The sequence below is a fragment of the Nocardia sp. NPDC051981 genome, from assembly GCF_040680715.1.
GTDB lineage: Bacteria > Actinomycetota > Actinomycetes > Mycobacteriales > Mycobacteriaceae > Nocardia.
In genome coordinates, this window is the sequence record NZ_JBFAXK010000006.1 from 169,842 (window position 1) to 226,011 (window position 56,170).

Here is a 56,170-nt window from a genome sequence, read left to right on the forward strand (position 1 = left end):
TGGCCGGGGTGATCGTGCTCGGCTCCATGTCGCCCGGGCCGGATTTCCTGATCGTGCTGCGGAATTCGGTGGTCTCCGGCCGTCGCGCCGGGGTCGCCAGCGCGGGCGGCATCGCGGTCGGCGTGTTCGTATGGGCGCTGGTCACCGCGATCGGCGTGGCCGGGCTACTGGCCGCCTCGGCCGAGGCGTACACGGTGGTGAAGCTGGTCGGCGCGATCTACCTGGCCTACATCGGCATTCGCGCGCTCCTGGCCGCGCGGCGCGGCGACTACCGGCCCGATCCCGGCGCGGCCGCGAACCGTCGCGGTGCGCTGGTCGCCTTCCGGCAGGGCCTGCTCACCAACCTGCTGAATCCCAAGTGCGCCGTGTTCTTCATCGCACTGGTGCCGCAGTTCCTGCCCGCCGATCCGTCGGCGCTGGGCACCTTCGAACTGGCCGTAGTGTGCACGATCGCCAACCTGTTCTGGTTCGTGATCCTGGCCTTCGGCGTGGGCGCGTTGCGGCACGTGTTCACCCGCCGCCGGGTGCGCCGCGCCCTCGACGCCGCCATGGGCACCTTCATGGTCGGGCTGGGCCTGCGAATCGCCATGGAGAGCAACTGATTCCGTCTCGAAGGGCCCGAGCGGCCGCCTTTCCCGGAGCACTAGGCTGAAACCCGACTGCTCGGCAGAAAGGTGGGGTTTCTCATGTCCGACGCCGGCCTCGGCCTCGTCTCCTACGGCCAAACCCGCGTCCTGGTGGACGATTTCGCGTCCAGCTATCGCTTCTATCGCGACGTCCTGGGCCTGCCCCTGAAGCGGGAGGTGCCCGGCGACGTCCCCGAATCCGACGATGGCCCCTACGCCTGCTTCGCCCTCGGCGGCCAGGATCTCGCGCTGTTCACCCGTGCCTACATGGACGCCGCGATCGGCGCCGCGCACCGCCCGCGCGGCGAGATCGACACGGTCGTCGTGGTTTTGCGCGTCGCCGATGTCGACCGGGCCGTCGAGACCCTGCGCGAGCGCGGCGCCCGGATCGCCGCCGAGCCCGCCGAACAGCCCGCGTGGGGCATGCGCGTGGCGCACGTGCGGGCTCCGGAGGGCACGCTCGTGGAGCTGTGCCAGTACGACGACTGACGCGATCTTGTTCGCTGTTGGCGAACCCGTCCGGCGAGCCGATCGAACGCTTGTCCGTATCGCCTCTCTCACGCCCGCCGCACCGCGGCGGGCGTAGTTCGTCGGTGCCGGGAGGTTTAAGCCGTCAGTGGCCGCGTGAGGGGTGGAAAACGGGCCGTTCCGACGGTGGCGGGGCCGCCTCGAACCGGCCCGACCTGCAAGGGAAGGTGTCGGAATTGCGTGTTTCGGCACCCTTCGCAGCGACTCGGGTGATACGCGACACGCGGTACTGAATCGAACGACACGCCGAGAAATCCAAGAAAAATCCAGGTCGCGTGATTACAGGTCGGTCACGGTTTCGCGCGGGGCCCGTCCGACCGCTCCCGGGCCCTGTCAAGTCCGCGAAAAAGCCCTGGCTGCAAGGCTATTCGCGACCGTGCGGAGCCGACCGCGGGGACCGGTCCGGCACTGTCCGCACCGCTGCCCATCCGGCCCGGTCGCGGGCCGAATCACGCGCTGACCTGGGGGGTGGGTTCGCAATCGGCAAGCGTCGTGGGTACGGTCGCTGAGACCACCGGGTTACCGGAGGTAGATCAAGCAATGAACGATGAGACGGAGGAACCGTGGCCCTTCCCCAGCTGACTGACGAGCAGCGCGCCGCTGCTTTGGAGAAGGCGGCTGCCGCTCGCCGCGCTCGGGCGGAGCTCAAGGAGCGCTTGAAGCGTGGTGGCACCGATCTGAAGACGGTCCTTGCGGACGCCGAGAAGGACGAAGTCCTCGGCAAGATGAAGGTTTCGGCGCTGCTCGAGGCCCTGCCGAAGGTTGGCAAGGTCAAGGCGGCCGAGATCATGAGCGAGCTCGAGATCGCTCCCACCCGCCGCCTGCGCGGACTGGGCGACCGGCAGCGTAAGGCGCTGCTGGCCCGGTTCGACTTCAGCGCCGAATAATCCGAGGGTGGTCGAACACACTCGGAAGGGTCGACTGGTTGTCCTGGTCGGCCCCTCGGCCGTCGGTAAGTCCACCGTCGTGCGCTGCGTGCGCGAACGACTGCCCGAATTGGTATTCAGTGTGTCGGCCACCACCCGGGCTCCGCGGCCCGGGGAGGTCGACGGCCGCGACTACCGATTCGTCACCCGTGAGAAGTTCGACGCCATGATCGCGGCGGGCGAACTGCTCGAATGGGCCGACATCCATGGTGGACTGCAGCGGTCGGGCACCCCGGCCGCGCCCGTGCGGGAAGCGCTCACGTCCGGACATCATGTCCTGATCGAGGTGGACCTCGAGGGCGCGCGCTCGATCCGCAAGACCATGCCGGAAGCCAAACTGGTCTTCCTGGCCCCACCCAGCTGGGACGAGCTGGTGTCCCGCCTGACTTCGCGCGGGACGGAATCGCCCGAGGTGATCGAGCGTCGTCTGCAGACCGCCCGCACCGAATTGGCTGCATGTGACGAGTTCGACATCGTTATCGTGAACGACCACGTGACCAGTGCCTGTGAGCAGTTGGTATCGTTGTTCGTTAGCACAAATTCGGGGTCATAGGTCCCGAACTACCGGCTCGTCTTCGAAGTGAGCCGGATGCCACCCTTCCGAACAACCCCGCAGGAGTCCTCCTAGTGAGTACGGACATCAAGACCGCGCCCGCCTACGACACTCCGGTCGGCCTCACCAACCCGCCGATCGACGAACTGCTGGAGCGGACTTCGTCCAAGTACGCGCTGGTCATCTACGCGGCCAAGCGGGCCCGGCAGATCAACGATTACTACAACCAGCTCGGCGACGGCATTCTCGAATACGTCGGTCCGCTGGTCGAGCCGGGTCTGCAGGAGAAGCCGCTGTCGGTGGCGATGCGCGAGATCCACGCCGACCTGCTCGAGCACTCCGAAGGGGAGTAGTCCCGCGGTGACCCGGATCGTCGTCGGAGTCGGCGGCGGTATCGCCGCCTACAAGAGCTGCAACCTCGTGCGCCGGTTCACCGAAACCGGGCACGAGGTTCGTGTCATTCCCACCGAGTCGGCGCTGCAATTCGTCGGCAAGGCTACCTTCGAGGCGCTGTCCGGCCACCCCGTGCACACCGGTGTCTTCGCCGATGTGCCCGAGGTGCCGCACGTGCGCCTCGGCCAGGAGGCCGACCTGGTCGTCATCGCCCCCGCCACCGCGGATCTCATGGCCCGCGCCGCGCAGGGCCGCGCCGACGATCTGCTGACCGCGACGCTGCTGACCGCGCGCTGCCCCATCCTGTTCGCCCCGGCCATGCACACCGAGATGTGGGAGCACCCGGCCACCCGGGCGAACGTGGCGACGCTGCGCGCGCATGGCGCCGTGGTCATGGAACCGGCCTCGGGCCGGCTGACCGGCACCGACACCGGCCCGGGCCGGCTGCCCGAGCCGGAGGAGATCTTCGGTCTGGCCCGGCTGCTGCTCGAACGCGCCGACGCCCTGCCGCGCGACCTCGAGGGCCGCCGCGTCGTGGTGTCCGCGGGCGGCACCCGGGAACCGCTGGATCCGGTCCGCTTCCTTGGTAATCGGAGTTCCGGCAAGCAGGGCTACGCGATCGCCCGCCTGGCCGCCCAGCGCGGTGCGCAGGTCACGCTGATCGCGGGCAATACCATCGGGCTCGAACCGCCGGCCGCGGTCGAGGTCGTGCACGTGACCACCGCCGAACAGCTGAAGGTGGCCGTCGACAAGCACTCGCTGGGTGCGGACGCGGTCGTCATGGCCGCGGCGGTGGCCGACTTCCGTCCGGTGAACGTGGCGGCGGCTAAGATCAAAAAGGGTGCGGGAGAACCGGATTCGATCGCGCTCGCCAAGACACCGGATATCCTGGCCGGGTTGGTGCAGTCCCGTCGCGACGGGCACCTACCGGGCACCGCGATCGTCGGCTTCGCCGCCGAGACCGGGGACGAGCACGCGGATGTGCTCACCCACGCCCGGGCCAAACTCGCCCGTAAAGGCTGCGACCTGCTGGTCGTGAATGCCGTCGGGGAGGGGAAGGCCTTCGAGGTCGACACCAACGACGGCTGGTTGCTCGGTGCCGACGGCACCGAGATCGCCCTGGACCACGGGTCCAAGGCACTGCTGGCCAGCCGGGTGCTGGATGCACTCGGCCCCTTGCTCCGCTGAAGCCTCGGCACCGCAGGGTTCGGGCACTTGCCGCTGTCTGCCGCTGGGGCGGCAGATTGACGGCGACTGTCTGAGTCACGATGTGTTCTTAACGAGGGCGGCTCGCCCCTGTGCCGAACATATTGGAATAACCTGAGACAAAGGGTTGTGCGATGCAGCGGAGACGCTACTGTCGCCACCCGATACGAGAAACCCGTTGAGGGAGAGGGAACAACTGTGCGCACGTCTGGCAGCCGCCTATTCACCAGTGAGTCGGTGACCGAGGGTCACCCCGACAAGATCTGTGATGCCATCAGCGATTCCATCCTCGACGCGTTGCTCGCGGCCGATCCGCGCAGCCGGGTCGCGGTGGAGACCCTGGTGACCACCGGTCAGGTGCACGTGGCCGGTGAGGTCACCACCACCGCCTACGCCGATATCCCGACCATCGTCCGCGAGAAGGTCCTGGAGATCGGGTACGACTCGTCCGCAAAGGGTTTCGACGGCGCCTCCTGCGGCGTGAACGTCGCCATCGGCGCCCAGTCGCCGGACATCGCCATGGGCGTGGACACCTCGCACGAGGCCCGCGTGGGTGGCGAGGACGACGAGATCGCCCGGCAGGGCGCGGGCGACCAGGGCCTGATGTTCGGCTACGCCACCATCGAGACCCCCGAGCTGATGCCGCTGCCGATCTCGCTGGCGCACAAGCTGTCTCGCCGCCTGACCGAGGTCCGCAAGTCCGGCGTGCTGCCGTACCTGCGTCCCGACGGCAAGACCCAGGTCACCATCGAGTACGACGGCGCCATCCCCAAGCGCCTCGACACCGTGGTCATCTCGACCCAGCATGCGGCCGACATCGACCTGGACAACCTGCTCACCCCGGACATCCGCGAGAAGGTCGTCGACGCGGTGCTCGGCGAGCTCCAGCTGCCCAACCCGCTGGACACCTCCGATGTCCGCCTGCTGGTCAACCCGACCGGCAAGTTCGTGCTCGGTGGACCCATGGGTGACGCGGGCCTGACCGGTCGCAAGATCATCGTCGACACCTACGGCGGCATGGCCCGCCACGGTGGTGGCGCCTTCTCGGGCAAGGACCCGTCGAAGGTCGACCGCTCGGCCGCCTACGCCATGCGCTGGGTCGCCAAGAATGTCGTCGCCGCCGGCCTGGCCGAGCGGGTCGAGGTCCAGGTCGCCTACGCCATCGGCAAGGCCGCCCCGGTCGGCCTGTTCGTCGAGACCTTCGGCACCGAGCTGATCGATCCGATCAAGATCTCCGATGCCATCGGTCAGGTCTTCGACCTGCGTCCCGGCGCGATCATCCGCGACCTGGACCTGCTGCGCCCGATCTACGCGCCGACCGCCGCCTACGGCCACTTCGGCCGCACCGACGTCGATCTGCCGTGGGAGCGCACCGACCGCGCGGAGAAGCTGCGCGCGGCCGCCGGGCTGTAATTGACCGGCACCCCACCACTCTCGACGGGAGCGTCGGGCACGGAGAAACCTTCCGAGTCCGACGCTCCCGCCGTCATTGGCGAGTCCCGGCCGATCGCGCGGGTCCTGCCCCTGCTCGAACCCGCCCACCTGGACCGGGAGTTCGACTACCTGGTCCCGCCCGAGATGGACGAGCTCGCCCAGCCCGGCGTCCGTGTCCGCGTCCGCTTCTCCGGCCGCCTCGTCGACGGCTACCTCCTCGAACGGCGCGAAAAGTCCGATCACACCGGCAAACTCGTCCGCCTCGAACGTGTCGTCTCCGGCGAACGCGTCCTCACCCCGGAGATCCTCGCCCTCGTCACGGCCGTGGCCGCCCGATACGCGGGCACCCGCGCGGACGTCCTCCGCCTCGCCATCCCGCCCCGCCACGCCAAGGTCGAATCGGAGGGCGTGGAAAAGCCCGAAAAGCCCAAGCGCACTTCGAAGAAGAGCTCACCGGCCGCTGATCCTGTTGTGGCAGCCGATGACTCGGCCCACCCCGTCGTTACGCAGACCCACACCAGCGGATCGCATCCGAGTGACGAGACGACCTCCGTCGTGCCCCGAAACGCTGAAGACGCTGCCGCACACCCCGTTCCGCAAGGTGCCGAGTCTGTGGGGGTGTCGGCGCTCGCGATCGCGGAAGGTGGAAGCGACATCGCGGACGCCACGCACGGCGAGGGTGCGGACACCGCCACGGTTCAGGGCGGCGATGTATCCGGCACCGATGAGGTGACTCTTGTCGCCGACAGGGATTCGGTGTCGATGCCTGCGGCCGTCGATGCGGCCAAGGTCGCCGCCGAAAGCTCGACGGGAACCGTTGCTGCGCAGCCCGATCTGGTTGCGCTCGGCGCCGGCGTCCACTCGACGGCTTCAGTGGCCGCGGTGCCGGCAGACGAGTCCGGGGAGCAGCCGGTGACTGCTGCGTCGTCGACGTCGGCGGCTGAGTTCCCGGCGTGGGGGCGGTATGTCCACGGGCATTCGTTCCTGGGCGCGCTGGCGGCAGGGCGCGGGCCGCGGGCGGGGTGGCAGGCATTGCCGGGGGAGGACTGGGCGCGGCGGCTGGCGGAGCTGGCGGCGGTGACCGTGCGTGGCGGCCGCAGTGCGGTGATCATGGTGCCGGATCAGCGGGATCTGGATCGGGTGCTGGGGGAATGTGTTGCGCTGGTGGGGGAGTCGGCGGTGGGGTTGGCGGCGGGGTTGGGCCCGTCGGCGCGGTATCGGCGGTGGCTGTCGGTGTTGCGGGGAAAGGCGCGGGTCGTCGTGGGGACGCGGAGTGCCGTGTTCTCGCCGGTGAAAGACCTCGGGCTGATCGCCATCTGGGATGACGGGGACGATACCTTCGCCGAACCGCGGTCGCCGTATCCGCATGCGCGGGAAGTGGCCATGTTGCGGGCGCACGAGACCGGGGCGGCGTTCGTGGCGGGCGGGTTCTCGCGGACGGCCGAGGTGCAGGCCATCGTCGAATCCGGCTGGGCGCACGATCTGCTCGCGGATCGGGCCGTGGTGCGGCAGGCCATGCCGCGCATCACCGCGCCCGGCGATACCGACGCGGCATTGGAGCGGGACCCGATCGCGCAGGCCATCCGCATTCCGGCCGTGGCGTTCACGGAGGCGCGCAAGGCGATCAAGGCCGGTGGACCGGTGCTGGTTCAGGTGCCGCGGCGCGGGTACATCCCGGCGCTCGCCTGCGCCAAGTGCCGGACCCCGGCACGCTGCCGCCATTGCAACGGTCCACTGGCGCTGCCGGACAGCGCGTCCGCGTCACGTGGCGCGCTGCGCAGCGGGCGGGAAGGGGTGGCCGAGGCGCAGAGCCCGGCCTGCCGCTGGTGCGGGATCACCGAGGCGGCCTTCCGCTGCGGAGCCTGCGGATCGCGGGCGCTGCGGGCCGTCGTCATCGGCGCGTCGCGCACGGCCGAAGAACTGGGACGCGCGTTTCCCGGTGTGCCCGTACGAGGTTCGGGCGGATCGTCGATCCTTAACACCGTGCCGGAGGGTCCGCAGGTCGTGGTGTCCACCATCGGCGCGGAACCCCGGGTGCCCGGCGGCTACGCCGTCGCCATGCTGCTCGACGGCTGGGCCCTGCTCGGCCGCGCCGATCTCCGAGCCGCCGAAGATGCCCTGCGCCGCTGGATGTCCGCCTCGGCGCTGGTGCGCCCCGGCGGCCGGGTCATCGTCATGGCGGACGCCGGGATCCCGACCGTGCAGGCCCTGGTGCGCTGGGACCCGGTGTGGCACGCCGGTTTCGAGCTCGAACAGCGCACCGAGGTGCGCTTCCCGCCCGCGGTTCGCTTCGCCGCCATCGACGGCACCGCGGACTCCATCGCCGAATTGCTCGGCGAGGCACAGCTTCCCGATGGCGTCGAGATCCTGGGCCCGGTGCCGCTGCCGCCGGGTGCGCGAAAGCCGTTCTCCTCCGGCGACTCTCCCGCCGAGGTCGAACGCATGATCCTGCGCGCCGACCGCGCTACCGGCGCGGCCCTCTCCCGCGCCCTCACCGCCGCCCAGGCCGTCCGCAGCACCCATCGCTCCGACGCGCCCCTGCGCGTCCAGATCGACCCCATTGACATCGGCTGATCCGCTCAGGGGCCGGTGATTTCGTCGCGGGGGAGGGCGGCGAGGGTGATGAGGGCATTGAGGAAGCCGCGGCGATCGGCGGCGGGGAGCTTGCCCAGCAGGTGATCCTCCCGGGCCTGGATCCCGGCCTGCGCCGCGTCGCGCAGGCGACGGCCCTCCGGGGTGAGGGCGAGCAGCCGGGCCCGGCGGTCGGCCGGATCGGGGTGGCGTTCGATGAGGCCGCGCTCCTGCAGGTCGTCGAGCACCGCGATGATGCGCGTCTTGTCCGCCCCGATCTCCTGCGCCAGCACGCCCTGACCCCGCGCGGGCCCCTCGTCCAGATGCAGCAGCACGACGTACGCCCACATGGTGAGTCCGTGTGCGGCGAGTACCGGTTGCTCGGCCGCCATCAGGGCGCGGCCCAGGGGGACGATCATCGCTGCCAGGTCCGGACGGTCTGTCATGCGGACAAGATTAGGCGGCGTGCCGGTGCGGCCTTTCGATCGTGTCGCCGGCGCGGGTCAGAATCGCGTCGGCGTCGAACGTTTCGGCCTGCCAGGAGTCGACGCCGATGCCGACCCGGCCGCGCCAGGCCCGCACGATCGCGGTGTGCACCGGCCACCGCACGAAGCGGCGCATATCCCGCTCCGACTCCCACACCGAGATCGAGCCGCCGCGGAACTCGGCCGGCCTGCCCCACAGCCACAGGCCGACCGCGCCCTGCATGACCGGCCACGTTTTCCCCAATTCCAGCCCGGTCGTGTAGATCTCGCGCGACTCCGTCTCCGAGCTCGCGAGGAAATCGGTGACGCTGATGAAGACCGGGCCCGAGAGCTGGTGATTCGGGCCGGGATTCCACGGCATCAGCACGGTGCCGTCCGAAAACAATTTAGTATGCATACGCTTACGATAAGCGATGGCGTACTAAATGTTCAATGGCGAGATTCACCGGAAGGCCGGTGCCACGCGGGCCGCCCATTCGGCGTATCCGGTTGCCCGCCGGCCCAGCACCCGCTCGACATCGCCGCTGACCAGCTGCTCCTCGGGCGTCGGCTCGCCGAGGATGGTGAGCGTATGGTCGGCGACCGATTCCGGCATGAACCGCAGCATGTTCACCCGGGCCTGCTCGCGGGTGAGCTCCGCGAACCGCAGCGGCTCGCCCAGCGCGGCCGCCAGCGCCTGTGCCTGCTGGCGTGGGGTGACGAGCTCCGGACCGGTCACCGTGTAGACCTGCCGGTCATGGCCGTCCTCCCGCAGTGCCGCCGCGGCCATGGCCGCGACATCGGCCGGATCCACCTGCGGCAGACCGACATCCCCGAACGGCGCGGGTATCATCCGCTCGGCCCGCACCGGCTCGATCCAGGCGAAGGTATTGCTGAAGAACCCGCCCGGCCGCAGCACCGTCCACTCCAGATCCGAAGCGGCCAGCGCCCTCTCGAATTCCAGCGTGCGCGCGTAGCCGTCACTGCCCGGCCGCGTCACCGCGCCCTGCGAGGACAGGAACACCACCCGCCGGACACCCGCCGCCGCAACGGTTTCCAGCACCTCGGTGGCCGCCGGTCCCGCCACCAGCTGCGGGCCGGTGATGAGCAGGAACAACGCCCGCGCACCCGCCACCGCCCCGGCGAGGCTGTCCAGCTCCCCGATATCGGCGCGGCGGTGCTCGGCGCCCGCGGGCAGATCCACCGGCTTCTCGCCCCGCGACACCGCGACCACCTTCTCGTCGGCCTCCGCGAGCTGCCGCACGAGAGCGCTGCCGACATTTCCGGTCGCACCGGTTACCACGATCATCTGTCCACTCCTAAGTTAGTTGGCTGACTAACTCGAACCATAGGGCATGCGACCGGGCATTGTCTATGGTTAGTCGTATGACTAACTCAGTGCCGCGAGCGACGGGCCCGAAGGCGGGGAAGCGGGAGCGGCTCGCGGACGCGGCGGCCAAGGTATTCCACGAACAGGGCGTCGAGAAGACGACCATCGCCGATATCGCGCGCGCCGCCGAGGTGCCGGTGGGCAACGTGTACTACTACTTCAAGACGAAGGATCAGCTGGTCCAGGCCGCGATCGGCGCCCATGCCCGCACCGCCCAGGAGATCATCGCGGCCCTGGAACGCTTCGATGCCCCCGCCGAACGACTGAAGGCCCTGGTGCGCGGCTGGGTCGACCAGCGCGACCTCGCCGCCCAATTCGGTTGCCCCTCCGGCTCTCTCGCCACCGAACTCGACAAACGCGCCGACGGCCTGGACCGCGAACTGGCCGCCGTCATGCGCGGCCTCCTGGACTGGATCGACACCCAGTTCGCCGCCATGGGCCGCACCGACTCGCACGAACTGGCCGTCGCCCTCCTGGCCGCCTACCAGGGAATCTCCCTGCTCACCAACACATTCCGCGACCCCGCGATGATGGAAGCCGAAGGCGCACGCCTGGAACGCTGGATCGACTCCCTCGTCCCGGCAACCTGAGCGCCCCCATGCGGTCGCGGGGCGCATCGGCCCATTCGGGCAGACGAGCGGCACGGGTCAGATGGTTGAGCGAAATCACGTGAAGCCCGGAGCGTGCCGGATGCGGATGCGTGAGTGTGGCGCCGGTCGTGCGGTCCGGGGCCCGGGCGGTGCGGTCGGGTCGGGTCAGTTCATTTGGGGCTGAGCGGGTCTCACGGACCAGCGGCCCTCATCGCGGAGGATGCGGACCGGGTGGTCGAAGCAGGCGCTGATGTGGGCGGTGGTGATCACCTCGCCGACCGGACCCGCGGCGACCGTGTGGCCGTTGCGCAGGAGCATGGCGTGGGTGGTGCCCGGCGGGAGTTCCTCCAGATGGTGGGTGACCAGGACCGAGGCGAGGCCGGGGTGGGCGCGCTGGAGCAGGTCGAGGCGTTCCAGGAGTTGTTCGCGCCCGGCCAGATCCAGGCCGGTGGCGGGTTCGTCGAGCAGGAGCAGGCGCGGGTTGGGCATGAGAGCGCGGGCTATGAGGGTGCGGCCGCGCTGGCCCTGGGACAGGATCTGCCAGTCGGCGTCACGGCGGTGGGACAGGCCGAGCAGGTCGATCAGGCGGTCGGCCTCGGCGAGCTGGGCGGGCGTCGCGTGCCAGCGGGGGATCAGACCGGCGGTGTTGGTCGCGCCGGTGATCACCACGTCGCGGACCGTGAGCGGGCCGCTCGGAGTGTGGCGCGGATCGACATGGCCGATGCCGGCCCGGAGTGCGCGCATGTCGACGCGGCCGAGCCGCTCCCCGAGCACCTCCACACTGCCCCGGGTCGGATGCTCGAACGCGCCCAGCATGCGCAGCAAGGTGGTCTTGCCCGCGCCGTTGGGGCCCAGTAGCGCCCAGTGCTCACCGGTGCGCACGGTGAGCGAAACCCCTTGCAGGATGGGGTTTCCGCCGCGCACCACCGTCACGTCGCTCACGTTCAGCACCGGATCCGTCATGGGCCCACCGTAGCAAATTCCTCAGACAAGTTGAGGAGTAGTGGTTGGCTCACGGACTGCCGGGGCAATCCGCGAGCGGTCTGACCGGTCGCCGCACCGCCGCGCCTATCTGCGCCCATGGTCTCCTGACCGCCTAAGTCCAAACCGGACGGTTTGTGTCTCGCCTCACCCTTGTCGTGGATAGATTGTCGATATATCGTCGATAGCAACGAACACAACGACGAGCCTTGAAGGAGGCACGACCATGGAACACATGGACAACATCGAACGGGGCCGCGGCCCCTGGCGGCGACTGCGCGCCGAGGAGCAGCAGGGCCCGGAACACCCGCGGATGCGTCGCGGCGGCCCGCGTGGCCCGCGCGGCGACTTCGGCCCGCACCGCCACGGCCACGGCCGTGGTTTCGGCCCGGACTTCGGTCCCGGCTTCGGACCCGGTCCGCATTTCGGCCGCGGTCGCGGCCGGGGCGGGCGCGGCCGGCGCGGCGATGTCCGCGCGGCCATCCTCCTACTGCTGCAGGAGCGGCCCATGCACGGCTACGAGCTGATCCAGCAGATCCGCGAACGCAGCCAGGATGTCTGGCGTCCCAGCCCGGGCTCCATCTACCCCGCGCTCGCGCAGCTCGAGGACGAGGGGCTGGTGCTGATCGAGAAGGTGTCGGGTCGAAAGACGGCCAAGCTCACCGAATCCGGTGTCGAGTACGTCGAGGCCAACCGCGCCGAGCTGGGCGATCCCTGGCAGGACGTCAAGGACGGCGTCGGCGATCAGGCCCTGGACCTGCGCGGACTGGTCGGCCAGCTGATGGGCGCGGTCGCCCAGGTGGCCGCGGTCGGCACGCAGGAGCAGGCGGCCAAGGCGGCGGAGGTGCTCACCGAGGCGCGCCGCTCCCTCTACCGGATCCTCGCCGAGGACGACACACCCGAAAAGTAATGGCCTCGAAACCCTGCTTCCCGCTGGAACATTCGGGCTGATTCCGACGAAGATCGTGACATGGGACAGAAGCGCCCCATGCGATCTTGTGACATGGGACAACGGAGGAGCCGGACCCGCGCACTGCGCCGCGTGGCACCGGTGGGGGTGATGGCGCTGGCGGCCGCCGTGATCGGTACGGCCGCCACACCGACGGGGATGTACGCACAGGCCGAACCGGCCGTGACTCCGGTACTTCAGGTACCGGCGCAACAGGGGCCGCCGCAGACCGAACATCTGGCGGCGGCCCGCTATCTCAAGGAGCATCCGGACGCGGCGCCCCAGGGCGCCAACGACTTCGGCTGCAAACCGACCGCGGAGCATCCGCGCCCGGTGGTGCTCGCACACGGCACCGACTCCTCGGCCTACTCCGACTGGTCGGGCATCAGCCCACTGCTGGCCCAGGCCGGGATCTGCGTATTCGCCCTCAACTATGGCGGCAAACCCGGCAAGGACACCTACGGCACCGAGGACGTGTGGGCCAGCTCCGCGCAGATCGGCACCTTCGTCGATCAGGTGCTCGCCGCGACCGGGGCCACCCAGGTGGATCTGGTCGGATTCTCGCAGGGCGCCAGCGTGACCCGGTACTGGATCAACAAGCTCGGCGGCGCGCCGAAGGTCGGCCAGTGGATCGGCCTGGCCTCGCCCAGCTACGGCGGGATCATGTACGGGCTGGTGCCGATCGCCGACGCGGTGCCGGGCATCTACAAGCTCGTGGAGATGGGATCCTCCACCGCCGCCATTCAACAGGCGGCCGGATCGCCGTTCATCAGGGACCTGAACGCGGGCGGCGACACGGTGCCCGGTGTGAAATACACGACGATCGGCAGCCGCGTCGATGAAATGATCCAGCCCAACACCAACATCGCGCTGCATGGCGCGGGCGCCACCAATATCGTGCTGCAGGAGCAGTGCGCGGAGGACCTGACCGGGCATTTCCACCTGGTGTACGACCCGTTCGTGCAGCGGCTGGTGGTCAATCTGCTCGATTCCGCGCACCCCGTGACACCGGCCTGCGTGCCGGTCGCACTGGGCACCGGCATCAGCGATGTCGTGTTGGCGGCGCATTCCTGATCAGGGTGGTCACGGGCGTCCGTAAAATGAGACGACCGTATTCGTTCGCTATCGGGAGCTGCCCGTGACCATCCAGCCTGTCCGCCTGTTCGGCGATCCGATCCTGCGCGCCCGCGCGGCGGAGGTCGAGACGTTCGACCGGGAGGTGCGCCAGCTGGTGACCGACCTCATCGACACCATGTACGAGAGCGGGGGCGTCGGCATGGCGGCCCCGCAGATCGGGGTCGGGCTGCGGGTATTCGTCTACGACACCGGCGACGCGCAGGGGCATCTGATCAACCCGGTCTTCGAGGTGATCGGCGACGAGACCCAGACCGGACCGGAGGGCTGCCTGTCGATTCCGGGCGTGCGCTTCGACGTGACGCGCCCGCTGACCGTGCTGGCCCGCGGTGTCGACATGGACGGCAAGCCGGTCGAGTTCCGGGCCGAGGGGCTGCTGGCGCGCTGCGTGCAGCACGAGACCGACCATCTCGACGGGGTGCTGTTCCTGCAGCGGCTGGAGTCGGCCGCGCGCAAGGAGGCCATGCGTACCATCCGGGAATCCGGTTGGTTCACACAGGGAGTCACGGTGCTGCCGGCGTCCGAGATCGGCGGCCGGCGTCGCGCGGCGGCCGGTGACCGGGAACGGAGTCGTTGATATGCGTCTGGTCTTCGCGGGAACCCCCGAACCGGCGGTGCCGTCGCTGCGGCGGCTCATCGAATCCTCCAGGCACGAGGTGGTCGGGGTGGTGACCCGGCCGGACGCGGTGGCCGGACGCGGCCGCAAGATCACCCGCTCGCCCATCGGGCGGCTGGCCGACGAGCACGGGATTCCCGTGTTCACGCCCAAGCGGCCGTCGGAGCCCGAATTCATCGAGCAGCTCACGGCTTTGGCGCCCGACTGCTGCCCGGTGGTGGCCTACGGCGCGCTGCTGCCCGAGCCGGTGCTCGACATCCCCCGGCACGGCTGGATCAACCTGCACTTCTCGCTGTTACCCGCCTGGCGCGGCGCCGCACCGGTGCAGGCCGCCATCCTCGCCGGTGACGAGTACACCGGCGCGTCGACCTTCCGCATCGAGAAGGGCCTCGATACCGGCCCGGTCTTCGGCACCATGACCGAGCGCATCGCCGTCGCCGACACCGCGGGATCGCTGCTGGAGCGGCTCGCCGACAGCGGTTCGGTCCTGCTGGAATCCACCCTCGACGCCGTGGAAGACGGCACCGTGCACGCGATTCCGCAGCCCCTGGACGGTATCTCCTACGCCCCCAAGGTGGATCCTGAGGCCGGCCGCATCCGCTGGAGCCAGCCCGCCCTCGCCATCGACCGCCGGATTCGCGCGGTCACTCCCGCGCCCGGCGCCTGGACCGAAATCGACGGCAAACGCCTCAAACTCGGCCCCGTCGAAATGGTGGAGGAGACACTCCCGGTCGGCACCATCGACATCCGCAAGACCGGCGTCTACCTCGGCACCGCGAGCACCGCGGTCCGCCTCACTCAGGTCCAGCCCCAGGGCAAACGCATGATGCCCGCCCTGGACTGGGCCCGCGGCGCCCGCCTCGAGCCCGGTACGGTGGTCGAGTGACCCGCCCGGACGGCGAAGGCCGCGACCGCGATTCGCGCACCGGCGGTCGCCCGCAGTCCGGCGACGGCGACCAGCGCCGCGGTTTCCGCCGCTCCGCATCCGCCGGGGATTCGGGCACTTCGCGGGCGAGCGACCGATCCCAGGAGGATCAGCGCCGCGCATCGGGATACCGAACCGGTGATGCACGCGCCGCGAACTCGCGGGGCGGCACGCAATCCGGTGAGGGTGAACAGCGTCGCGGCTTCCGCCGCTCCGGCGGGGCGGCAGGCGATTCGGGTGCGGCACGATCCTCCGGATCACGCGGGACCGACGGCGGGGATCAGCGGCGCGCAGGCTTCGGCAAAGGTGAACGCCCTGTGGGAGACCGCAATTCGGGCTCGAACCGGTCGGGTGGCGGACTTCGCGGGCGCGACGGGTATGGGTCGGGCACGGGCCGAGGCCGCGATTCGGCGGTCGGCAGTCGGAGGAGCGACGACCGGCGCGGCGGATTCTCGGAAGGGGACCGGGACTCCGGGGCGAACCGGTCGGATCGTGGGCCTCGCGACGGCGATGGGCGGAGTCCCGGGCGTGACCGCACCGGGTCCACGAGCGGGCGTTCCTTCAGCGGCAGCCGTGGCGGGGACGCCGCCGGCGGTCACGAGGGCCGTGGTAGCAAGCAGGGCGATCGCGCTGGCCGCGGTGAGTCGTTCGGCGGTGACCGCGCGGGCGGCCGGAGTGGCTCGTTCGATCGCGAAAGGACCGCGGGGCAAGGCCGGGGGCCGAAGCGGACCGCGGCGGACTCGAAGGCCGGCATGAGCAGTGCCGCGGCCCGGCGGGCCGAGCGGGCCGGGGCCGATCCGGTGCGGATGGTGGCGCGGGATGTGCTGCGGGCCGTGCGGGAACGGGATGCCTACGCGAATCTGGTGCTGCCCGGACTGTTGCGGGAGCGGCATATCAGTGGGCGTGATGCGGCGCTGGCCACCGAGTTGACCTATGGGGCCTCACGCTCGCAGGGGCTGCTGGACGCGGTGATCGCGGAGTGCGCGGGGCGAGGTGTCGAGGAGATCGACGGACCCCTCCTGGATGCGTTGCGGCTGGGGACCTATCAGCTGCTGCGCACCCGGATCGGCGCGCACGCGGCGGTCGACACCTCCGTCGCGCTGGTGCGAGCGGAGTACGGGCAGGGGCGGGCCGGGTTCGTGAACGCGGTGCTGCGGCGGGTGGCCGAACACACTCCCGAGGAGTGGGTGGAACGGCTCGCGCCGCGGGATCCGCTGGGGCACTTGGCATTCGAGTACGCGCATCCGGTCTGGATCGCGCAGGCCTTCGCGGACGCCCTGGGCGCGCGGGCCGGTGAGCTGGCCGACGTGCTGGCGGCCGACGACGCACGGCCCGCCGTGCACCTGGTGGCGCGCCCCGGCGATATCACCGCCGAGGAACTGGCCCTGGTCACCGGCGGCGAGGAAGGCCGCTGGTCGCCGTACGCGGTGTACCTCGAGGGCGGTGACCCGGCGAAGCTGGAGCCGGTCCGCGAGGGCATGGCCGCCGTCCAGGACGAGGGCAGCCAGCTGGTCGCCCTGGCCGTCACCCGCGCGCCCCTCGAGGGCCCCGACGCCGGCCGCTGGCTCGACCTGTGTGCCGGGCCGGGCGGAAAGACCGCGCTGCTGGCCGCGATCGCTGATATCGACGGCTTCCGCGTCGATGCCGTCGAACCCGCCGAGCACCGCGCCGACCTGGTCCGCCAGGCGACCCGCGGCATGCCCGTGGACGTTCATGTCGCCGACGGCCGCGACAGCGGGCTGACTCCGGGCTTCGACCGCATCCTCGTCGACGCCCCCTGTACCGGCCTGGGCGCCCTGCGCCGCCGCCCGGAGGCCCGCTGGCGCCGCCAGCCCTCCGACGTCCGCGACCTGGTCACCCTGCAGCGCGAACTCCTCACCGCCGCATGGGATCTGGTCCGCCCCGGCGGTGTCGTGGTCTACTCGACCTGCTCTCCGCACCTCCCGGAAACGGTCTCCGTGGTGGCCGATATGGTCCGCCGCACAGGTGCGGAACAGCTCGACACCCGCGAGCTGCTCCCGGGCGTCCCGGAACTCGGCGACGGCCCCGGCGCCCAGCTGTGGCCCCACCGCCACGGCACCGACGCCATGTTCCTGGCCGCCCTGCGCAAACCGCTTCAGCCGCAATAGGGTCCGACTCGCACGGGTCGATTCGCGGCGGTCGTCAGCCGGGGACGTTGCGGTCGAGTTCGTCGAGCCAGGCGGCGGCCGAGGCATCACTCGGCGCGCGCCAATCACCGCGTGGGGACAGGGATCCGCCCGAGCCGACCTTGGGCGCATTCGGGAGGGTGGAGCGTTTGAACTGGCTGGTCTGAATGAAACGGCGCAGGAATTCGGCCAGCCAGTGTTTGATGGCGGGCAGGTCGTATTCGTGGCGCTGGTCGGCGGGGACGAGGTCGGGCCAGCCGCCGCGGGTGCGGTCGGACCAGACATGGTGGGACAGGTAGGCGATGCGGCTCGGCAGGTCGCCGAAGCGCAGCAGGTGGTAGAGGTGGAAGTCCTGGAGTTCGTAGGGGCCGACGGTGGCCTCGGAGCTCTGCGGCGGAGCGTCGCCGTCGGCAGGAATGAGTTCGGGGGAGATCTCGGTGGCGAGAATGGAGGCCAGGACCTCACCCGCCTCGGGCCCCAGCTCGCCGGTGTCGATCGTCCAGGCCACCAGGTATTTGATCAATGTCTTGGGGACCGAGGCGTTCACGCTGTAGTGGGCCATGTGGTCGCCGACGCCGAAGGTGCACCAGCCCAGCGCGAGCTCACTGAGGTCGCCGGTGCCGACGACCAGGGCATTGTGCAGATTGGCGAGCCGGAACAGGTGTGAGGTGCGCTCGCCCGCCTGCACGTTCTCATAGGTGACGTCGTACTGCGGAACCCCTTCGGCGGCAGGGTGCTTCAGGTCTCGCAGCATCTGCGTGGCCGATGGCCGGATGTCGATCTCGTGTGCCGTCGCCCCGACCGCCCGCATGAGCCGCCGCGCGTTCTCGAGGGTGCGGGTGCTGGTGGCGAAGCCGGGCATGGTGTACGCCAGGACATTCGAGCGCGGCAGTCCCAGCCGGTCCATGGTCTTGGCGGCCACGATGAGCGCCACCGTGGAGTCCAGGCCGCCGGACACCCCGATCACCACCCGCTGTGATCCGGTGGCGGTCAGCCGTGTGCTCAGTCCCTCCACCTGGATGTGATGCACCTCGGCGCAGCGCTCGTTGCGACGGGCCGGATCGGCGGGAACATAGGGGAAGCGCGGGATCTCGCGCCGCAGCGCGACGGTCCCGGCGGGCACGGGCAGCTCGACGTCGATGCGCCGGAACCGTTGCAGCCGCTCCCGATGATCGTGCACGGTGTCGGCGAAGCTGGTGGTGCGCAGCCGGTCCGCGGCCAGCCGCCGCAGATCGATATCGGCGGTGACCACCTGCGGGTGTCCGGCGAACCGCTCGCCCTCCGCCAGCACATTGCCGTTCTCGCACACCAGCGCCTGTCCGTCCCAGGCCATGTCGGTGGTCGACTCACCGTGCCCGGCAGCCGAATACACGTACGCGGCGAGATACCGCGCCGAATGTGAGGCGCACAGTTCGCGCCGGTAGTCGGCCTTGCCGATGACGATATTGCTGGCCGACAGATTCACCAGCACACTGGCCCCGGCCAGGGCGGCGAAACCGCTGGGCGGCAACGGTACCCAGCCGTCCTCGCAGATCTCGAGATGGAACACGAAATCCGGCAGGTTGCTCGCGGCGAACAGCAGATCGGCCCCGAACGGCACCCGCTGCCCGGCGATCACCACCTGGTCGTCGAGGGCCTCCCGCGCGGCCGCGAACTGACGCTTCTCGTAGAACTCCCGATAGTTGGGCAGGTAGCTCTTGGGCGCGGCGCCCAGCACCCGGCCCCGGTGAATCACGATGCCGCAGTTGAACAGCCGGCCCTGCGCCCGCACCGGCGCGCCCACCACCAGCACCGTCTCGATGGCGGTGCTCTCCTCGACCACGCGCTCGAGCGCCAGTCCGACCGCGGCGTCCAGCGCGTCCTGATGGAACAGGTCGTCGGCGGTGTAGCTGGACAGCCCGAGTTCGGGGAAGATCGTCAGCGCCGCGTGCTCGGCCGCGGCGCGCCGGGCCAGCAGCAGGGTCTGTTCGGCGTTGAAGCCCGGATCGGCGACCCGCACCGGTGGCACGGCGACCGCGACCCGCGCGAACCCGTGCCGATACAGCGAATCGAACGGCAGTTGCTGTGACAACACCGACCCCTTTGCGTCCGGCCGAGGCGATCATGACCCGACCGCAATCTACCCATGCTGGGCGCGCGCCGGGGCCCCGGCCCCGCCGGAGTCACTCGCGGGCGGACTGTTCCCGCAGGCGGGCAAGGGTTTTCGAGAGGATCCGGGAGACGTGCATCTGCGAGATGCCCATCTGCTGGGCGATCTGGGTCTGGGTCATGGATTCGAAGAAACGCATGGTGAGGATGCGGCGTTCGCGTTCTGGGAGCCCGGCCAGCAGGGGCCGGATGGCCACATACTCCTCGACGCGGTCGAACTGGGATTCTTCCTCGCCGAGAGTGTCGAGGAGCGAGGCCTCGGTGTCGCGGCCGGCGGAGACGGCGTCGATGCTGCTGGGTTGGTAGGCGTTTCCGGCGATGACCGCCTGGGTCACCTCGTCGGCGTCGATCTCGAGGGCGGCCGCGATCTCCTTGGCGGTGGGGGAGCGGCCCAGTTGCTGAGAGAGGGCGTCGATGGCGGAGCCGATGCGCAGGTGGGTTTCCTTGACGCGGCGCGGCACCCGCATGGCCCAGGTGTTGTCGCGGAAGTAGCGGCGGACCTCGCCCATGATGGTGGGCACCGCGAACGACAGGAAGTTGGAGCCGCGGGAGATGTCGAAGCGGTCCACCGCGTGCACCAGCCCCACTCGCGCGACCTGGGTGAGGTCGTCGAAAGGCTCACCGCGGCCGCTGAATTTGCGGGCGATGTGATCGGCGAGCGGAATGCAGCGGTTGATCAGTTCGGTGCGCAGTGCGGCGCGCCGCCCGGATTCCGGTGCGGCGGCGGCCAGTTCCTCGAACAGCGTGGTGACATCGTCGTAGCCGGAGACGCTGCGCGCGACCTCCTCGGCCTCGTCGGCGTCGACCGTCTCCTCGGCGGTGTCCTCGGTCTCGTCCGTTTCCCGGTCGTCGCGCGGTTCCTCGGGTCCCGGCGCCTCGGCGGATGCTGCGAACACGTTGTCTCCGTCGGTCACTACGCCTTCCCCCGGACCCGCCGGAACTCCACCGCCGTCGGGTATCCGGAGATCGCCGGATCGAAGGGTTCCTGGGTGGCGGTGACCTCGTCGGACAGCGTCCGCAGCACGTGCCAGCCGAAGCTGCGCTGGTCCGGTAGCCCCTCGGCCCCGGCGATGCCGCTCACCCGCACGATCAGATCCGAGTCGCCGACGGTGAACACGCACTGCAGCGTGGTGCCCGGCGCGGCGACGGCGATCAGCGTGGAGGCCGCCTCGTCGACGGCCAGCCGGATATCGGCCACCTCGTCCAGGGTGAAATCGCTGAGCAGCACCAGTGTTTCGGCGAGTCCGCGCACGATGGGCAACTGGGAGACGGACGCGGCGACACCGATCTCGACCGGTGTACTGCGCAACCCTTGTTCCGCCGAAATGTTGATCACTCTGTAGAGGCTACCCATTCCGGTGCGCGGCAATCAGCCATTCCCGTTGACGTGGGGGCCTTGGGGGGCTGCCGATAGACTGCGGCCCGTGTGCACCTCTTCCTCCCCCTTCCAGCGGCCCGCTCCGATGATCGCCCCGTCCATCCTGTCCGCCGACTTCGCGAATCTCGCGGCCGAACTGCAAGCGATCGAGGGCGCCGACTGGGTGCACGTCGATGTGATGGACAACCACTTCGTCCCGAATCTGACGCTGGGTCTGCCGGTGGTGGAAAGCCTGTTGAAGGTGACCGACATTCCGATGGACTGCCACCTCATGATCGAGAACCCGGAGCGCTGGGCCCCGGGCTACGCCGAGGCCGGCGCCTACAACGTCACCTTTCATGCCGAGGCCACCGACAACCCGATCGCGGTGGCGCGTGACATCCGCGCCGCGGGCGCCAAGGCCGGGCTCTCGGTCAAGCCGAACACCCCGATCGAGCCCTACCTCGAGATCCTGCGCGACTTCGACACCCTGCTGGTGATGAGCGTCGAACCCGGTTTCGGTGGACAGTCTTTCATCGCGCACGTGCTCGACAAGGCCCGGCAGGTGCGCCGCCTGGTCGACGCCGGCGAGCTGCGCCTGGTCGTGGAGATCGACGGCGGCATCAATATGGATACCATCGAGCAGGCTGCCGAGGCCGGCATCGACTGCTTCGTGGCGGGCTCCGCGGTGTACGGCACCCCGGACCCGGCCGCGACCGTGGAAATCTTGCGGCAGAAGGTGATCGCGGTCGAGGCGGCGTCCGCGCAGTAGCGCATGCTCAGTGCTGTAGCAGCACTTCGATCACCGATTCCAGCGGCGGAACCGTGTCGCTGGAATCGGGGGAGTGCACCCAGGTGCGGTATCCCGTCCGCTCGTCGTCGGCGGACGGGAGCACGACCTGCGCTCCCGGGCACGCGACGGTGGCGTAGAGCCGGAACAGGGCGGCGGCCACCGATTTGGTGAGGGATTCCGGCCGGGCGGGGCCGGTGATGAAGGTCCATCGCCGTGCCCGGGGATGGTGCACGACCGGGCCGGCCAGATCGGCCTGCGCCAGCTGCTGCTGGACGCGTTCGCCGAGGTCGGCGGGCATGGTGATGGCCCCGTAACGAGTGCCTATCTCCAAGAGGATGTGCCGTGACGTCGGGTCGATCGATGCCGGCAGGTGAAGATCGCGTCGGTACTGTACGCAGCGAACTTCGAGTGTCGAATCGAGAAGCATGGTCACGCCGCACCCCCAACTGTGCCGATTGTGTTGTCTGCCACCTGAATCCGACCCGCGCGGGGTCCAACCTTCCTTCGGTTCTGCTTGCCATGATCGTCACGGCCAGGACCGGCCGTGGACGCGGTGACCGTTCTGCACTGAACTGCTCGCGGAGAAGTTGAACTGTGGGAATCAGCTGCATAACAATCTTGCGACCATTCTCGCTGCCGCGCAAGATTCTGGGTTGAGCGAGTCGTGAATTGGGTACCACTCTACGTTGGGCCAGGTCAGGCCATTCAAAGTATCGGTAAATCCCGGCGTTTCAATATTGGCGATCGCGCCCATGAACACAATTATCCGATCGCACATTGGCTTACGCCCGATTTCGTCCATCCACCGGTATCCAACGCTCCAGTGAACGAGGCCGCATGTCGCCTACGACCCCGCGTCGTTAGGCTGAAGGGGACGGCCGTCCACGCGGGGAATACCGCGTACCGCACCGGCTGTTGGCTCGAGCGGAGCACGCACACGCGATCAGGGAGAGGTACGCATGTTCACAGGCATCGTCGAGGAGCTGGGCGAGATCCTCGCCACCGAGCAGCTGGACGATTCGGCGCGGCTGACCATTCGCGGCCCGCTGGTGACCTCCGATGCGGGACACGGTGATTCGATCGCCGTCAACGGCGTCTGCCTCACCGTGGTCGACCGGAAGATCGAGGGCGACACCTTCACCGTCGACGTCATGGCCGAGACCCTGGACCGCTCCAGCATCGGCGGCCTGACCGTGGGCTCCCGCGTCAACCTCGAGCGCGCGGCGGCCGTGGACAGCCGCCTGGGCGGGCACATCGTGCAGGGTCACGTCGACGGCACCGGCACCATCGTCTCCCGCACCCCGTACGAGAACTGGGAGGTCGTGCGAATCTCCCTGCCCGACAGCATCGCTCGCTACGTGGTGGAGAAGGGCTCGATCACCGTGGACGGCATCTCGCTGACCGTCTCGGGCATCGGCCTGGCCGAGGACGCCTTCGCCGACGGCGCCAAGGACTGGTTCGAGGTGTCGCTCATCCCCACCACCCGCGAGCTCACCACCCTCGGCACGGCCCCGGTCGGCACCACCGTGAATCTCGAAGTCGACATCATCGCCAAGTACGTCGAACGGCTCGTACAGCGCGGCTGACGTCCAAGGTCGCGGCCCAAGCGCGGGGAGGCGGAGCGCTCGTTCTGGACTGCGCTCCGCCTCCCCGCGCTTGGGAGCGGGGGAGCGAACGGCTCCATAGACCTGCGCCTTGGAGGAGCGGAGGAGGGAAGAACGAGACCTCCAGGGCCGCGAACCCGCGACGCCGGAGGCGGCGCAAATTGGACAGTGCCCTAGTGTAGTGAGGCACCTAATTCGAGATGGAGCACAACAGACGTGACCAGGTTCGACACCATCGAGCGCGCAGTCGCCGACATCGCCGCCGGTAAGGCGGTTGTCGTCGTCGACGACGAGGGCCGGGAGAACGAGGGCGACCTCATCTTCGCGGCGGAGAAGGCGACACCCGAGCTGGTGGCCTTCATGATCCGCTACACCTCCGGTTACATCTGTGTGCCGCTCACCGGGGACGACTGCGATCGCCTGGGCCTGCCACCGATGTACGCGGTCAACCAGGACAAGCACGGCACCGCCTACACCGTCTCCGTCGACGCGCGCGAGGGCATCACCACCGGCATCTCGGCCGCCGACCGCGCCACCACCATGCGCGTGCTGGCCGACCGCAACGCCAAGTCCGACGATCTGACCCGCCCGGGCCACGTGGTTCCGTTGCGCGCCAAGGACGGTGGCGTGCTACGCCGGCCCGGCCACACCGAGGCCGCCGTGGATCTGGCCCGGATGGCCGGGCTCAGCCCCGCCGGCGTCATCTGCGAGATCGTCAGCCAGAAGAACGAGGGCGATATGGCGCGCACCGAGGAGCTGCGCATCTTCGCCGACGAGCACGATCTGGCGCTCATCTCCATCGCCGACATGATCGCCTGGCGCCGCCGCAACGAGAAGCACGTCAAGCAGGTGGCCGAGGCCAAGCTGCCCACCGAGTTCGGCGACTTCCTGGCGATCGGCTACGAGAGCGAATACGACGACGCCGAGCACGTGGCCCTGGTCATGGGCGATATCGGCGACGGCACGGACGTGCTGGTGCGCGTGCACTCCGAGTGCCTCACCGGCGACGCGTTCGGCTCGCTGCGCTGCGACTGCGGCCCGCAGCTGGACGCCGCCATGGAGATGATCGCCCAGCAGGGCCGCGGCGTGCTGCTCTACATGCGCGGCCACGAGGGCCGCGGCATCGGGCTGCTGCACAAGCTGCAGGCCTACCAGCTGCAGGACGGCGGCGCCGACACCGTGGACGCCAACCTGGACCTGGGCCTGCCCGCCGACGCGCGCGACTACGGCATCGGCGCCCAGATCCTCGCTGACCTGGGCATCACCTCGATGCGGCTGCTCACCAACAATCCCGACAAGCGTGCCGGGATCGAGGGCTACGGCCTGAGCATCAGCGAGCGGGTGGCGATGCCCGTGCGCGCCAACAAGCACAATCTGCGGTATCTGCGCACCAAGCGGGATCGGATGGGCCACGACCTGGTCGGCCTGGAAGACCTGGACCTGGGCGAAACCGCGAACTGACGCGCCGGAACCGACTATCGAGAGGGCGGAACGAGAATGAGCGGTACGGGCGTACCGACCTTCGAGCTGGCCGATGCCAAGGACCTCAAGCTGGGGATCGTGGCGTCGCGCTGGCACACCACCATCTGCGACGCGCTGGTCGCGAACGCGGAGCAGACCGCCCGGGCCGCGGGCGTCGCCGACATCACCGTGGTCCGGGTCGCCGGCGCGATGGAGCTGCCGGTGGTGGCGCAGGCACTGGCCCGCAGCCATGACGCGGTGGTCGCGCTGGGTGTCGTGATCCGTGGTGAGACACCGCATTTCGAGTACGTGTGCGATTCGGTGACCGCCGGTCTGACCCGGGTGTCCCTCGATGAGAGCACCCCGGTCACCAATGGCGTGCTCACCGTGAACACCGAGCAGCAGGCGCTGGATCGCGCGGGCCTGCCCGGCTCGATCGAGAACAAGGGCGAGCAGGCCGCGGCCGCCGCCCTCGACGCCGCGCTGACCCTGCGCGAGCTGACCCAGACCGTCTAGCCATGCCGGTCGTGCGGATCTGGAAGCGGGACGGCGGCTCCGAGGAGCCGCCCCGCAAGCCTGCCGCCACGCCGGAAACACCTGCGGCGCACTCCGATCCGCGGGCCGAGCAGAGAGCGGAGTCCGAGGACGCCATGGCCGAGTCGACCGAAACCGAGACGCCGGTGCAGCCCGGTACCGCCGCGGGCGATTGGGATCTCGAGGTGCGACCGCACCACGCCATCGTCACCGTGCGGATCGTGGCGGCGGTGCTGGCGGCCATCTTCATCTTCGGCGGCATCGTGCTGCGGCACGGATCCACCGGCGTGAACTTCCGGGTCTCCGACCAGATCGGCCTGATGGTGTTCGGCCTGCTGCTGGCCGGCGGCGTGCTGACGCTCACCCGGCCCCGGGTGCGAGTCGGCCGGCGCGGGGTGACGGTGCGCAATATCGTGGGCGACAGCGAGTTCCAGTGGAAGGACATCCGCGGGATCTCCTTCCCGGACAAGAAGTCCTGGGCCCGGCTGGAATTGGCGCACGACGAGTACGTGCCCATGATGGCCATCCGCTCCAACGACAAGATGCGCGCTGCCGAGGCCATGGACCGGTTCCGGGAACTCGGCGCCAAGTACAGCGCCGAGAACCAGGACCGTCGCTAGCGCGGGGCGCCGAGCACCGCGCCCTCGCGGCGCGGGTCCGCGCCGCCGATCCAGCCATTACCGTCGCGGACCAGGGCCGACAGACCGCTGGACTGCGGGGCGACCGAGACCTGGTCGCCGTACTGGCGCAGTTTCTGCACCAGCGGATCGTGGTCGCCGTTGTCGGAGGCGTCAATGGCCGGATGCTCACCACCCACATAGGTGGTGGGGGAGTTGGCCGCGCCGAAGTCGATCATCGACACCGCCTGCTGCGGGTTCATGCCCCAATCCAGCATGCCCACCAGGGTCTTCACCACGAACTGGATGATCACCGCCCCGCCGGGCGAACCGGTGACATAGCTGAGCGCGCCGCGCGAGCCGTCGGGATCACGGTCGAAGACCAGGGTCGGGGCCATGGAGCTGCGCGGCCGCTTGCCGGGGTCGAGGCGGTTGGCGATCGGGGTGCCGTCCTTGTCGACCGGTTCGGCCGAGAAGTCGGTGAGCTGGTTGTTGAGGATGAACCCGTCCACGAAATGGAATGACCCGAACGCGGATTCGACCGTGGTGGTCATGGAAGCCGCGTTGCCGTACTTGTCGACGATGGAGATGTGGCTGGTGCCGTGCTCGGGCTGCTGCGGGCCGTTGCCGACCGGCACCGGGCCGAAGTCACCCGGCTTGGCGGTGCCCAGGCTCTTGGTCGGGTCGATGAGCGCCGCACGCTGCTTCAGATAGCCGGGATCCAGCAGGGTCTGCGGCGAATTGCCCGGCAGCGGAACGAAATCGGAGTCGGCGATGTACTTGTCGCGGTCGGCGTAGGCCAGGCGCTCGGCCTCGGCGATCAGGTGCACGGCCTCCGGGGTGGGTTGGCCGCCGTTGCGGGCGGTAGTGCTGTCGCCGCCGAGGTCCGCCGGTTTCATCGACGCCAGATCGAAGTTGGACAGGATGCCCAGGGTCGCCTCCACCGTGATGCCGCCCGAGGACGGGTTGGGCATGCCGCACACCTCGTGGGTGCGGTAGGGCGAGCACACCGCGGTGCGCTTCTTCGCCTGGTAGGACTGCAGATCCGCCAGGGACAGCAGCCCCGGGGTGCGTCCGCCCGCGGTGGTGGCGGTGGTATCCACGATGTCCGCGGCGATCGCGCCGGTGTAGAAGGCGTTCGCCCCGTCGGTCGCGATGGCCGAGAGGGTCTTGCCGAAGGCCGGATTGGTGAGCGTGGTGCCGGACGGCTTCGGGCTGCCGTCGGGCTGCAGGAAATACGCCTTGGCATTGTCGTCGCGCGCGAGGTCGGCCTTGGAGTCCGAGATCTGGCTCGCCATCCGCGGTGAGATCTTGAAGCCCTGATCCGCCAGGTTGATCGCCGGGGCGAACAGGTCCTTCCACGGCTGCTTGCCGTGCTCGTCGTGGGCCAGCTCCAGCATCCGCAGCACTCCCGGCGTGCCGATGGAGCGTCCGCTGGCCCGCGCATTCGGTTGCGGCACAGTGTGATCGGCGGCGCTGATGTAGCGCAGGTAGTCTTCGGTGGCCGCCGTCGGGGCGGTCTCGCGGCCGTCGTAGGCGTCGACGGTCCGGGCATTGGCGTCGTAGTACATCAGGAAGGCGCCGCCGCCGATACCGGTGGCCTGGGGCTCCACCAGATTCAGCACGGTCTGCGCCACGATGAGCGCGTCCGCGGCGGTGCCGCCGTCCCGCAGTACCCGGCAAGCCGCCTCGGTGGCAACGGGATTGGCGGTGGAGACCGCGAAATCGCCGGTGCGCACGGGTGTCATGCCGGTGCGGTAGCCGGTGGCGACCTCGGGGTGCAGGGCCAGATTCGTGCTGCTGGGCCCGGCGGGCACCCCGGAGGTGACCGGAGTTCCGTTGGGGGACACCGTGCACGACGCACTCTGGTTCGTCGAGGACGAACAGGCGGTGACCAATCCGACCAGCAGCAGCAGAGCGGCAGCGCCGCTCCCGATTCGTCGCGAGCGCCTCATGATCGGACTCTAGCGCCGTGGGCCCGCGCGGGCATGGCTTTGACGGGCCGGATCGGAGGGCTACCAGGGGAAGTACGGGCCGCAGGTCGCTCGAGTATTTCAGCGCCTTCACGGCAATCTCCGAAAAGCCATGCTAATTGGTCATTTGACCGGCCTTCTTTTTGCGAATGATTCCCCGCTCAGAGTGCCGATGTGGAGCTCAGCAAATGGCAAGGTACCCTCAGGCTGCCTCACTTCACGATTGCGGAGGGTTAACCCGGCGAATGACCGAGATCCGGACTACTGCCACCAGCCTCAATGCCGAGGACAGCGGCTATCACAAAGCCCTGAAGCCCCGGCAATTGCAGATGATCGCCATCGGCGGTGCCATCGGTACCGGCCTGTTCCTGGGCGCGGGTGGCCGGCTGCACAATGCCGGCCCATCGCTGTTCCTGGTGTACCTGATCTGCGGCATCTTCGTCTTCTTCATCCTGCGCGCGCTCGGCGAACTGGTATTGCACCGCCCGTCCTCGGGCTCGTTCGTCTCCTATGCGCGCGAATTCTTCGGTGAGAAGGCCGCGTTCGTGGCGGGCTGGATGTACTTCCTGAACTGGTCCATGACCGGCATCGTCGACACCACCGCGATCGCCACCTATCTGCACTACTGGGGACCCTTCCAGCCGATCGCGCAATGGCTGCTGGCGCTGGGCGCGCTGATCATCGTGCTCGGCATCAACCTGGTCTCGGTCAAATGGTTCGGCGAGATGGAGTTCTGGGCGGCCATGATCAAGGTGGTGGCCCTGGTGACCTTCCTGGTCGTCGGCACCGTCTTCCTGGCCGGGCGCTTCGAGGTCGAGGGCCAGAGCACCGGCCTGCGTATGGTCTCCGACGCCGGCGGCTGGTTCCCGACGGGCGTGCTGCCGCTGGTCACCGTCACCTCGGGCGTCGTGTTCGCCTACGCCGCCGTGGAAATGGTGGGCATCGCGGCCGGCGAGACCGAGAATCCGGCCAAGATCATGCCGCGCGCCATCAATTCGGTGATCATGCGTATCGCCGTATTCTATTGCGGCTCGGTGATTCTGCTGGCGCTGCTGCTGCCCTACACCGCGTACAAGGGCGGCGAGAGCCCGTTCGTCACCTTCTTCGGCAAACTCGGTGTCGCGCACATGGGTTCGATCATGAATTTCGTGGTGCTCACCGCGGCGCTGTCGAGTTTGAATGCCGGACTGTATTCGACCGGCCGCATCCTTCGCTCGATGGCGATGAACGGCAGTGCGCCGAAATTCACCGCGCGGATGTCCAGTGCCGGTGTGCCGTACGGTGGCATTCTGCTCACCGCCACCATCGCGCTGTTCGGTATCTGGCTGAATTACATTGTGCCGTCGCAGGCTTTCGAAATCGTGCTGAACGTCGCGTCGCTCGGCATTCTGGCATCCTGGGCGACCATTGTGCTGTGCCAGTTGAAGCTGTTCTACCTGTGGAAGAAGGGGCGGGCGGAGCGTCCGGCGTTCCGGATGTTCGGTGCGCCCTACACCGGCATCGCGACGCTGGTTTTCCTCTTCGCGGTGCTGGTGCTGATGGCTTTCGACCATCCGGTCGGAACGTGGACGGTGGGCAGCCTGGTGATCATCGTGCCCGCGCTGGCCATCGGGTGGAAGGTCGCCAGCCCGCGGGTGCTGGCCGTTGCCAGGCTGCGTGAGGGCTACACCGGCGAGTTCCCGGTGATTCCACCGATCCCCATGGACGACAAGTAGTTTTCCGCTTCCGGGGTACACTGGGGAACTCCGCCCGGACCTGCGCTTTTCAACGGCCGCACGCGAAATCGCGTGCGGCCGTTATGTGTTCGAGATCACTTTTTCGAATGCTGGCTATCGGCTGTGGCCATGGTCATAACTTCGTCAACCGGATTGTCCGGAATCCGAACATTTGGTTAGCGTCAGGTTCAGCGCGTTCGCAGGGGGCGCGCGACCAGGGGTTACTCGATGAGGAGTGCTGTGAGTTCGCAGATGGCCGTTGCCGACGAGGTGGATATGACACCCGTCGCCACGGAAAACGGCATTCCAGCCAGATTTTTCGAGCGGGTGCTCGACGGGGTGCGGGGGTTGCGCCGTGATGGTTCCGAGATCGACATGCCCGCCCAGGTCCGGGAAACGCAATACGCCGCGCTCGGAGGGATGGGACTGGCGGTGCTGCACAGCCTGCTGTCCATCACCGGCGGAGTCTCGTGCGTGGTCGGAAGTATCGGCCACTTCTTCGCCGCCTGGGTGACCGGCGGCGCCGCACTGCTGTTCGGGCTGCGCTCGCGCTGGATCTGGGTGACCGCGCTCGGATTGGCCAGCCTGCAGTCCTTCCTGGGCATCTTCACGCTGGTGTCGGCCGAAATGCCCACGGGCGTGGGACCGTTCACCATGCTCTTCGGCGTGATGGTGTCCGGCGTGGTGCTGGCACTACTGCTGCGCCGCGACCTCTACCGCTGGTTCAGTCCCGCCTCCCCGGAACTTTAGCGGACGGCCGAGTGCCGCGGACCGCTGTGCACCCGTGCCGGCGGTCGGGTGCCGAACCGATTCAGGACGTACCCGGCGAGTTACCCTGACGGGCGCGAAATCAGTTGTCGCCCACCGCCCGGACGTTGCCCGGGCGGCAGGATCGAACCTCTACTTCAGGGCGCGGCCTAGGGCGCGGCCGGCGGCGCGGCCGGAGAAGATGCAGCCGCCGAGGAATGTGCCCTCCAGCGCGTTGTAGCCGTGCACGCCGCCGCCGCCGAACCCGGCGACCTCGCCCGCGGCGTAGAGGCCCGGGAACGGGGTGCCGTCGGCGCGGATGACCTGCGAGTCCAGATTGGTCTGCAGGCCGCCCAGCGTCTTGCGGGTCAGGATGTTCAGGCGCACGCCGATCAGCGGGCCGTGCGCGGGATCCAGGATCTTGTGCGGGCTCGCCACCCGGACCTTGTCGCCCAGGAAGCGGCGCGCGTTGTTGACGGCCATCAGCTGGGCGTCCTTGCTGTACTTGTTCTCGACATCCCGGTCGCGGGCCACGATCTGGCGCTCGATGTCGGCGAGGTCGAGGTGCGGGCCGCGCGAGATCTTGTTCATGCCCGCGATGAGCTCGGCGAGGGTGTCGGCGACCACGAAGTCCACCCCGTGCTGCTTGAAGGCCTCCACCGGGCCCGGCGCGCCCTTCGCTACCCGGCTCTTGAGGGCCAGCTTCAGATCCTTGCCGGTGAGGTCGGGATTCTGCTCCGAGCCCGAGAGCGCGAACTCCTTCTCGATGATCGACTGATCGAGAATGAACCACGAGTAGTCGTAGCCGGTCGCCAGGATCTGCTTCATGGTGGCATTGGTGTCGAAACCCGGGAAAGCCGGTGCGGTCATGCGCTTTCCATTGGCGTCGAACCACAGCGAGGACGGGCCGGGAATGATGCGGATGGCGTGATCGGGCCAGATCGGATCCCAGTTGTGGATGCCCTCGGTGTAGTGCCACATGCGATCCCGGTTCACGATGCGCCCGCCCGCGGCCTCGGTGATGCCCAGCATGCGGCCGTCCACGTGCGCGGGCACGCCGGAGATCAGATGCTCCGGGCAGGGGCCGAGCCGGTCGGTCGGCCAGTTGCGGCGGATGAGTTCGTGATTGTGGCCGATGCCGCCGGAGGACACGATGACCGCCCGCGCACGGAACTCGAACTCGCTCACGATATTTCGTGAGGACGCGACCCCGCGAGCCTCGGTGGCGGGCTCCAGCACGCTGCCGCGCACGCCGGTCACCGCATCGTCCTCCACGATCAGTTCGTCGACCCGGTGCCGGAAGGCGAAGCCGACCTGTCCCCGCTTCTCGGCTTCGAGCACCGGCTCGAGGAACACCCGTACCACCTCGGGGCCGGTACCCCAGGTGAGATGGAAGCGCGGCACCGAGTTGCCGTGCCCGTCGGCGGTCACACCGCCGCGCTCGGCCCAGCCGACCACGGGCGTCACCCGCAATCCGAGGTCGTAGAGGTACTGCCGCTTCTCGGTGGCCGCGAACTCCACGTACGCACGCGCCCACTGCCGCGCCCAGTGATCCTCGTCCTCACGGTCGAAGCCGGCCGAGCCGAACCAGTCTTGCATGGCGAGCGCGAGGCTGTCCTTGACGCCGAGCCGCCGCTGTTCGGGACTGTCCACGAAGAACAGCCCGCCCAGCGACCAGAACGCCTGGCCGCCCAGGTTGGCGCGGTTCTCCTGATCCAGCACGAGTACGCGGCGTCCCGCCTTGACCAGCTCGTGCGTGGCGACGAGACCGGCCAGCCCGGCCCCGACCACGATGACATCCGGATTCTCGATCATGCCCATGATTTCCTTGGTGTCGAAGTTCGATACACGAATGTATCGAACGAGGTCGCTGCTGTACAGGCGCTCGATACAGCGCTGTATCGAACGGGGTTGTCGGTGGGACATGGCATTGTTCGAGTGTGCCGACTTCTTCGTCCGGATCCCTGTCACTCGCGGCGGCGCGCCGCACTGCACTCGCGGCACAGGGCTTCGCCTCTGCGCCGCCGAGCGGGACGCCCACCCGGCGGACGGTCCTGAAGGTGCTCGACAGCACCCAACTGCTGCAGCTGGACTCGGTGTCGGCGGTGGTGCGCGCGCACTACGCCCCGGTGTTCAGCCGGATCGGGGCCTACGACCGGGCACTGCTGGACGAGGCCGCGTGGGGGCACACCAGCCGGCGGCCCCGGCAGCTCATCGAGTACTGGGCGCACGAGGCGGCGCTGATCCCGGTCGAGGACTGGCCGCTCCTGCGCTGGCGCATGGTGCAGTACCGGCACGGACGCTGGAACGGGATGCGGCAGGTGCTCGAACGCAATCCGGCCCTGGCCGACGACGTGCTCGGCGTGGTCAAGGAGTTCGGGTCCAGCACGGCGGGCGAGATCGAGCGGCATCTGGAACTGGATCGGCCGCGGGCCAAGGACAATTGGGGCTGGAATTACAGCGACACCAAGGTGGTCTGCGAGGCACTGTTCGCTGCGGGGGAGCTGACGGTGCCGAAACGCGTGGGCTTCCAGCGGCATTACGACCTGGCCGCGAATGTCCTTCCGTCCGAGGTCCTCTCGCGCGAACCGGACGAAGCCGACGCGGTGCGGGAACTGGTGCGGCGTGCGGCGCGGGCGCACGGCATCGGCACCGAAACCGATCTGCGGGACTACTATCGGCTCAGCCGCCGCCAAACCGAGCCCGCCATCGCCGACCTCCTCGACGCCGGAGAATTGGAGCGGGTCAGCGTCGCGGGCTGGGACAAGCCCGCCTACCTGCATGCCGAGGCCCGCACTCCGCGCCGGGTCACGGGCGCGGCCCTGCTGTGCCCCTTCGATCCGCTCATCTTCTTCCGCGACCGCACCGAGCGGCTCTTCGACTTCCACTACCGCATCGAGATCTACACGCCGGAACACAAACGCGTGCACGGGTATTACGTGTTCCCGTTCCTGCTCGACGGCGAACTGGTGGCGCGGGTGGACCTGCGCGCCGAGCGCGGGACCGGGCGGCTGCTGGTGCCGGGCGCGTTCGCCGAGCCGGGCCGGGACCACTCGCGGGTGGTGGCCGCACTGGCCGCGGCGCTGCGGGACATGGCCGGCTGGCTCGAACTCGACACCGTCGAGGTGGGCGAAAAGGGCGATCTCGCACCAGCTTTGCGGCGCGAGATCGCCTAGCTCCACGCAACGCGGATCGGAATGAAGGTCGGGTCAGAACGGCCCATCGGTCCAGGCATTCAGCACGATGCCCTGCTTGCCCTCGCCGTTGCATTCGATCGTCATCGGGATGAGCGGCCGCGGCGAATCGCCCACGATGTAGGTGGGGGCCTGGTAGCCGCTGCCCACCTGCCGCTTGCCCAGGCACTGCACCACCGCGGCGTACCAGGTGTCCGCGGGGCAGGTGAAGGTGGCGGTGTCGAGCATCCGGTCGATGCGGCAGCCCGAGTCGGCGCCGGCGACCGGCGCCGATACCGCGATCAGGCCCGCCGCGCCGATGCCGAGTGCGGCACCGATCGCGAGCGACCGGTGGCACAGGTGGAGATGGTGATGGTTCGTCATCGATCAAACTCCCTCGTAGACGGACAGATCAAACGAAACAGTTCGTCCCATACTGACCGCGTGACCCCGCTGGACGGTCGAACCTCGCGGAGATCGGTGTTCCGGCGTGGCGAGTCCGCCGGGACGCGCGGGCGCTGCCGGGCCGCGCCCGTGCTGGGCGACCAGCGGCTCCAGTGCCGAATTCGCCACGGCCCCAGCGCGGATCGGCAGCGGCGTCGTGTGCTCGCGGTGTCGCCGTAGACGAAGATCGGCCCGGCGGCGGCCTCGGCCGGCACCGAGACCGCCACCATGGCGGCGGCGGCCGGGCAGACCGCCCCCGCGATGGCGAGCGAGCGGCGGCGCCAGCGCAGTCGGATCATGGCGGTCCCTCCAGGTGAACGATCTCGCGGATACTTCGTCACCGTGACCGCCGCGGATGGTCGCCCGGAGGCCCGGCGGGTGTGTCGGAGGCCTTGGCCGCCTGTCGGGGACACTGACTAACCTGGAGCCGTGGCAGATCCCGCGACCTACCGGCCCGCACCGGGCACCATTCCCGTCGAACCAGGTGTCTACAAGTTCCGGGACAAGTTCGGGCAGGTCATCTATGTCGGCAAGGCGAAAAGCCTGCGCCAGCGCCTGAACTCGTACTTCGCCGACGTGGCCGGGCTGCACCCGCGCACCCGGCAGATGGTGACCACGGCGGCCGGGGTCGAGTGGACCGTGGTGTCCACCGAGGTGGAAGCGCTGCAGCTGGAATACAACTGGATCAAGGAATTCGATCCGCGCTTCAATGTCCGCTACCGCGACGACAAGTCGTATCCGGTGCTGGCGGTCAGCCTCGACGAGGAGTATCCGCGGGTGTTCGTCTACCGCGGCGCGCGCAAGAAGGGCGTGCGGTACTTCGGCCCGTACGCCCACGCCTGGGCCATTCGCGAGACCCTGGATCTGCTGCTGCGGGTATTCCCGGTGCGCACCTGCTCGGCGGGAGTCTTCAAGCGGCACAGTCAGATCGGGCGGCCGTGCCTGCTCGGCTATATCGACAAGTGCTCCGCGCCGTGCATCGGCCGGGTGAGCGCGGCCGAGCACCGGCAGATCGTGGACGACTTCTGCGACTTCCTCTCCGGCAAGACCGATCGCCTGGTCAAGCAGCTCGAGCGCCGCATGCACGAGGCCGCCGACGAACTCGACTTCGAACTGGCCGCCCGCCTGCGCGACGATGTGCAGGCGCTCAAGCGCGCCCTGGAGAAGCAGGCCGTGGTGCTGGGCACCGGCACCGACGCCGATGTCATCGACTTCGCGGTGGACGAGCTCGAGGTCGCGGTCCAGATCTTCCACGTGCGCGACGGCCGGGTGCGCGGGCAGCGCGGCTGGGTGGTCGACAAGTCCGGCGACGCCCTGGACCTGGAGCGGTCAGGCCCGCAGGCGTCGCTCCACCTCCCAGCGCTTGCCGGCGTAACCACGGAGGGCCCCGGCCCAGGTCCGATCGATCCTGCTGCGGCGGAATCCGCTGGGGAGCTGGCGGCCCTGGTCGAGCAGTTCTTGACCCAGTTCTACGGCGAGCAGACCGCGGTCGCCCAGCAGAGCGGGGACGCGCAGCCCGGGGCCGTGGTCCCGCGCGAGGTGCTGGTCCCGGCCCTGCCCAATGATCATGAGCAGGTTCAGCAGTGGCTCTCGGACCTGCGTGGATCGGCCGTGCAGCTACGGGTGCCGCAGCGCGGCGACAAGAAGGCGCTGGCCGAGACCGTGCAGCGCAATGCCCAGGAGGCCCTGGCCCAGCACAAGCTCAAGCGCGCCGGCGACCTGACCGCGCGCTCGGCCGCGTTGCAGGAACTACAGGACGCCCTGGATCTGGACAGCGCGCCGCTGCGCATCGAATGCGTGGACATCTCGCATGTGCAGGGCACCGATGTGGTGGCCTCGCTGGTCGTGTTCGAGGACGGCCTGGCGCGCAAGTCCGAGTATCGGCACTACGCCATCAAGGAGGCCGCCGGCGAGGGTCGCTCCGACGACGTCGGCAGCATCGCGGAGGTGACCCGGCGGCGCTTCGGCAAGCTCCGCCGTGACCTGGACGCCGCCGAGGCCGCCGAGCTCGAATCCGGTTCGGACCCGGTCGAATCCAGCCTGCCCGGCATCGATCCGAAGACCGGTAAGCCGCGCCGCTTCGCCTACCCGCCCAACCTGTACGTGGTGGACGGCGGTGCACCGCAGGTGAATGCCGCCGCCGAGGTGCTCGACGAACTCGGCATCACCGATGTCGCGGTCATCGGGCTGGCCAAGCGCCTGGAGGAGGTGTGGGTGCCGAACGAGGCGGACCCGGTGATCATGCCGCGCACCAGCGAGGCGCTGTATCTGCTGCAGCGGGTCCGCGACGAGGCGCATCGCTTCGCCATCACCTTCCACCGCTCCAAGCGCTCGCGGCGGATGACCGAATCGGTGCTGGACTCGGTGCCCGGGCTGGGCTCGGCGCGCAAGACCGCGCTGGTCACGCACTTCGGATCGGTCGCCAAGCTCAAGCAGGCTACGGTGGAGCAGATCACCGAGGTCCCGGGTATCGGCGTGGCGACGGCCAAGGCGGTCCTGGCCGCTCTGCAGCAGCCGTAGCAATCGTGCGCGGACCCATCGGGTTTGCCGCGATGGCGCGTCCAATCGGGATGCACCGGGTAGAGTGCGACACGCCGAATAGCAAAACTGCGACACGCCGTGTGTGCAGGTCGGGAGCGGAAATCACAGCTGTGTCTCGCTCCCGTCGTGTGCCTGCCGCGTTTCCGGGCGTCGGTGCAGGATGATCGAGGGAACTCCAGACACGAACCGGTAGGACATGACGCGCGTCGAAGCCAGTACTGATACGGCCGAAAACAGCAAGGCAACCGATACAGGTGAGTCCCAGCCGACCGCTCGCAGCGGGCGATCGGCACCCGAATCCGCACCGGTCGAGGTCGTCATCGTGACGGGCCTGTCCGGTGCCGGGCGCGGCACCGCCGCCAAGGTGCTCGAGGATCTCGGCTACTACGTGGCCGACAACCTCCCACCCGAATTGATCGGCCGCATGGTCGATCTCGGCCGCGGCGCCGAACCGCCCATCCGCAAACTGGCGCTCGTCATGGACGTGCGCAACCGCTTCTTCACCGGGAACCTCGCCGCGGTCGGGGAGCAGCTACGGGCCGCGGGTGTGCGCACCCGCATCCTGTTCCTGGAGGCCTCCGACGATGTGCTGATCCGCCGCTTCGGGTTCGCGCGCCGCCGCCATCCGCTGCAGAGCGAGAGCGCCGACGGCACCCTGACCGCCGGCATCGCCGCCGAGCGGCGGCGCCTGGACCCGGTGAAAACGGCCGCCGACGTCGTCATCGACACCACCGCGCTGTCCATCCACCAGCTGCACCGCAAGCTCGAGGAGGTCTACGGCGGCGACGCCGCCACCGTGCTGCAGCTGACCATCCAATCGTTCGGTTTCAAATACGGAGTCCCGCTCGACGCCGACATGGTGTTCGATTTGCGGTTTCTGCCGAATCCGCATTGGATTCCCGAACTCCGCGAAAAGACCGGACAGGACGCCCCGGTCAGCGAGTATGTGTTGTCGCAGCCGGGCGCGCAGGACTATCTGGGCACCGCGCGACATCTCGTCGACCTGACGACCGAGGGCTACCGCCAAGAGGGGAAGCGATACATGACCGTGGCAGTGGGTTGTACCGGCGGCAAACACCGCAGTGTGGCGATAGCCGAGGCGCTGGGCGAGGCGCTGGCGGGCAACGAATCGGCCCCGGCCGGCAACGACTCGGGTGACGTGGTGCGTGTGGTCCATCGGGATCTGGGGCGGGAATGAGCGAGAACGACTCCGTCCGCACCACCAATCCGGCCATCGTGGCCCTCGGCGGTGGGCACGGCCTGTATTCGACGCTGACCGCCATCCGGCGGCTCACCCGCAAGATCACCGCGGTGGTCACGGTCGCCGACGACGGCGGCTCCTCGGGACGGCTGCGGTCCGAGCTGGGCATGCTGCCCCCGGGCGATCTGCGAATGGCCTTGGCGGCCTTGGCCGAAGAGGCCGACGGCATCTGGGCGCGAACTTTGCAACACCGCTTCGGCGGCACCGGCGCGCTGGCCGGGCACTCGGTGGGCAATCTGATTCTGGCGGGTCTCACCGAGGAGCTGGGCGATCCGGTGGCGGCCCTGGACGAGGCTGGAAAGATCCTGCGGATCACCGGCCGCGTGCTACCCATGTCGCCCATCGCGCTGACCATCGAGGCGGATGTGTCTGGGCTGGAAGGCGATCCGCGCGTGAGCCGCGGCATCCGCGGTCAGGTGGCCGTGGCGACCACGCCGGGCAAGGTGCGCCGAGTGCGGTTGATCCCCTCGGATCCGCCCGCCTGCCCCGAGGCGACCTCGGCCATCGAGCACGCCGACGTGGTGGTGCTGGGTCCCGGGAGCTGGTTCACGAGCGTCATCCCGCATGTGCTGGTGCCCGAATTGCACGAAGCGCTGCTGCATACGCGGGCGCGGAAAGTGCTGGTGCTCAACCTCGCTGCCGAACCGGGCGAAACGGCCGGATTCAGCGCCGAACGGCACCTGCATGTATTGTCCCAGCACGCACCGGATTTCACAGTCGACCATGTTCTGGTGGACTCCGGTTCCGTACCGGAGGGTAGGGAACGCGAACATCTGGCAAGAGCTGCCGAACAGCTGCGTGCGCGAGTAACCTTCGCTGATGTCGCCGAGGCGGGGACGGACCGGCACCACCCCGGAAAGCTTGCCGCCGCACTGGATCAGGTGATCCGGCAACCTCGGCCGGAATTGGCAGGGCTTCGAGTCGAAGGACGGCATATGGGCCAACGTGTGCGGTCCGGGTTGGGTGGAAAGGAGCGCGTCTCGTGGCGATGACAGCGGAAGTGAAGGACGAGCTGAGCCGGCTCTCTGTATCACAGGTGAGCTCGCGCAAAGCGGAATTGTCCGCGCTACTGCGGTTCGCCGGTGGATTGCACATCGTCGGCGGTCGAGTGATCGTCGAAGCCGAGGTGGACATGGGTTCCATTGCACGTCGGCTGCGCCGAGAGATCTTCGAGCTGTACGGATACGGCTCGGACGTGCATGTCCTCGGCGCCGGCGGGCTCCGGAAAACCTCCCGGTACGTGGTGCGGGTTTCCAAGGAGGGCGAGGCGCTGGCGCGCCAGACCGGATTGCTCGATGTGCGCGGCCGCCCGGTGCGCGGGCTGCCCGCCCAGGTGGTGGGCGGCAGCATCGGCGATGCCGAAGCCGCTTGGCGTGGAGCGTTTCTCGCGCACGGCTCGCTCACCGAGCCGGGCCGCTCCTCGGCGCTGGAGGTGAGCTGCCCCGGGCCGGAGGCGGCGCTCGCCCTGGTCGGCGCCGCGCGGCGGATGGGCATCTCGGCCAAGGCGCGCGAGGTGCGCGGCACCGATCGCGTCGTGGTGCGCGACGGTGAGGCCATCGGCGCCCTGCTCACCCGCATGGGCGCGCAGGACACCCGGCTCACCTGGGAGGAGCGGCGCATGCGCCGCGAGGTCCGGGCGACCGCCAACCGGCTGGCCAATTTCGACGACGCCAACCTGCGTCGTTCGGCCCGCGCGGCCGTGGCCGCCGCGGCCCGCGTGGAGCGCGCGCTCGAAATACTGAGCGAGGATGTGCCGGACCATCTGGCCGCCGCGGGCAAGCTCCGCGTGCTGCACCGGCAGGCGTCCCTGGAGGAGCTGGGCCAGCTGGCCGATCCGCCCATGACGAAAGACGCTGTGGCGGGCCGCATCCGGCGGCTGCTGTCGATGGCGGACCGGCGCGCCAAGGAACTCGGCGTGCCCGACACCGAAAGCGCTGTCACCGCAGAGCTGCTCGAAGAGGCGTGAACGCCCACGCCGCCGCATAAACTGATGAATACCGCACGGTGATTCCGTCCGGAAGCGTCGCAACCTCAAGGGTTGCGGCGCTTCCGGTCGTCTGTGACGAAAGTGAACGTTTCGTAGTTCACCGTGGCGGGGGTGTGTCCGTGATGTTTCCGTTACAGGTCTAGGGTTAGCACCGCAACGGAAACGATCCGCAAAGCTGAGGAGCGAAAACGTGACTGTCCGGGTAGGGATCAACGGCTTCGGCCGCATCGGGCGAAACTTCTTCCGAGCCGTCGAGGCGCAGAAGGCCCTCGGCACCACCGACATCGAGATCGTGGCGGTCAACGATCTGACCGACAACAAGTCGCTGGCGACCCTGCTGAAGTACGACTCGATCCTCGGCCGCCTGCCGCAGGACGTTTCCCTGGACGGCGACGAGACCATCGTCGTCGGCGACCAGCGCATCACCGCGCTGGCCATCAAGGAGGGCCCGGCCGCGCTGCCGTGGGGTGACCTGGGTGTCGACGTGGTCGTCGAGTCCACCGGTATCTTCACCGACGCCACCAAGGCGAAGGGCCACCTGGCCGCCGGCGCCAAGAAGGTCATCATCTCCGCGCCCGCCAAGGGCGAGGACATCACCATCGTGATGGGCGTCAACGACGACAAGTACGACGGTTCTCAGAACATCATCTCGAACGCGTCCTGCACCACCAACTGCCTGGGCCCGATTGCCAAGGTGCTCAACGACTCCTTCGGCATCGAGCGTGGCCTGATGACCACCGTGCACGCCTACACCCAGGACCAGAACCTGCAGGACGGCCCGCACTCGGATCTGCGTCGCGCCCGCGCCGCCGCGCTGAACATCGTGCCCACCGGCACCGGCGCGGCCAAGGCCATCGGCCTGGTGCTGCCCGAGCTGCTCGGCAAGCTGAACGGCTACGCCCTGCGCGTGCCGGTCCCGACCGGTTCGCTCACCGACCTGACCGTGGACCTGGCCAAGACCGCCTCGATCGACGAGATCAACGCCGCCATGAAGGCCGCCGCGGACGGCCCGATGAAGGGCATCCTGAAGTACAACGTCGACCCGATCGTCTCCTCCGACATCGTGACCGACCCGCACTCCTCCATCTACGACGCGCCGCTGACCCAGGTCATCGACAACCAGGTCAAGGTCGCGTCGTGGTACGACAACGAGTGGGGCTACTCCAACCGTCTCGCCGACCTGGTCGGTCTCGTCGGCAAGTCCCTCTAAGCGCCGATGACGATCAAGACTCTGCAGGATCTGCTGACCGAGGGTGTCGAGGGCCGGGGCGTGCTGGTGCGCTCCGACCTGAACGTTCCCCTCGACTTCCCAGTTTCGAGTGACCCGCAAGCGATCGCTAGCGGCGGCGTCATCACCGACCCGGGCCGCATCGTCGCGTCCGCGCCGACCATCAAGGCGCTGGCCGAGGCCGGCGCCAAGGTCGTCGTGACCGCGCACCTCGGCCGCCCCAAGGGCGAGCCGGATCCGAAGTTCTCCCTCGCGCCGGTCGCGGCGCGGTTGTCGGAGGAGCTGGGCCGCAATGTCCAGCTCGCCGGCGACGTGGTGGGCCAGGACGCGCTCGCCCGCTCCGAGGGCCTCACCGACGGTGATGTGCTGCTGCTGGAGAACATTCGCTTCGACGCGCGCGAGACCAGCAAGGACGACGCCGAGCGCACCAAGCTCGCCCGTGCCCTGGTCGAGCTGGTCGGCGACGACGGCGCGTTCGTGTCCGACGGTTTCGGTGTGGTGCACCGCAAGCAGGCGTCGGTCTACGACGTGGCCAAGCTGCTGCCGCACTACGCGGGCAACCTGGTCGCGGCCGAGACCGAGGTGCTGAAGAAGCTCACCGAGAACCCGGAGCGTCCGTACGCGGTCGTGCTCGGCGGCTCGAAGGTCTCCGACAAGCTGGCGGTCATCGAGGCGCTCGCGCCCAAGGTCGACACACTGGTCATCGGCGGCGGCATGTGCTTCACCTTCCTTGCGGCGCAGGGACTTCCGGTGGGTACCTCGCTGCTGCAGGCGGAGATGATCGAGACCTGCAAGGGGCTGCTGGACAAGTACGCCGACGTCATCCATCTGCCGGTGGACATCGTGGTGGCCGACAAGTTCGCCGCCGACGCGGACTCGAAGACCGTGCCCGCCCACGAGATTCCCGACGGCTGGATGGGTCTGGACATCGGTCCCGACTCGGTCGCCCGCTTCTCGGCGCTGCTGACCGAGGCCAAGACCGTGTTCTGGAACGGCCCGATGGGTGTGTTCGAGTTCGAGAAGTTCTCGGCCGGCACCCGCGGTGTCGCCGAGGCGATCGCCACGGCGACCTCGAAGGGCGCGTTCACGGTGGTCGGCGGCGGCGACTCGGCCGCGGCCGTGCGCACCCTGGGTCTGCCCGACGACGGTTTCTCGCACATCTCCACCGGTGGCGGCGCGTCGCTGGAATACCTGGAGGGCAAGGAACTTCCCGGCCTCGCTGTCCTGGAGGGCTGAACCATGGCACGTAAGCCTTTGATCGCCGGCAACTGGAAGATGAACCTCAATCACCTCGAGGCCATCGCTCTGGTGCAGAAGATCGCATTCGCGTTGCCGGAGAAGTACTTCGACAAGGTCGACGTGACGGTGATCCCGCCGTTCGTGGACCTGCGCAGCGTGCAGACGCTGGTCGAGGGTGACCGTCTCCTGATCACCTACGGTGCCCAGGACGTGTCCACTCACGACGAGGGCGCCTACACCGGCGAGATCAGCGGCTCCATGCTGGCCAAGCTGGGCTGCAGCTTCGTCGTGGTGGGTCACTCGGAGCGGCGTCAGTACCACAACGAGGACGACGCCACCGTGCTGGCCAAGGCCAAGCAGGCGCTCAAGTACGGCATCACCCCGATCGTCTGCATCGGTGAGGGCCTGGGCGTCCGCGAGACCAAGACCCACGTCGAGTACAACCTCGAGCAGCTCCGTGGCTCCCTCAAGGGCCTGACGCCCGAGGAGATCTCGAAGATCGTCATCGCCTACGAACCGGTCTGGGCCATCGGCACCGGCAAGGTGGCCACCCCGGCCGACGCGCAGGAAGTCTGCGGCGCCATCCGCAAGGAACTCGCCGAACTGGCGAATCCCGAAGTGGCGGCCGGTGTCCGGGTCCTCTACGGTGGCTCGGTCAACGCCAAGAACGTCGGCGAACTGGTCGGCCAGACCGACATCGACGGCGCTCTCGTGGGCGGCGCGTCCCTGAAGGGTGACGAGTTCGCCACCCTCTCCGCGATCGCCGCCGGCGGCCCGCTGCCGTAACGGTTTCCGCTGCACAGGGCCGGGCGTCCCCAGGATGCCCGGCCCTTCGCCGTCTCCGGGCGAGAGCGTGTGGTCGTGGCCGGATGACGCCGCCGCGCCGGGAAGCTCCCCTCGGCGGAAGTGCTCATGCAGAAGAATGATCGGTATGAGCGACTGGAACACGAACATCATCAACGAGTTTCGGGCCAACGAGGGACGGGTCGGCGGGCCGTTCGAGGGGGCGCCGATGATTCTGGTGCACCATCGGGGCCGCAAGACCGGGCGGGAGCTGGTGACGCCCATGATGTACCTGGCCGATGAGCAGGATCCGGCGACCGTGTACGTTTTCGCGACCAAGGCGGGCGCGCCCACCAAATCCGGACTGGTACTACAACCTGACCCAGGCGGGGACGGCCGAGGCCGAGGTCGGAACCGAGACCTTCCGGGTCGAGGTCACCGAGGTGACCGGCGCGGACCGCGACCGGATCTATGACGAACAGGCCCGGCGATACCCGGGTTTCGGCGAGTACGCCGTGAAGACCGCCGGTATCCGCACCATCCCGGTGCTGGCGCTGCGCCGGGCCTAGGCTCGCGGCCACCGGGCGAGGGTGCTCGACCCGCGCCCCGGTAGGCGTCGGCGCGGGGGCGCGTTCGGCGTGTGGGGGGTCGGGGCGTGTGGGGGACAGTGGGGGCGGTGATCTATCCCGAGTAGGCGAACCGCGGGGGTTCGAGGCGGTTCGCGGGCAGTGGCGGCCTCGTTCCTCGGTGGGAGGCCGGGAGCGGGATGCAGGGCCACCTCGTTCATGAATTCGTTTGCGGTGGTGGGGAGTCGTCGGGGAGCGTCGGCCGCCCTGGTGCAGGGCGGGGGTTTCGAGGGCGAGTGGATCGCCGAATCTTGCTGATCAGGACCTTCTCGAATGCTGTCCGCATCGCTGACAGTAAGTCCCTTCTTGACAGTAACTCTCATATGGGCAGATACTCGCTCTAACGAAGGAGGGCGACGGATGTCATTGCGGGAGCGGCAGCGCCGGCAGGTGCGCGGCGAGATTCAGCGGGCGGCGTACGAGTTGTTCGCGGAGAAGGGCTTCGGGGAGGTGACGACCGAGCAGATCGCCGCCGCGGCGGGTGTATCGGCCAGTACCTACTTCCGGCATGTGCGGAGCAAGGAGGATCTGCTGCTGGATCCGGTCCGCGAGGGCGGGTCGGGCATCGTCGCGCTGCTCGAGGAGCGCGACGGCGACGAGCCCGCGGATGTGGCGCTGGCGCAGTCGATTCTGGCGCGGTCCACCGCGCTGGCCCCGGCGGAGCTGGAGCAGTGGCGGGCCGCGTTCCGCACCGCGCCGCATCTCCTGGAGCGGGTCGCTCTGATCACTCCGGAGCACCGGGCGCGCCTGGTCGCGCTGGTCGCGCAGCGGATGGGCCGAGACTCGCAGCGCGACAGCACTCCGGGTTTGCTGGTGCATCTCATGCTGGCGGCGGCGGAGTTCGGTTACCTGCAGTGGCTGCGTAATTCGGCGCAGCCGGAAATGTCGCTGGCGGTGTGTGTCGAGGGCGCGCTCGACGCCGTGACCGGGGAACGCTGGCGGCATAACGGCTGAAAGCCGTTGGCACGCACGCAGATAGCTACAACAGAACACGAAGATAGAGGAAACATGCAGCACGACAGGGCAACTGGCGAGACATTCGATCTGGTCGTCGTGGGATCGGGGGCGGCGGGCATGGCCGCGGCGCTGACGGCCGCCCACCACGGACTGTCCACGGTGATCGTCGAGAAGGCACGGGCATGGGGCGGATCCACCGCGAGATCCGGTGGCGGCGTGTGGATTCCGGGAAACACGGTGCTGCGCCGTGAGGCCCCCGCCGATGACCCCGAGGCCGCGCGAGCCTATCTGAAGCACATCGTCGGCCCCGGGGTGCCGCCCGAGCGGATCGACACCTTCCTCGACCGGGGACCGGAGGCCTTCGACTTCCTGGCCGCGCACGCGCCGCTGCGCATGCGGTGGGTGCCGGGCTATTCCGACTACTACCCGGAGGCGCCCGGCGGCCGCGGCCACGGCCGCTCGATCGAGCCCGTGCCCTACAACGCCACCGGTCTCGGCGCCGAATTGGCCACGCTGGAGCCCGATTACGTGAGGGCCCCGAAGAATGTCGTGATCACCCAGGCCGAGTTCCGGCAGCTGCATCTGGGCCTGCGCAATCCGCGCAGTCCGCTGGCGGCTATGCGCGTCGCCGGGCGGTGGCTGACTGCGGCCGTGCTGCGCCGGCGCGTCCTGGCCCGCGGCCAGGCGCTGAGTGCCATGCTGCGCGCCGGCCTGCTGGAGGCGAATGTGCCACTGTGGCTGGACACTCCGCTGGTGGACCTGCGCACCGAGGACGGCCGGGTCACGGGCGCGGTGGTGCTGCGCGACGGGCGCGAGCAGGTGCTCACCGCCCGCCGGGGCGTGGTCATCGCGGCCGGCGGCTTCGAGCACAACGAGGCGATGCGCAAGCAGTACCAGCGTGAGCCGATCGGCACCGACTGGACCGTCGGCGCGCAGGCCAATACCGGTGACGGCATCCGCGCGGGCGAGAATGCCGGTGGCGCGGTGGAATTCATGGCCGACGCCTGGTGGGGCCCGTCCATTCCGCTGCCCAGGCTGGCCTGGTTCTGCCTGGCCGAGCGCAATCTGCCCGGCAGTATCGTGGTCAACGACCGCGGCGAGCGGTTCATGAACGAATGCCTGCCGTACGTCGAGGCCACCCATCGCATGTACGGCGGCGAGCACGGGCAGGGCGCGGGACCGGGCGAAAACCTGCCCGCCTGGCTGATTTTCGACCAGCGCTATCGCAACCGTTACCAGTTCGCGGGTGTCCCGCCCCGTCAGCCCCTGCCCGGCCGCTGGTTCAAGTCGGGCGCGCTCACCCGTGCCGACTCGCTGCCCGAACTCGCCGAGAAGATCGGTGTCCCGGTCGAGAAACTCCGGGCCACGGTGACTCGTTTCAATGAATTCGCCACCGCCGGTACCGATCCCGACTTCGGTCGCGGTGACAGTGCCTACGACAACTACTACGGCGACCCGCGCAACCGCCCCAACCCGAATCTCGGTGCGCTGGAGACCGGTCCGTTCTACGCGGCGAAACTGGTGCCGGGCGACCTCGGCACCAAGGGGGGTCTGAGCGCCGATGTCGACGGCCGGGTGCTGCGGCCGGACGGCTCGGTGATCGAGGGCCTGTACGCGGCCGGCAATGCGAGCGCTCCGGTCATGGGCCACACCTACGCCGGACCCGGCGCGACCATCGGCCCCGCTGTCGTCTTCGGCTACCTGGCGGCCCGCCACGCGGCCGGTAGGTAGTCCCGGCACCGACCGGCGCACCGCTGGGGGATCCGTCCGGTGTCCCGCGGCGGTGCGCCACCCGACGTCCGGGTCAGGCCAGGACCGCGCCGCCGTCGAGGGGCAGCACGGTGCCGGTGGCGTGGGGCTGGGTGAGGAAGAAGACGAAAGCCTGCGCGATATCGCCCACTTCGGCGATGCGGCGCAACGGCGTCGCGGCCGCGGTATCGGCGTAGAACTGCTCGCGCAAGTCCTCGGGGAAGTTCCACAGCGGCGACCGGACCACACCCGGCATCACCGCGTTCACCCGGATCGGCGCCAGTTCCACCGCCAGCGCCCGGGTCAGGGTCTCGATCGCGCCGCAGACGCTGGACGTGACCGTCGAACCCGGGACGGGGCGCGGCCCGGCGGTACCGCTGGTCAGGGTGATCGACCCGTCGGCCCGCAGCCGCGGCGCGGCCGCCTGTACCGCGGCCAGCACGCTGAAGTAGCGCAGCTCGAAGAACTTCCGCGCGGCGTCGAGATCCAGTTCGGCCAGCGGGGAGAGCAGCAGCGGCTCGCCGGCGGTGTAGACGAGGTGGTCGAGCGCGCCGAGTTCATCGAACATCGCGCGAATCCGGTTGGTGTCGTTGAGATTCGCGACCAGGCCGGTGACGCCGGCCGGGAGTTCGGCCACCGCGTTGTCCACGTTCTCCTGGCGGCTGGAGACGACGGTGACCTTCGCGCCCTGTGCGGCGGTCGCGGCCGCCACGGCGTAGCCGATTCCGGAGGTGCCGCCCAGGATGACGACGTGCTGTCCGTCGAGAGACATCGGATTTCCTTTCGGGGAATGCTGTGTGTGTGCCTCTCCACCTTGGGTTTCGCGACCCGCTCCCGTCCAAGACCTATACCGCCGCCTGTAATACCCTGAAGGCATCATGAGTGACGTCGATCTGCGCAAGCTGCGCTACTTCGTGGCGGTGGCCGAACACCTGCATTTCGGCCGCGCCGCGGAGCAGTTGTTCATCGCGCAACCGGTCCTGTCACGCCAGATTCGCGCGCTCGAGGAGGAACTGGGCGCGCAGCTGTTCGCCCGCGATCGGCGCGGGACCGCGCTGACGGCGGCGGGGGAGCAGCTGCTGGCCGACGCCAGACCGCTGCTCGCCGCCGCGGAGGCCCTGCAGCGCAGGGTGATTCGGGCCGTCGAGGGGACGCAGCGCTTCACCGTCGGCTTCATGCCCGGCCTCATCGTGACCGCCGCGGTGCGGACGCTCACCGAGCGTCACCCCGGCCTCACCGTCGATCTGGTGCGCACCGGCTGGTTCGATCAGGTCGAGGTGGTCCACGACGGCCGCGTCGACGTCAGCGTGGTGCGGCTGCCGGTGGACCCGCACGGTCTGGTCGTGCGCCCGCTCTATACCGAGCCCCGGGTCGTGGTGCTGCCCGCCGACCACCGCCTCGCGGGCAAGGACGCGGTCGCCGTCGGCGATCTCGCCGACGAGCACCTGCTCCAGGACCCGGACACGGTCCCCGAATGGAGCGCGGTGGCAACCGAATTGGGCACCGACCGCCCCGCCGTCCCGGTCTTCCACAGTGTGGAGGAGAAGCTCGAGCACGTCGCCGCGGGCCGGGGCGTCATGTTCCTGCCGCTGTCGGTGATGACCTTCTACACCCGCCCGGACATCGCCTACGTCCCGGTTCCCGACCTCGCGCCGCTGCAGGTGAGCCTGGCGTGGTCGTCGGTGCGCCCGGTCCCGCTGGCCGAGGAGTTCGCCCTCCTTGCCGCCCAGTGAGATTCGATCTACGGCGTCCACTCGGGAGTGATCTCGATTCCGGGCGACGAATGCCGCGCGAGCGGTTACCGTCGATGGTGTGTTCGGCATCATCCGGCCCTGCCGTCATCGGCTGGGCGAGGAACTCGGGCGGGCCTGGCTGGCGCAACTGTGCGGACTCTGTCTGGCACTGCGTGACGACCACGGCCAGAGCGCCCGCATGGCAACCAATTACGACGGGCTGATCGTCTCGGCCCTGGTGGAGGCGCAGTCCACGGCGCCGCCCACCCGCCGCTCAGCCGGGCCCTGCCCGCTGCGCGGCATGAAACGCGCCGACGTCGCCACCGGCGACTGCGTCCGGCTGGCCGCCACCGTCTCGCTGGTGCTGGCCGCTGCCAAGGTGCGCGACCACGTGGCCGATCACGACGGCATGGCGGGCGCGGCCGGATTCCGGCCTGCCGCCCGGCGCATCGCCCAGCGCTGGGCCCGGCAGGGCGAATCCACCGGCGCCGGACTGGGTTTCGACACCGGCGTGCTGGTGACCGCCGTGGATCGGCAGGGCGAGGTGGAGGCCGCGGCCGCCGTGGGCACCCCGCTGCTGGAGGTCACCGAACCCGCCGAAACCGCGACCGCCGCGGCCTTCGGCCACACCGCCGTTCTCGCGGGACGCCCGGGAAACCAGGCAGCGCTGTCGGAGGTCGGCCGATTGTTCGGCCGCATAGCGCATCTCGTGGATGCCGTCGAGGACCTGGACGAGGATCTCGCACACGGGAAGTGGAATCCCCTCGCCGCCACGGGAACCGAGGTGGCTGAGGCGCACCGCTTGTGCACCGACGCCCTGCTGGGTATCGAATTGGCGTTGGCCGACGTGGAATTCACCGATGGACGGCTGATTCACAAGCTGCTGAAGCACGAGCTGAACCGGTCGGTGACAAGGACTTTCGGCGGTCCCGCGCACACCTGCGCGAATCACGGTGCGGCCACCGCGCCGCGGAGCCGCTGGCGTCGCCGGGGTCCGGGACCGGGCCCCTGGGGGCCGCCGCCGCCCGGCTACGGTCCGCCTCCGGGCTACGGCCCGGGTCCCGGCTACTACGGTCCCGCCCCGCGGCGCCGCAGTGGCTTCTGCCTGCCGTGCTGCGAGGGCTGCGTCTGCTGCGGCGAAGGATGCTGCTGTTGTGAGGAATCCTGTTGCTGCTGTGAGGAAACCTGCTGCGACTGCTGAGTCACCGCGAGGGGCGGGCACTGCGGATTGCCCAGCCCTCCCGGCCCGATGATCCCGCCACCTCCGGGTCGGCGGCTCACCGATTACCGGATCGGCTAGCTGGAGGCGGAGGCGGAGCCGGTCGAGAGCAGGCTGCTGCCGCTCGCGCTGCCGCTGATCAGATTCGACAGGCCCGACGAGCCGGTGTTCGTGGTGGTGGTCTGCAGGGTCCAGGTCCCGCAGCCGCTGGTGAAGAAGGCGACGTCGGTGGGCTTGATCTCGACGGTGACGGTGCCGTTGACCGCGCCGCCGGCCTGGATGGTGGCGTTGGCGTCGGGGGTGATGGCCGACAGCCGCGCCCAGGCGCACACGGTGGTGGCCGTCGTGGTCTTGTAGACGCCGGGCTGGATGTCGACGCCGACCTTGAAGGTGGCATCGGTGCTCATGCTGTTGCCGACGGCATTCGCGGTGCCGGTGGAGGCCAGGATGGCGGCCGCGGTGAGTGCGAGGCCGTTGGCCCAGACTGTCTTTCTCATAATGTGTCCTCAAAGGGTGTGAAACGAGAGCGTTTCGCAGAGTAATGGGCGCCCGGGTCACCGGGGTGCGTTTTCCATAACCTGGCGTAAATGGGCATCCGGACATCGAACATCGGATGCCGCAATTGCCGCGGGCCGCCATGATTGGTTGCGTGGCAGGACAATTCGTTCCCATTCCGGATTGGTTCTCATGCGACAAGAACCAGCGGCTGATCGACCTGCCGATCACCCCGTCCGCGCCCGGCGCCCTCGCCGTCACGCTGCCCTCGAACCGGGGCCGGCCCCGCCCGGCTGGTACCTCGTGGTCGTGGTGGACACCGACGGGATTCCCTCGACCGGGCAGTGGCTGCACCTGAATCCGGACGCGCCCGCACCCGTGTGAGCCGCGAAATGCGGCAGCCCGGGCCGATACTCCGCACTACCGTGGAAGGCATGACCGCGGAGTACCGGCACCTACTTGTGAAGCGCGACGGCGACACCATCACCGTCACCATGAACCGTCCCGACCGCCGCAACGCGCTGTCCGCCGACCACCTCACCGAACTGCTGGCCGCGTTCCGTGCCGCGGGCGACACCGACGCCACCGGCATCGTGCTCGCCGCGGCCGGGCCGGTGTTCAGTGCGGGCCACGATTTCGCCGATGTGGCTGCCCGTGACCTGCTCGGCGTGCGCGACCTGCTCACCCTCTGCCAGCAGGTCATGACCACCCTGGAGACGGTGCCGCAGGTGGTGATCGCCCGCGTGCACGGGCTGGCCACCGCGGCCGGCTGTCAGCTCGTCGCGTCCTGCGACCTGGCCGTCGCCGCCGATTCGGCGGGCTTCGCCCTCCCCGGCGGCAAGGGCGGCTGGTTCTGCCACACCCCGGCTGTCCCGGTCGCCCGTTCCGTCGGCCGCAAACGCCTGATGGAGCTGGCCCTCACCGGCGACGTCATCGACGCTCGCACCGCCGTCGACTGGGGTCTGATCAACTACGCCGTCCCCGACGCCGACCTCGACGACGCCGTCGCCGGCCTGCTCGCCCGCGCCACCCGTGGCAGCCGCGCGAGCAAGGCGCTCGGCAAACGCACCCTCTACGCCCAGCTCGACCGACCCGAGGCCGACGCCTACACCCTCGCCCGCGAGGTCATGGCCGCCGCCTCCCAATTGCCCGGCGCCCGCGAGGGAATGGCCGCCTTCCTGGAGAAGCGCCCGCCCGTCTGGCCCGGCTGACCGGCGAGTGGGTGGGAGGGGATCCCACCCGGTCTCCACCCTGGGGTGGTGGGTGGAGGCGGTTCGCGGGGCGACCGTAGAGGCATGAACTTGCAGAACGCGGTGGTCGACGGCGCGGTGGCGGTGCTGGTGATCGGGTGGATCGTGTACCGGCAGACCCGGTGGCAGGTCCTCGACGCCAATCGGCTGTGGCGAGGGCCGATCATTCTCGGGCTGGTGGGGTTTCTGCAGATGAAGTCCGTGGTCACCGGTGGCGGCCTCGGGGTGATGTCGGTGGCCCTGCTGGCCTTGTCGGCGGCGCTCGGTGTCGGGATCGGCGTGGTGATGGGCATGCTGTCCCAGCTGCGCCGCACCGCCGCGGGATTGGAGGCGCGGACCGGGTGGGCCGGATCGCTGCTGTGGCTGGTGCTGCTGGCGGCGCGCATCGGGGTGGACGTCGTCGCGCACCTGGCCGGCGCGGTGGCCGTCACCTCGGTCGGGGCGATCCTGCTGGTGGTGGCGCTCAATCGGGCGGGCCGGGCGCTGGTGCTGGCCCGGCGCGCCGAGCAGGCGCAGCCGGTTGCGGCACACTGAGACCGATGTCCATCATCGATCCACCCTCGAGCCTGTCCAGGCTGCTGCGCCTGGTCGGGCTCGTCGCCGTGGTCTCCTCCTCGGCGAGTGTGGCCCTGTTCCACCGGCCGTGGGTGGCGGCGCTGGTGGTGCTGTCGTGGCTGGGCTGGGCGGCGTGGGTGGTGATGCCCGCACGGAAGTGGCGGCGGGAACGAATCTGCCTGTGCGCCATGGCCATCGGTGGAGGATCGACCGTCGCCCAGTCGGTCGGGTCCGGAATCACGGCCCTGGCCACGGTATTCATCGCCCTCGGCCTGCTGAGCGCGCCGCTGTGGTTCGGCCTGGCGATCGCGGTGTCCACCTCGGTGCTCATGTGTGTCTCCATCCTGGTGGACGGTGCGCGTCCAGGGGCGCTGGTGGGATTGCTGGTCGGTGTGGTCGTGGTCGGCTTGGCGGGCTGGAGCCGCCGCCAGGCGCGGGTCGGCGCGGAGCGCAATCGGATGCTGGTGGAACAGAATCGGATCATTCGCGAGGAGCGTGATCGGGCCGCCGCCCTGGCCGAGCGCGGGCGTATCGCCCGCGACATCCACGATGTGCTCGCCCACACTCTGGGCGGTCTGGTGCTCCAACTCGACGCCGCGGACGCACTGCTGGAAGCGGGGGAGACGGACCGGGCCGCGGAGCGGGTCAAGGCGTCTCATCGGCTGGCGGTGTCCGGGCTGGCCGATGCCCGCCGGGTGGTGGGCACGCTGCGGTCGGGCGGCTTCGACACGGCGGCCGAGCTGCGCCGGGTGGTCGAGGAGCACCGCGCGGCCGGCGGGCAGCTGGCCGAGCGATTCGATGTCGCGGTGGATCCGGCGAACGAGCAGGCGGCGGTGGCCCTGATCCGGGCGGTGCAGGAGGCGCTCACCAATGCGCGCAAACACGCACCCGGGCAGGCGGTTACGCTCACACTGCGCAGCAGCGGCGCGTCGCTGGAGGCGGTGGTGTCGAATCCGATTGCCGCGCAACGGATGCCGCTCGGCAGCACCGGTTCCGGGGCGGGACTGCTGGGTATGCGGGAGCGGATCGAGGCGGCGGGCGGACTGCTGTCCGCAGGGAAGGAGGAGGGTCGGTGGACAGTGCGAATCCTGCTGCCGCGGAAGTGATCACGGTGGTGGTGGCCGACGACCAGACCACCGTGCGCGACGGGCTCACCACGGTGCTGTCGCTGCTGCCCGATATGCGGGTGGTGGGGGAGGCCCGCGACGGCGCGGAAGCGGTCGAGCTGGTACGGCGGGTGAAACCCCGTGTGGCGCTGATGGATCTGCGCATGCCCGGCATCGACGGTGTGGCCGCGACCGCCGCCATCACCGCCCGACATCCCGAGACCGCGGTCCTGGTGCTCACCACCTACGCCGACGACGCCTCCATCGCGGGCGCGCTGCGGGCGGGTGCACGCGGCTATCTCACCAAGGACGCCGGTCGCGTCGAGATCGCCGCGGCCATCCGATCCGTCGCGAGCGGTCATACCACCCTGGCCGCAGACGTGAGCCGCCGCCTGCTCTCCGCCCTCGACGCGCCACCCGAACCGCCCGCCGATCTCACCGACCGCGAGCGGGACGTGCTGCGGCTGATGGCGCAGGGGCGCAACAACTCCGAGATCGCCAAGGAACTGTTCATCGGCGTCAGTACCGTGAAGACGCACATCAATTCACTGTTCGCCAAGCTCGGGGTCCGCGATCGCGGCCAGGCCATCGCCTTCGCTCATCGCACGGGTCTGGCCCGCTGAGCGAGGGTCCGGGCCTATTGGACCACAATCGGCTATCTGGGTCTGTAGATATTGCAATCTGAACATGGATCACCGATATGGCACCGCTGCCGCGACACCCGGACCATGAACCTGTTCAGAACAAGCAGCTGAGAAGAGCGGTGCTCGCCATCGGACTTCGCTGCTAGGGGGAAACCGCTTGCCCGAAGCGGGCTTCGAATGCGGCGCGGTTGGCCGAGACGGGGGAGCGGTCCCAGACGGCGAACACGATGCGATCGAAGGCGGCGCCGTGGATCTGGAGCGCCCGGTCGAAGGCCTCGGCGACCTCGTTCGGGTCATTGCGGAACACGCCGCATCCCCACGCGCCGAGGACCAATTCGCGGACGCGCTCGTGGGCGGCGACGGCGAGCACCCGCTCGGCGCGCGCGATCAGGATCTCGCGAACATCGACCCGTTCGCCCGAACGGTCCGCCAGCGCACCGGCATTCGGGGCGGGCGAGGTCAGGAACGAGGCGGTGAAGGTATGTGCGGTGAGCGCGCCGCGGTCGTCGCGGATGACCGGGACCTCGCGGGAGAAGATGACGCGATGGCTGTAGCGCAGATCGTCGGATGCGCGGTGGGCCTCATAGTAGCGGGGCGTCTCGAGCAGGCAGCGATAGAGCAGGGCGCTGCGGCACAGGTCTTCCTCCTGGGCGCGGGCGCCGCGGAGGTAGCCGCCGCCGGGGTTGCGGGCGGAGGCGAAATTGAGGACGGCGATGGCCTTTCCGCCTTCCTCGTGTAGCCGGCGCGCGGCCTGCATGCTGCCTTCGGCTGTGACCTCGGGGCGTCCGGTGAACGGTCCGGGGTCACGGTTGTAGAGCTCCTGGTCGGGTTCGAAGCAGTGGGTCCAGGCGCGCGCCTCGGACAGCGCGTCGGTGATGTCGACGAGGGTTCCGTCGGCCGCACGATAGGTGCCGAGGGCGGCGATCCGCTCGTTCTCGTCGGCGATTTGTTGTGGGCTGGTACTCATTTCAGTGACCATACGGGCGGGGCCCGGGGATGGCATCCGAATTTTAGTCGCAGACACCAATACTGGGCTGTCGCGGTTGCGTACCGGGTTTGTCCGACCGTCCGCCTACGATGTCGCCATGACCGGCTCCCAGCGTTTGCGGATCGTCCCGTCGCAGTTCGCGGTGGATCATCTGTCGAATTCCACCTTCCCGGAGGATGACGAGTGGATCGCCCTGGTGCGGGCGCCGGAGGGGCTCACCGTGATTCGCGAGGCGCCCGCGTGGGCTGAGGGCGAGACCTGGAAGGGTTTCTACGGTGTCGACGCGGGCAGTCTGAGCGCGCCCGGCACGCTGGCCGCCTTGATCGGGCCGCTGGCGGAGTCGTCGATCCCGGTGTTCGTCGCCTCCACCTTCCACGCGGATCTGGTGCTGGTTCCCGCGCATCGGCTGGCGGAGGCGTCGGCGGCGCTGCGTGATGCGGGGCATCGCATCGCCGACTGATGCCGAGGCATGGTTGGGAAGCGGGACTTTGGGGTAGTCCGGCGTTGTCCCGCTGTCCGGTTGCGTGGGACGGCCCACGGGTGCACCATATTACTGCCTACGTACGTAGAACGTATGAGCGGGCGCGCCCCCGGCGCCCGGGGCGGATTGAGTCCATACCGGCGATCACCCTACGATCGGGTGCGCACCAGGACAGTAGGTCGACACGCGATGCGGAATCGGCTGAGCCGTGAGGTGAGGAGACGTCAGACGTGAGTGCGCGAGGCTTCGGAGACCTGGAAGCGGTCGTCATCGAACGCATCTGGGATCGCTCCGGCAAGACGACGGTCCGGGAAGTGTTCGACGAGCTGGCCGGCGAGCGCGACATCGCGTACACCACCGTCATGTCCACCATGGACAATCTGCATCGCAAGGGCTGGCTGGAACGCGAACGCGTCGGCAAGGCCTACCGATACTGGGCCACCCTGAGCCGCGAGGAGTACAGCGCTCGTCTCATGCGTGAGGCGCTGGGCAGTGGCGGTCGTTCGGATCTGGTGCTCGCGCACTTCGTGGAGCAGATGAGCGCCGAGGAGTCCGAGGGCCTGCGCGCGGCCCTGCGCAAACTCGCGCGCTCCAAACTGCGCTGACCGGAGGGTCCGCGCGCCGCCTCGATTCCCGCCGCTGCCACCGGTAGTGGTGTGCTGCCTCGTGTCGGTCGCGGGTTCGGCGTGTCGGGTGGCCGATTGCGCAAACCTCATGCGTGTCCTGTCGTTTTGCCTCGGATTCGCCTCGGCCGGGCGTGAGCCCGATCATCGGCTCCCATCTAACTACGTACGTAGATAGTAGATTGTTTCGAGGGTGTGTCAATGACATGCCGGCGAGGAAACCGGTCGGTCAAAACATCGGCCGGGCAGTCGGATTCGAGGCGGGAGGTGTCGGCGGTGGGTCGTGTCGGCGGGTTCGGCCGGACGCTGTGGGTGCTGCTCGGCTCGGGGCTGGTGCTGCTCGCCGCGATTGCCGGTTGCGCGCTCGGCGATGGGTCCGACCATGCGCGCCCGCTGGAAGCGGTGTCGATCGCCCCGGGCGAGCCGGGGGATCCGGGACCGCACGGCGGCGAATCCGCGCACTGTGACCCGCATGTCGAGGACGCGGTCCGGACGGCCTCGCCCGGCGCGGACCACCCGCCGGAGGCGGCGGCCGATCCCGTTGTCCCGGCAGCCGGACCTGCGGATACCGGAATCGCCGCCGTGTCCCACGGCGTTCGGGGACCACCCGATTACGCGGTCGGCGGCCGGATGCTGCTGACCCGCCTGTGTATCGACCGACGCTGATCGGCCAGCGACAGGCCCTGGGCGTCCTGCCCGGGCCGGA

General features: G+C 69.2%; 56 protein-coding genes and 1 pseudogene (1 of these 57 running past the window's edge). 42 read left to right on the forward strand and 15 right to left on the reverse strand.

Going from position 1 to position 56,170, the window contains the following annotated elements; genetic code table 11:
- From AB0L60_RS14080 to AB0L60_RS14115, 8 genes are all read left to right on the forward strand, one after another.
- A protein-coding gene (locus tag AB0L60_RS14080) for a LysE family translocator (RefSeq protein ID WP_364612491.1) crosses the window boundary here: on the forward strand, positions 1–602 show its 3' portion. 28 nt of this gene lie to the left of the window's left edge; only the last 602 of its 630 coding nucleotides appear in the window; its start codon lies off the left edge, out of view; its stop codon occupies positions 600–602.
- An 84-nt stretch (positions 603–686) separates the two neighbouring features.
- A complete protein-coding gene (locus tag AB0L60_RS14085) occupies positions 687–1,115 on the forward strand; it encodes a VOC family protein (RefSeq protein ID WP_364612494.1) in 429 nt (142 codons plus the stop codon).
- Between the two features lie 602 nt (positions 1,116–1,717).
- Complete coding sequence (gene mihF / locus AB0L60_RS14090; RefSeq protein ID WP_033086940.1) at positions 1,718–2,041, forward strand: integration host factor, actinobacterial type; 324 nt, start codon at positions 1,718–1,720, stop codon at positions 2,039–2,041.
- A gap of 7 nt (positions 2,042–2,048) precedes the next feature.
- Positions 2,049–2,633 (forward strand): guanylate kinase, encoded by a 585-nt coding sequence (gene gmk, locus AB0L60_RS14095; RefSeq protein WP_364612498.1) that lies wholly within the window; start codon positions 2,049–2,051, stop codon positions 2,631–2,633.
- Between the two features lie 74 nt (positions 2,634–2,707).
- A complete protein-coding gene (rpoZ, locus tag AB0L60_RS14100) occupies positions 2,708–2,986 on the forward strand; it encodes a DNA-directed RNA polymerase subunit omega (RefSeq protein WP_067713345.1) in 279 nt (92 codons plus the stop codon).
- A gap of 7 nt (positions 2,987–2,993) precedes the next feature.
- A complete protein-coding gene (gene coaBC, locus AB0L60_RS14105; RefSeq protein ID WP_354837421.1) occupies positions 2,994–4,214 on the forward strand; it encodes a bifunctional phosphopantothenoylcysteine decarboxylase/phosphopantothenate--cysteine ligase CoaBC in 1,221 nt (406 codons plus the stop codon).
- A gap of 216 nt (positions 4,215–4,430) precedes the next feature.
- On the forward strand, positions 4,431–5,645 hold the full coding sequence (metK, locus tag AB0L60_RS14110; protein WP_364612503.1) for a methionine adenosyltransferase: 1,215 nt from the start codon (positions 4,431–4,433) through the stop codon (positions 5,643–5,645).
- A 93-nt stretch (positions 5,646–5,738) separates the two neighbouring features.
- On the forward strand, positions 5,739–8,240 hold the full coding sequence (locus AB0L60_RS14115; RefSeq protein ID WP_364613096.1) for a primosomal protein N': 2,502 nt from the start codon (positions 5,739–5,741) through the stop codon (positions 8,238–8,240).
- 5 nt (positions 8,241–8,245) lie between these two features.
- On the opposite strand, the gene AB0L60_RS14120 is transcribed toward AB0L60_RS14115, so the two are convergent.
- From AB0L60_RS14120 to AB0L60_RS14130, 3 genes are read right to left on the reverse strand one after another with little or no spacing between them, the layout of a single operon-like run.
- Positions 8,246–8,683: a MarR family winged helix-turn-helix transcriptional regulator gene (locus AB0L60_RS14120; protein ID WP_364612506.1), complete on the reverse strand. Its 438-nt coding sequence runs from the start codon at positions 8,681–8,683 to the stop codon at positions 8,246–8,248.
- Between the two features lie 10 nt (positions 8,684–8,693).
- Complete coding sequence (locus AB0L60_RS14125) at positions 8,694–9,119, reverse strand: hypothetical protein (RefSeq protein ID WP_364612508.1); 426 nt, start codon at positions 9,117–9,119, stop codon at positions 8,694–8,696.
- A gap of 45 nt (positions 9,120–9,164) precedes the next feature.
- Positions 9,165–10,010, reverse strand: a complete 846-nt coding sequence (locus AB0L60_RS14130) for an NAD(P)H-binding protein (protein WP_364612510.1) — start codon at positions 10,008–10,010, stop codon at positions 9,165–9,167.
- Positions 10,011–10,087: 77 nt separating this feature from the next.
- Here AB0L60_RS14130 and AB0L60_RS14135 point away from each other — a divergent pair, with 77 nt between their 5' ends.
- Positions 10,088–10,681: a TetR/AcrR family transcriptional regulator gene (locus tag AB0L60_RS14135; protein WP_364612513.1), complete on the forward strand. Its 594-nt coding sequence runs from the start codon at positions 10,088–10,090 to the stop codon at positions 10,679–10,681.
- A gap of 165 nt (positions 10,682–10,846) precedes the next feature.
- Here AB0L60_RS14135 and AB0L60_RS14140 read toward each other — a convergent pair whose 3' ends face one another.
- Entirely contained in the window at positions 10,847–11,644 is a 798-nt protein-coding gene (locus AB0L60_RS14140; RefSeq protein WP_364612518.1) for an ATP-binding cassette domain-containing protein, read from the reverse strand.
- Positions 11,645–11,975: 331 nt separating this feature from the next.
- Between AB0L60_RS14140 and AB0L60_RS14145 the strand changes: the two genes are divergently transcribed.
- The 5 genes from AB0L60_RS14145 (at position 11,976) to AB0L60_RS14165 (ending at position 17,415) form a co-directional block, all read left to right on the forward strand.
- Positions 11,976–12,572 carry a PadR family transcriptional regulator gene (locus AB0L60_RS14145; protein WP_364613099.1) on the forward strand — a complete coding sequence of 199 codons (597 nt, stop codon included), beginning with the start codon at positions 11,976–11,978 and terminating at the stop codon, positions 12,570–12,572.
- Between the two features lie 198 nt (positions 12,573–12,770).
- Positions 12,771–13,685: an alpha/beta fold hydrolase gene (locus tag AB0L60_RS14150; RefSeq protein ID WP_364613102.1), complete on the forward strand. Its 915-nt coding sequence runs from the start codon at positions 12,771–12,773 to the stop codon at positions 13,683–13,685.
- Positions 13,686–13,749: 64 nt separating this feature from the next.
- Entirely contained in the window at positions 13,750–14,322 is a 573-nt protein-coding gene (gene def / locus AB0L60_RS14155) for a peptide deformylase (RefSeq protein WP_364612521.1), read from the forward strand.
- 1 nt (position 14,323) lies between these two features.
- A complete protein-coding gene (gene fmt, locus AB0L60_RS14160; RefSeq protein WP_364612524.1) occupies positions 14,324–15,247 on the forward strand; it encodes a methionyl-tRNA formyltransferase in 924 nt (307 codons plus the stop codon).
- A gap of 791 nt (positions 15,248–16,038) precedes the next feature.
- A complete protein-coding gene (locus AB0L60_RS14165) occupies positions 16,039–17,415 on the forward strand; it encodes a transcription antitermination factor NusB (protein WP_364612527.1) in 1,377 nt (458 codons plus the stop codon).
- Positions 17,416–17,449: 34 nt separating this feature from the next.
- Here the strand turns inward: AB0L60_RS14165 and AB0L60_RS14170 are convergent, their stop codons facing one another.
- The 3 genes from AB0L60_RS14170 to AB0L60_RS14180 all read right to left on the reverse strand — a co-directional run bounded on the left by AB0L60_RS14170 (position 17,450) and on the right by AB0L60_RS14180 (position 20,917).
- Positions 17,450–19,507 (reverse strand): NAD(+) synthase, encoded by a 2,058-nt coding sequence (locus AB0L60_RS14170; RefSeq protein WP_364612530.1) that lies wholly within the window; start codon positions 19,505–19,507, stop codon positions 17,450–17,452.
- 88 nt (positions 19,508–19,595) lie between these two features.
- On the reverse strand, positions 19,596–20,477 hold the full coding sequence (locus AB0L60_RS14175; protein WP_364612533.1) for a SigB/SigF/SigG family RNA polymerase sigma factor: 882 nt from the start codon (positions 20,475–20,477) through the stop codon (positions 19,596–19,598).
- 17 nt (positions 20,478–20,494) lie between these two features.
- Positions 20,495–20,917, reverse strand: coding sequence for an anti-sigma factor (locus tag AB0L60_RS14180; RefSeq protein WP_364612536.1), 423 nt, complete (start codon positions 20,915–20,917; stop codon positions 20,495–20,497).
- A gap of 127 nt (positions 20,918–21,044) precedes the next feature.
- On the opposite strand from AB0L60_RS14180, the gene rpe reads away from it, so the two are divergent.
- Complete coding sequence (gene rpe, locus AB0L60_RS14185) at positions 21,045–21,710, forward strand: ribulose-phosphate 3-epimerase (protein ID WP_364613105.1); 666 nt, start codon at positions 21,045–21,047, stop codon at positions 21,708–21,710.
- Positions 21,711–21,717: 7 nt separating this feature from the next.
- On the opposite strand, the gene AB0L60_RS14190 is transcribed toward rpe, so the two are convergent.
- Positions 21,718–22,062 carry a hypothetical protein gene (locus AB0L60_RS14190; protein ID WP_364612539.1) on the reverse strand — a complete coding sequence of 115 codons (345 nt, stop codon included), beginning with the start codon at positions 22,060–22,062 and terminating at the stop codon, positions 21,718–21,720.
- Between the two features lie 270 nt (positions 22,063–22,332).
- Complete coding sequence (locus AB0L60_RS14195) at positions 22,333–22,485, reverse strand: hypothetical protein (protein ID WP_364612543.1); 153 nt, start codon at positions 22,483–22,485, stop codon at positions 22,333–22,335.
- A gap of 205 nt (positions 22,486–22,690) precedes the next feature.
- Here AB0L60_RS14195 and AB0L60_RS14200 point away from each other — a divergent pair, with 205 nt between their 5' ends.
- The 4 genes from AB0L60_RS14200 to AB0L60_RS14215 all read left to right on the forward strand — a co-directional run bounded on the left by AB0L60_RS14200 (position 22,691) and on the right by AB0L60_RS14215 (position 25,950).
- Entirely contained in the window at positions 22,691–23,317 is a 627-nt protein-coding gene (locus AB0L60_RS14200; protein ID WP_364612546.1) for a riboflavin synthase, read from the forward strand.
- A gap of 234 nt (positions 23,318–23,551) precedes the next feature.
- The gene (locus tag AB0L60_RS14205; protein WP_364612549.1) at positions 23,552–24,796 is read left to right on the forward strand and encodes a bifunctional 3,4-dihydroxy-2-butanone-4-phosphate synthase/GTP cyclohydrolase II; all 1,245 of its coding nucleotides are present in this window, start codon (positions 23,552–23,554) and stop codon (positions 24,794–24,796) included.
- Positions 24,797–24,832: 36 nt separating this feature from the next.
- Entirely contained in the window at positions 24,833–25,312 is a 480-nt protein-coding gene (ribH, locus tag AB0L60_RS14210) for a 6,7-dimethyl-8-ribityllumazine synthase (protein WP_357003218.1), read from the forward strand.
- A gap of 2 nt (positions 25,313–25,314) precedes the next feature.
- Positions 25,315–25,950, forward strand: coding sequence for a PH domain-containing protein (locus AB0L60_RS14215; RefSeq protein ID WP_364612554.1), 636 nt, complete (start codon positions 25,315–25,317; stop codon positions 25,948–25,950).
- Here AB0L60_RS14215 and AB0L60_RS14220 read toward each other — a convergent pair.
- Complete coding sequence (locus tag AB0L60_RS14220) at positions 25,947–27,902, reverse strand: gamma-glutamyltransferase family protein (RefSeq protein ID WP_364612557.1); 1,956 nt, start codon at positions 27,900–27,902, stop codon at positions 25,947–25,949. The two genes, AB0L60_RS14215 and AB0L60_RS14220, sit on opposite strands and share 4 nt — an antisense overlap.
- A gap of 263 nt (positions 27,903–28,165) precedes the next feature.
- Between AB0L60_RS14220 and AB0L60_RS14225 the strand changes: the two genes are divergently transcribed.
- Together AB0L60_RS14225 and AB0L60_RS14230 are read left to right on the forward strand one after the other, a co-directional pair.
- Positions 28,166–29,635: an amino acid permease gene (locus AB0L60_RS14225; protein WP_364612560.1), complete on the forward strand. Its 1,470-nt coding sequence runs from the start codon at positions 28,166–28,168 to the stop codon at positions 29,633–29,635.
- A 240-nt stretch (positions 29,636–29,875) separates the two neighbouring features.
- Complete coding sequence (locus tag AB0L60_RS14230) at positions 29,876–30,385, forward strand: hypothetical protein (RefSeq protein ID WP_364612563.1); 510 nt, start codon at positions 29,876–29,878, stop codon at positions 30,383–30,385.
- Positions 30,386–30,535: 150 nt separating this feature from the next.
- On the opposite strand, the gene AB0L60_RS14235 is transcribed toward AB0L60_RS14230, so the two are convergent.
- A complete protein-coding gene (locus AB0L60_RS14235; RefSeq protein WP_364612566.1) occupies positions 30,536–32,197 on the reverse strand; it encodes an FAD-binding dehydrogenase in 1,662 nt (553 codons plus the stop codon).
- 125 nt (positions 32,198–32,322) lie between these two features.
- On the opposite strand from AB0L60_RS14235, the gene AB0L60_RS14240 reads away from it, so the two are divergent.
- Positions 32,323–33,558, forward strand: coding sequence for a crosslink repair DNA glycosylase YcaQ family protein (locus AB0L60_RS14240; protein ID WP_364612569.1), 1,236 nt, complete (start codon positions 32,323–32,325; stop codon positions 33,556–33,558).
- A 33-nt stretch (positions 33,559–33,591) separates the two neighbouring features.
- Here the strand turns inward: AB0L60_RS14240 and AB0L60_RS14245 are convergent, their stop codons facing one another.
- Positions 33,592–33,939, reverse strand: a complete 348-nt coding sequence (locus AB0L60_RS14245) for a hypothetical protein (RefSeq protein WP_364612572.1) — start codon at positions 33,937–33,939, stop codon at positions 33,592–33,594.
- A 489-nt stretch (positions 33,940–34,428) separates the two neighbouring features.
- On the opposite strand from AB0L60_RS14245, the gene uvrC reads away from it, so the two are divergent.
- From uvrC to kstD, 10 genes and pseudogenes are all read left to right on the forward strand, one after another.
- Positions 34,429–36,519, forward strand: a complete 2,091-nt coding sequence (gene uvrC / locus AB0L60_RS14250) for an excinuclease ABC subunit UvrC (protein WP_364612575.1) — start codon at positions 34,429–34,431, stop codon at positions 36,517–36,519.
- 217 nt (positions 36,520–36,736) lie between these two features.
- A complete protein-coding gene (gene rapZ / locus AB0L60_RS14255) occupies positions 36,737–37,738 on the forward strand; it encodes an RNase adapter RapZ (RefSeq protein WP_364612578.1) in 1,002 nt (333 codons plus the stop codon).
- Complete coding sequence (yvcK, locus tag AB0L60_RS14260) at positions 37,735–38,793, forward strand: uridine diphosphate-N-acetylglucosamine-binding protein YvcK (protein WP_364612581.1); 1,059 nt, start codon at positions 37,735–37,737, stop codon at positions 38,791–38,793. The genes rapZ and yvcK overlap by 4 nt, the downstream gene beginning before the upstream one ends.
- Entirely contained in the window at positions 38,784–39,767 is a 984-nt protein-coding gene (gene whiA / locus AB0L60_RS14265) for a DNA-binding protein WhiA (RefSeq protein ID WP_040858457.1), read from the forward strand. Before yvcK ends, whiA begins: the two co-directional genes overlap by 10 nt.
- Positions 39,768–39,978: 211 nt before the next feature.
- On the forward strand, positions 39,979–40,998 hold the full coding sequence (gene gap / locus AB0L60_RS14270; RefSeq protein WP_354837476.1) for a type I glyceraldehyde-3-phosphate dehydrogenase: 1,020 nt from the start codon (positions 39,979–39,981) through the stop codon (positions 40,996–40,998).
- Between the two features lie 6 nt (positions 40,999–41,004).
- Positions 41,005–42,252: a phosphoglycerate kinase gene (locus AB0L60_RS14275; protein ID WP_364612586.1), complete on the forward strand. Its 1,248-nt coding sequence runs from the start codon at positions 41,005–41,007 to the stop codon at positions 42,250–42,252.
- A gap of 3 nt (positions 42,253–42,255) precedes the next feature.
- Positions 42,256–43,041, forward strand: a complete 786-nt coding sequence (gene tpiA, locus AB0L60_RS14280; RefSeq protein WP_354837480.1) for a triose-phosphate isomerase — start codon at positions 42,256–42,258, stop codon at positions 43,039–43,041.
- A gap of 136 nt (positions 43,042–43,177) precedes the next feature.
- A pseudogene (locus tag AB0L60_RS14285) lies at positions 43,178–43,607 on the forward strand (nitroreductase/quinone reductase family protein).
- Positions 43,608–44,024: 417 nt separating this feature from the next.
- Entirely contained in the window at positions 44,025–44,618 is a 594-nt protein-coding gene (locus tag AB0L60_RS14290; RefSeq protein WP_364612590.1) for a TetR family transcriptional regulator, read from the forward strand.
- 54 nt (positions 44,619–44,672) lie between these two features.
- A complete protein-coding gene (kstD, locus tag AB0L60_RS14295) occupies positions 44,673–46,352 on the forward strand; it encodes a 3-oxosteroid 1-dehydrogenase (RefSeq protein ID WP_364612593.1) in 1,680 nt (559 codons plus the stop codon).
- Between the two features lie 73 nt (positions 46,353–46,425).
- Here kstD and AB0L60_RS14300 read toward each other — a convergent pair whose 3' ends face one another.
- Complete coding sequence (locus AB0L60_RS14300; protein WP_364612597.1) at positions 46,426–47,142, reverse strand: SDR family oxidoreductase; 717 nt, start codon at positions 47,140–47,142, stop codon at positions 46,426–46,428.
- A 106-nt stretch (positions 47,143–47,248) separates the two neighbouring features.
- On the opposite strand from AB0L60_RS14300, the gene AB0L60_RS14305 reads away from it, so the two are divergent.
- Together AB0L60_RS14305 and AB0L60_RS14310 are read left to right on the forward strand one after the other, a co-directional pair.
- Positions 47,249–48,103, forward strand: coding sequence for a LysR substrate-binding domain-containing protein (locus AB0L60_RS14305; RefSeq protein ID WP_364612600.1), 855 nt, complete (start codon positions 47,249–47,251; stop codon positions 48,101–48,103).
- Between the two features lie 79 nt (positions 48,104–48,182).
- On the forward strand, positions 48,183–49,304 hold the full coding sequence (locus tag AB0L60_RS14310) for a DUF5685 family protein (RefSeq protein WP_364612603.1): 1,122 nt from the start codon (positions 48,183–48,185) through the stop codon (positions 49,302–49,304).
- Positions 49,305–49,399: 95 nt separating this feature from the next.
- Here the strand turns inward: AB0L60_RS14310 and AB0L60_RS14315 are convergent, their stop codons facing one another.
- Positions 49,400–49,819, reverse strand: coding sequence for a hypothetical protein (locus AB0L60_RS14315; RefSeq protein WP_364612606.1), 420 nt, complete (start codon positions 49,817–49,819; stop codon positions 49,400–49,402).
- A gap of 190 nt (positions 49,820–50,009) precedes the next feature.
- Between AB0L60_RS14315 and AB0L60_RS14320 the strand changes: the two genes are divergently transcribed.
- The 5 genes from AB0L60_RS14320 to AB0L60_RS14340 all read left to right on the forward strand — a co-directional run bounded on the left by AB0L60_RS14320 (position 50,010) and on the right by AB0L60_RS14340 (position 53,351).
- A complete protein-coding gene (locus tag AB0L60_RS14320; RefSeq protein WP_364612609.1) occupies positions 50,010–50,201 on the forward strand; it encodes a galactose oxidase-like domain-containing protein in 192 nt (63 codons plus the stop codon).
- Between the two features lie 50 nt (positions 50,202–50,251).
- Positions 50,252–51,028, forward strand: a complete 777-nt coding sequence (locus tag AB0L60_RS14325; protein WP_364612612.1) for an enoyl-CoA hydratase-related protein — start codon at positions 50,252–50,254, stop codon at positions 51,026–51,028.
- A gap of 84 nt (positions 51,029–51,112) precedes the next feature.
- Entirely contained in the window at positions 51,113–51,601 is a 489-nt protein-coding gene (locus tag AB0L60_RS14330) for a hypothetical protein (RefSeq protein WP_364612615.1), read from the forward strand.
- 5 nt (positions 51,602–51,606) lie between these two features.
- Positions 51,607–52,728, forward strand: coding sequence for a histidine kinase (locus AB0L60_RS14335; protein ID WP_364612619.1), 1,122 nt, complete (start codon positions 51,607–51,609; stop codon positions 52,726–52,728).
- Positions 52,695–53,351, forward strand: coding sequence for a response regulator transcription factor (locus AB0L60_RS14340; protein WP_364612622.1), 657 nt, complete (start codon positions 52,695–52,697; stop codon positions 53,349–53,351). The genes AB0L60_RS14335 and AB0L60_RS14340 overlap by 34 nt, the downstream gene beginning before the upstream one ends.
- Positions 53,352–53,514: 163 nt before the next feature.
- Here the strand turns inward: AB0L60_RS14340 and AB0L60_RS14345 are convergent, their stop codons facing one another.
- Positions 53,515–54,339, reverse strand: coding sequence for a TIGR02452 family protein (locus AB0L60_RS14345; RefSeq protein WP_364612625.1), 825 nt, complete (start codon positions 54,337–54,339; stop codon positions 53,515–53,517).
- Between the two features lie 118 nt (positions 54,340–54,457).
- Here AB0L60_RS14345 and AB0L60_RS14350 point away from each other — a divergent pair, with 118 nt between their 5' ends.
- The 3 genes from AB0L60_RS14350 (at position 54,458) to AB0L60_RS14360 (ending at position 56,130) form a co-directional block, all read left to right on the forward strand.
- Positions 54,458–54,820, forward strand: coding sequence for an ACT domain-containing protein (locus AB0L60_RS14350; protein ID WP_364612628.1), 363 nt, complete (start codon positions 54,458–54,460; stop codon positions 54,818–54,820).
- A 251-nt stretch (positions 54,821–55,071) separates the two neighbouring features.
- Complete coding sequence (locus tag AB0L60_RS14355) at positions 55,072–55,446, forward strand: BlaI/MecI/CopY family transcriptional regulator (RefSeq protein ID WP_364612631.1); 375 nt, start codon at positions 55,072–55,074, stop codon at positions 55,444–55,446.
- Positions 55,447–55,740: 294 nt separating this feature from the next.
- Positions 55,741–56,130: a hypothetical protein gene (locus AB0L60_RS14360; protein WP_364612634.1), complete on the forward strand. Its 390-nt coding sequence runs from the start codon at positions 55,741–55,743 to the stop codon at positions 56,128–56,130.
- The last annotated feature ends 40 nt before the right edge of the window (positions 56,131–56,170 follow it).

Bases quoted from the DNA above. Each gene is read 5' to 3' on its own strand.
- AB0L60_RS14245 (WP_364612572.1), bottom strand. From the start codon at position 33,939: ATGACGAACCATCACCATCTCCACCTGTGCCACCGGTCGCTCGCGATC.
- AB0L60_RS14325 (WP_364612612.1), top strand. From the start codon at position 50,252: ATGACCGCGGAGTACCGGCACCTACTTGTGAAGCGCGACGGCGACACC.
- AB0L60_RS14225 (WP_364612560.1), top strand. From the start codon at position 28,166: ATGACCGAGATCCGGACTACTGCCACCAGCCTCAATGCCGAGGACAGC.
- fmt (WP_364612524.1), top strand. From the start codon at position 14,324: ATGCGTCTGGTCTTCGCGGGAACCCCCGAACCGGCGGTGCCGTCGCTG.
- AB0L60_RS14305 (WP_364612600.1), top strand. From the start codon at position 47,249: ATGAGTGACGTCGATCTGCGCAAGCTGCGCTACTTCGTGGCGGTGGCC.
- AB0L60_RS14315 (WP_364612606.1), bottom strand. From the start codon at position 49,819: ATGAGAAAGACAGTCTGGGCCAACGGCCTCGCACTCACCGCGGCCGCC.
- AB0L60_RS14320 (WP_364612609.1), top strand. From the start codon at position 50,010: ATGCGACAAGAACCAGCGGCTGATCGACCTGCCGATCACCCCGTCCGC.
- AB0L60_RS14200 (WP_364612546.1), top strand. From the start codon at position 22,691: ATGTTCACAGGCATCGTCGAGGAGCTGGGCGAGATCCTCGCCACCGAG.
- kstD (WP_364612593.1), top strand. From the start codon at position 44,673: ATGCAGCACGACAGGGCAACTGGCGAGACATTCGATCTGGTCGTCGTG.
- tpiA (WP_354837480.1), top strand. From the start codon at position 42,256: ATGGCACGTAAGCCTTTGATCGCCGGCAACTGGAAGATGAACCTCAAT.
- AB0L60_RS14350 (WP_364612628.1), top strand. From the start codon at position 54,458: ATGACCGGCTCCCAGCGTTTGCGGATCGTCCCGTCGCAGTTCGCGGTG.
- AB0L60_RS14335 (WP_364612619.1), top strand. From the start codon at position 51,607: ATGTCCATCATCGATCCACCCTCGAGCCTGTCCAGGCTGCTGCGCCTG.
- AB0L60_RS14290 (WP_364612590.1), top strand. From the start codon at position 44,025: ATGTCATTGCGGGAGCGGCAGCGCCGGCAGGTGCGCGGCGAGATTCAG.
- AB0L60_RS14145 (WP_364613099.1), top strand. From the start codon at position 11,976: ATGCGTCGCGGCGGCCCGCGTGGCCCGCGCGGCGACTTCGGCCCGCAC.
- AB0L60_RS14220 (WP_364612557.1), bottom strand. From the start codon at position 27,902: ATGAGGCGCTCGCGACGAATCGGGAGCGGCGCTGCCGCTCTGCTGCTG.
- AB0L60_RS14275 (WP_364612586.1), top strand. From the start codon at position 41,005: ATGACGATCAAGACTCTGCAGGATCTGCTGACCGAGGGTGTCGAGGGC.
- AB0L60_RS14165 (WP_364612527.1), top strand. From the start codon at position 16,039: ATGAGCAGTGCCGCGGCCCGGCGGGCCGAGCGGGCCGGGGCCGATCCG.
- AB0L60_RS14300 (WP_364612597.1), bottom strand. From the start codon at position 47,142: ATGTCTCTCGACGGACAGCACGTCGTCATCCTGGGCGGCACCTCCGGA.
- AB0L60_RS14330 (WP_364612615.1), top strand. From the start codon at position 51,113: ATGAACTTGCAGAACGCGGTGGTCGACGGCGCGGTGGCGGTGCTGGTG.
- AB0L60_RS14130 (WP_364612510.1), bottom strand. From the start codon at position 10,010: ATGATCGTGGTAACCGGTGCGACCGGAAATGTCGGCAGCGCTCTCGTG.
- yvcK (WP_364612581.1), top strand. From the start codon at position 37,735: ATGAGCGAGAACGACTCCGTCCGCACCACCAATCCGGCCATCGTGGCC.
- AB0L60_RS14150 (WP_364613102.1), top strand. From the start codon at position 12,771: ATGTACGCACAGGCCGAACCGGCCGTGACTCCGGTACTTCAGGTACCG.
- AB0L60_RS14195 (WP_364612543.1), bottom strand. From the start codon at position 22,485: ATGGGCGCGATCGCCAATATTGAAACGCCGGGATTTACCGATACTTTG.
- AB0L60_RS14125 (WP_364612508.1), bottom strand. From the start codon at position 9,119: ATGCATACTAAATTGTTTTCGGACGGCACCGTGCTGATGCCGTGGAAT.
- rapZ (WP_364612578.1), top strand. From the start codon at position 36,737: ATGACGCGCGTCGAAGCCAGTACTGATACGGCCGAAAACAGCAAGGCA.
- AB0L60_RS14235 (WP_364612566.1), bottom strand. From the start codon at position 32,197: ATGATCGAGAATCCGGATGTCATCGTGGTCGGGGCCGGGCTGGCCGGT.
- AB0L60_RS14215 (WP_364612554.1), top strand. From the start codon at position 25,315: ATGCCGGTCGTGCGGATCTGGAAGCGGGACGGCGGCTCCGAGGAGCCG.
- AB0L60_RS14345 (WP_364612625.1), bottom strand. From the start codon at position 54,339: ATGAGTACCAGCCCACAACAAATCGCCGACGAGAACGAGCGGATCGCC.
- AB0L60_RS14085 (WP_364612494.1), top strand. From the start codon at position 687: ATGTCCGACGCCGGCCTCGGCCTCGTCTCCTACGGCCAAACCCGCGTC.
- AB0L60_RS14135 (WP_364612513.1), top strand. From the start codon at position 10,088: ATGACTAACTCAGTGCCGCGAGCGACGGGCCCGAAGGCGGGGAAGCGG.
- AB0L60_RS14140 (WP_364612518.1), bottom strand. From the start codon at position 11,644: ATGACGGATCCGGTGCTGAACGTGAGCGACGTGACGGTGGTGCGCGGC.
- ribH (WP_357003218.1), top strand. From the start codon at position 24,833: ATGAGCGGTACGGGCGTACCGACCTTCGAGCTGGCCGATGCCAAGGAC.
- AB0L60_RS14120 (WP_364612506.1), bottom strand. From the start codon at position 8,683: ATGACAGACCGTCCGGACCTGGCAGCGATGATCGTCCCCCTGGGCCGC.
- rpe (WP_364613105.1), top strand. From the start codon at position 21,045: ATGATCGCCCCGTCCATCCTGTCCGCCGACTTCGCGAATCTCGCGGCC.